Origin of the sequence: Pseudomaricurvus alkylphenolicus (genome assembly GCF_011683955.1) — a bacterium.
In the GTDB taxonomy this organism is placed as follows: domain Bacteria; phylum Pseudomonadota; class Gammaproteobacteria; order Pseudomonadales; family Cellvibrionaceae; genus Pseudomaricurvus; species Pseudomaricurvus alkylphenolicus.
The window spans coordinates 57,672-115,342 of sequence record NZ_JAAQPI010000006.1; the positions used below are offsets into that span (position 1 = coordinate 57,672).

52 protein-coding genes and 1 tRNA gene (2 of these 53 cut by a window edge) are annotated in these 57,671 nt (G+C 55.3%); 32 read left to right on the top strand and 21 right to left on the bottom strand.

Annotation, left to right across the window (positions count from 1 at the left end; all coding sequences use genetic code 11):
• From HBA55_RS16205 to HBA55_RS16220, 4 genes are all read left to right on the top strand, one after another.
• On the top strand, positions 1 to 2,065 hold the 3' portion of the coding sequence (locus tag HBA55_RS16205; protein ID WP_166993578.1) for a PD-(D/E)XK nuclease family protein. The gene continues 710 nt to the left of window position 1, outside the view; the window shows 2,065 of its 2,775 coding nt (coding positions 711-2,775); its start codon lies off the left edge, out of view; it ends in the stop codon at positions 2,063 to 2,065.
• Positions 2,052 to 5,489 (top strand): UvrD-helicase domain-containing protein, encoded by a 3,438-nt coding sequence (locus HBA55_RS16210; RefSeq protein WP_166993580.1) that lies wholly within the window; start codon positions 2,052 to 2,054, stop codon positions 5,487 to 5,489. Before HBA55_RS16205 ends, HBA55_RS16210 begins: the two co-directional genes overlap by 14 nt.
• A gap of 76 nt (positions 5,490 to 5,565) precedes the next feature.
• On the top strand, positions 5,566 to 6,654 hold the full coding sequence (locus HBA55_RS16215) for a 3-deoxy-7-phosphoheptulonate synthase (protein WP_166993582.1): 1,089 nt from the start codon (positions 5,566 to 5,568) through the stop codon (positions 6,652 to 6,654).
• A gap of 287 nt (positions 6,655 to 6,941) precedes the next feature.
• Complete coding sequence (locus HBA55_RS16220) at positions 6,942 to 7,340, top strand: hypothetical protein (protein ID WP_166993584.1); 399 nt, start codon at positions 6,942 to 6,944, stop codon at positions 7,338 to 7,340.
• 15 nt (positions 7,341 to 7,355) lie between these two features.
• Here the strand turns inward: HBA55_RS16220 and HBA55_RS16225 are convergent, their stop codons facing one another.
• Together HBA55_RS16225 and nfuA are read right to left on the bottom strand one after the other, a co-directional pair.
• Positions 7,356 to 8,234: a crotonase/enoyl-CoA hydratase family protein gene (locus HBA55_RS16225; RefSeq protein ID WP_166993586.1), complete on the bottom strand. Its 879-nt coding sequence runs from the start codon at positions 8,232 to 8,234 to the stop codon at positions 7,356 to 7,358.
• Between the two features lie 111 nt (positions 8,235 to 8,345).
• On the bottom strand, positions 8,346 to 8,930 hold the full coding sequence (nfuA, locus tag HBA55_RS16230; RefSeq protein ID WP_166993588.1) for a Fe-S biogenesis protein NfuA: 585 nt from the start codon (positions 8,928 to 8,930) through the stop codon (positions 8,346 to 8,348).
• A gap of 224 nt (positions 8,931 to 9,154) precedes the next feature.
• Between nfuA and metH the strand changes: the two genes are divergently transcribed.
• The 4 genes from metH to HBA55_RS16250 all read left to right on the top strand — a co-directional run bounded on the left by metH (position 9,155) and on the right by HBA55_RS16250 (position 14,064).
• A complete protein-coding gene (metH, locus tag HBA55_RS16235) occupies positions 9,155 to 12,853 on the top strand; it encodes a methionine synthase (RefSeq protein ID WP_166993590.1) in 3,699 nt (1,232 codons plus the stop codon).
• Between the two features lie 165 nt (positions 12,854 to 13,018).
• Positions 13,019 to 13,414: a hypothetical protein gene (locus tag HBA55_RS16240; protein WP_166993592.1), complete on the top strand. Its 396-nt coding sequence runs from the start codon at positions 13,019 to 13,021 to the stop codon at positions 13,412 to 13,414.
• A 91-nt stretch (positions 13,415 to 13,505) separates the two neighbouring features.
• The gene (locus HBA55_RS16245) at positions 13,506 to 13,784 is read left to right on the top strand and encodes a hypothetical protein (protein WP_166993594.1); all 279 of its coding nucleotides are present in this window, start codon (positions 13,506 to 13,508) and stop codon (positions 13,782 to 13,784) included.
• Between the two features lie 64 nt (positions 13,785 to 13,848).
• Positions 13,849 to 14,064: a DUF2970 domain-containing protein gene (locus HBA55_RS16250; RefSeq protein WP_206019830.1), complete on the top strand. Its 216-nt coding sequence runs from the start codon at positions 13,849 to 13,851 to the stop codon at positions 14,062 to 14,064.
• Here HBA55_RS16250 and HBA55_RS16255 read toward each other — a convergent pair.
• On the bottom strand, positions 14,053 to 14,520 hold the full coding sequence (locus HBA55_RS16255) for a MarR family winged helix-turn-helix transcriptional regulator (protein WP_166993596.1): 468 nt from the start codon (positions 14,518 to 14,520) through the stop codon (positions 14,053 to 14,055). The genes HBA55_RS16250 and HBA55_RS16255 overlap by 12 nt on opposite strands.
• Before the next feature lie 632 nt (positions 14,521 to 15,152).
• On the opposite strand from HBA55_RS16255, the gene HBA55_RS16260 reads away from it, so the two are divergent.
• The 3 genes from HBA55_RS16260 (at position 15,153) to HBA55_RS16270 (ending at position 18,675) form a co-directional block, all read left to right on the top strand.
• Complete coding sequence (locus HBA55_RS16260) at positions 15,153 to 16,817, top strand: nitrite/sulfite reductase (RefSeq protein WP_166993598.1); 1,665 nt, start codon at positions 15,153 to 15,155, stop codon at positions 16,815 to 16,817.
• Entirely contained in the window at positions 16,801 to 17,298 is a 498-nt protein-coding gene (locus HBA55_RS16265; protein WP_166993600.1) for a DUF934 domain-containing protein, read from the top strand. Before HBA55_RS16260 ends, HBA55_RS16265 begins: the two co-directional genes overlap by 17 nt.
• A gap of 210 nt (positions 17,299 to 17,508) precedes the next feature.
• Entirely contained in the window at positions 17,509 to 18,675 is a 1,167-nt protein-coding gene (locus tag HBA55_RS16270; protein ID WP_166993602.1) for a cation:proton antiporter, read from the top strand.
• 32 nt (positions 18,676 to 18,707) lie between these two features.
• Here HBA55_RS16270 and HBA55_RS16275 read toward each other — a convergent pair whose 3' ends face one another.
• The 9 genes from HBA55_RS16275 to HBA55_RS16315 all read right to left on the bottom strand — a co-directional run bounded on the left by HBA55_RS16275 (position 18,708) and on the right by HBA55_RS16315 (position 29,028).
• Positions 18,708 to 18,974 carry a hypothetical protein gene (locus HBA55_RS16275; RefSeq protein WP_166993604.1) on the bottom strand — a complete coding sequence of 89 codons (267 nt, stop codon included), beginning with the start codon at positions 18,972 to 18,974 and terminating at the stop codon, positions 18,708 to 18,710.
• A 553-nt stretch (positions 18,975 to 19,527) separates the two neighbouring features.
• Positions 19,528 to 20,892 (bottom strand): glutathione-disulfide reductase, encoded by a 1,365-nt coding sequence (gene gorA / locus HBA55_RS16280; protein WP_166993605.1) that lies wholly within the window; start codon positions 20,890 to 20,892, stop codon positions 19,528 to 19,530.
• A 126-nt stretch (positions 20,893 to 21,018) separates the two neighbouring features.
• Entirely contained in the window at positions 21,019 to 21,273 is a 255-nt protein-coding gene (locus HBA55_RS16285; RefSeq protein WP_166993607.1) for a hypothetical protein, read from the bottom strand.
• Positions 21,274 to 21,544: 271 nt separating this feature from the next.
• Positions 21,545 to 22,942: a siroheme synthase CysG gene (gene cysG, locus HBA55_RS16290; RefSeq protein WP_166993609.1), complete on the bottom strand. Its 1,398-nt coding sequence runs from the start codon at positions 22,940 to 22,942 to the stop codon at positions 21,545 to 21,547.
• A gap of 10 nt (positions 22,943 to 22,952) precedes the next feature.
• Positions 22,953 to 24,230 (bottom strand): serine--tRNA ligase, encoded by a 1,278-nt coding sequence (gene serS / locus HBA55_RS16295; protein WP_166993611.1) that lies wholly within the window; start codon positions 24,228 to 24,230, stop codon positions 22,953 to 22,955.
• Positions 24,231 to 24,265: 35 nt separating this feature from the next.
• Complete coding sequence (crcB, locus tag HBA55_RS16300) at positions 24,266 to 24,640, bottom strand: fluoride efflux transporter CrcB (RefSeq protein WP_166993614.1); 375 nt, start codon at positions 24,638 to 24,640, stop codon at positions 24,266 to 24,268.
• A gap of 42 nt (positions 24,641 to 24,682) precedes the next feature.
• Positions 24,683 to 26,020, bottom strand: a complete 1,338-nt coding sequence (locus HBA55_RS16305; RefSeq protein WP_166993616.1) for a replication-associated recombination protein A — start codon at positions 26,018 to 26,020, stop codon at positions 24,683 to 24,685.
• On the bottom strand, positions 26,017 to 26,646 hold the full coding sequence (lolA, locus tag HBA55_RS16310) for an outer membrane lipoprotein periplasmic chaperone LolA (RefSeq protein ID WP_166993618.1): 630 nt from the start codon (positions 26,644 to 26,646) through the stop codon (positions 26,017 to 26,019). Before lolA ends, HBA55_RS16305 begins: the two co-directional genes overlap by 4 nt.
• Positions 26,647 to 26,688: 42 nt before the next feature.
• Entirely contained in the window at positions 26,689 to 29,028 is a 2,340-nt protein-coding gene (locus tag HBA55_RS16315; protein ID WP_166993620.1) for a DNA translocase FtsK, read from the bottom strand.
• Positions 29,029 to 29,296: 268 nt separating this feature from the next.
• Between HBA55_RS16315 and trxB the strand changes: the two genes are divergently transcribed.
• The 4 genes from trxB (at position 29,297) to infA (ending at position 32,028) form a co-directional block, all read left to right on the top strand.
• Positions 29,297 to 30,244: a thioredoxin-disulfide reductase gene (trxB, locus tag HBA55_RS16320; protein ID WP_166993622.1), complete on the top strand. Its 948-nt coding sequence runs from the start codon at positions 29,297 to 29,299 to the stop codon at positions 30,242 to 30,244.
• Positions 30,245 to 30,290: 46 nt separating this feature from the next.
• Entirely contained in the window at positions 30,291 to 31,001 is a 711-nt protein-coding gene (gene aat, locus HBA55_RS16325; RefSeq protein WP_240946128.1) for a leucyl/phenylalanyl-tRNA--protein transferase, read from the top strand.
• A gap of 9 nt (positions 31,002 to 31,010) precedes the next feature.
• Positions 31,011 to 31,718, top strand: a complete 708-nt coding sequence (locus tag HBA55_RS16330) for an arginyltransferase (protein WP_166993624.1) — start codon at positions 31,011 to 31,013, stop codon at positions 31,716 to 31,718.
• A gap of 91 nt (positions 31,719 to 31,809) precedes the next feature.
• Positions 31,810 to 32,028, top strand: coding sequence for a translation initiation factor IF-1 (gene infA, locus HBA55_RS16335; RefSeq protein WP_085157256.1), 219 nt, complete (start codon positions 31,810 to 31,812; stop codon positions 32,026 to 32,028).
• 68 nt (positions 32,029 to 32,096) lie between these two features.
• On the opposite strand, the gene clpA is transcribed toward infA, so the two are convergent.
• Positions 32,097 to 34,361 (bottom strand): ATP-dependent Clp protease ATP-binding subunit ClpA, encoded by a 2,265-nt coding sequence (gene clpA, locus HBA55_RS16340; RefSeq protein ID WP_166993626.1) that lies wholly within the window; start codon positions 34,359 to 34,361, stop codon positions 32,097 to 32,099.
• A 39-nt stretch (positions 34,362 to 34,400) separates the two neighbouring features.
• Entirely contained in the window at positions 34,401 to 34,772 is a 372-nt protein-coding gene (clpS, locus tag HBA55_RS16345) for an ATP-dependent Clp protease adapter ClpS (protein WP_166993628.1), read from the bottom strand.
• Positions 34,773 to 35,083: 311 nt separating this feature from the next.
• Between clpS and HBA55_RS16350 the strand changes: the two genes are divergently transcribed.
• The 9 genes from HBA55_RS16350 (at position 35,084) to HBA55_RS16390 (ending at position 42,319) form a co-directional block, all read left to right on the top strand.
• Entirely contained in the window at positions 35,084 to 35,362 is a 279-nt protein-coding gene (locus tag HBA55_RS16350; protein WP_166993630.1) for a cold-shock protein, read from the top strand.
• 154 nt (positions 35,363 to 35,516) lie between these two features.
• Positions 35,517 to 36,140: a pseudouridine synthase gene (locus HBA55_RS16355; protein ID WP_166993632.1), complete on the top strand. Its 624-nt coding sequence runs from the start codon at positions 35,517 to 35,519 to the stop codon at positions 36,138 to 36,140.
• Positions 36,141 to 36,150: 10 nt separating this feature from the next.
• Complete coding sequence (locus HBA55_RS16360) at positions 36,151 to 36,594, top strand: NUDIX hydrolase (protein ID WP_166993634.1); 444 nt, start codon at positions 36,151 to 36,153, stop codon at positions 36,592 to 36,594.
• A gap of 32 nt (positions 36,595 to 36,626) precedes the next feature.
• On the top strand, positions 36,627 to 37,733 hold the full coding sequence (mnmA, locus tag HBA55_RS16365) for a tRNA 2-thiouridine(34) synthase MnmA (protein ID WP_166993636.1): 1,107 nt from the start codon (positions 36,627 to 36,629) through the stop codon (positions 37,731 to 37,733).
• 27 nt (positions 37,734 to 37,760) lie between these two features.
• Positions 37,761 to 38,396, top strand: a complete 636-nt coding sequence (gene hflD / locus HBA55_RS16370) for a high frequency lysogenization protein HflD (RefSeq protein WP_166993638.1) — start codon at positions 37,761 to 37,763, stop codon at positions 38,394 to 38,396.
• A 61-nt stretch (positions 38,397 to 38,457) separates the two neighbouring features.
• The gene (gene purB, locus HBA55_RS16375) at positions 38,458 to 39,825 is read left to right on the top strand and encodes an adenylosuccinate lyase (RefSeq protein WP_166994189.1); all 1,368 of its coding nucleotides are present in this window, start codon (positions 38,458 to 38,460) and stop codon (positions 39,823 to 39,825) included.
• Between the two features lie 8 nt (positions 39,826 to 39,833).
• The gene (locus HBA55_RS16380) at positions 39,834 to 41,003 is read left to right on the top strand and encodes a cupin domain-containing protein (RefSeq protein ID WP_166993640.1); all 1,170 of its coding nucleotides are present in this window, start codon (positions 39,834 to 39,836) and stop codon (positions 41,001 to 41,003) included.
• A gap of 55 nt (positions 41,004 to 41,058) precedes the next feature.
• Positions 41,059 to 41,562 (top strand): DUF7931 domain-containing protein, encoded by a 504-nt coding sequence (locus tag HBA55_RS16385; RefSeq protein ID WP_166993641.1) that lies wholly within the window; start codon positions 41,059 to 41,061, stop codon positions 41,560 to 41,562.
• A gap of 13 nt (positions 41,563 to 41,575) precedes the next feature.
• Complete coding sequence (locus HBA55_RS16390) at positions 41,576 to 42,319, top strand: secretin N-terminal domain-containing protein (RefSeq protein ID WP_166993642.1); 744 nt, start codon at positions 41,576 to 41,578, stop codon at positions 42,317 to 42,319.
• Between the two features lie 12 nt (positions 42,320 to 42,331).
• Here HBA55_RS16390 and HBA55_RS16395 read toward each other — a convergent pair whose 3' ends face one another.
• Positions 42,332 to 42,964: an HAD-IA family hydrolase gene (locus HBA55_RS16395; RefSeq protein ID WP_166993644.1), complete on the bottom strand. Its 633-nt coding sequence runs from the start codon at positions 42,962 to 42,964 to the stop codon at positions 42,332 to 42,334.
• Positions 42,965 to 42,968: 4 nt separating this feature from the next.
• Positions 42,969 to 43,910: a 23S rRNA pseudouridine(955/2504/2580) synthase RluC gene (gene rluC / locus HBA55_RS16400; protein ID WP_277345637.1), complete on the bottom strand. Its 942-nt coding sequence runs from the start codon at positions 43,908 to 43,910 to the stop codon at positions 42,969 to 42,971.
• Between the two features lie 1,101 nt (positions 43,911 to 45,011).
• Here rluC and rne point away from each other — a divergent pair.
• The 6 genes from rne to tusB all read left to right on the top strand — a co-directional run bounded on the left by rne (position 45,012) and on the right by tusB (position 50,688).
• Entirely contained in the window at positions 45,012 to 48,431 is a 3,420-nt protein-coding gene (rne, locus tag HBA55_RS16405; protein ID WP_166993648.1) for a ribonuclease E, read from the top strand.
• A gap of 170 nt (positions 48,432 to 48,601) precedes the next feature.
• Positions 48,602 to 48,689, top strand: a tRNA-Ser gene (locus tag HBA55_RS16410).
• Between the two features lie 254 nt (positions 48,690 to 48,943).
• Positions 48,944 to 49,618 carry a Bax inhibitor-1/YccA family protein gene (locus HBA55_RS16415; protein WP_166993650.1) on the top strand — a complete coding sequence of 225 codons (675 nt, stop codon included), beginning with the start codon at positions 48,944 to 48,946 and terminating at the stop codon, positions 49,616 to 49,618.
• 54 nt (positions 49,619 to 49,672) lie between these two features.
• The gene (tusD, locus tag HBA55_RS16420) at positions 49,673 to 50,053 is read left to right on the top strand and encodes a sulfurtransferase complex subunit TusD (RefSeq protein WP_166993652.1); all 381 of its coding nucleotides are present in this window, start codon (positions 49,673 to 49,675) and stop codon (positions 50,051 to 50,053) included.
• On the top strand, positions 50,046 to 50,396 hold the full coding sequence (locus HBA55_RS16425; RefSeq protein ID WP_166993654.1) for a DsrE family protein: 351 nt from the start codon (positions 50,046 to 50,048) through the stop codon (positions 50,394 to 50,396). Before tusD ends, HBA55_RS16425 begins: the two co-directional genes overlap by 8 nt.
• A gap of 7 nt (positions 50,397 to 50,403) precedes the next feature.
• On the top strand, positions 50,404 to 50,688 hold the full coding sequence (gene tusB / locus HBA55_RS16430) for a sulfurtransferase complex subunit TusB (protein WP_166993656.1): 285 nt from the start codon (positions 50,404 to 50,406) through the stop codon (positions 50,686 to 50,688).
• Between the two features lie 20 nt (positions 50,689 to 50,708).
• On the opposite strand, the gene HBA55_RS16435 is transcribed toward tusB, so the two are convergent.
• Genes HBA55_RS16435 through ppsA form a run of 5 tightly spaced genes read right to left on the bottom strand, consistent with a single transcriptional unit; the run spans position 50,709 to position 55,316 of the window.
• Entirely contained in the window at positions 50,709 to 51,113 is a 405-nt protein-coding gene (locus tag HBA55_RS16435) for a secondary thiamine-phosphate synthase enzyme YjbQ (protein ID WP_166993657.1), read from the bottom strand.
• 23 nt (positions 51,114 to 51,136) lie between these two features.
• Positions 51,137 to 51,628, bottom strand: a complete 492-nt coding sequence (gene rraA, locus HBA55_RS16440) for a ribonuclease E activity regulator RraA (RefSeq protein ID WP_166993659.1) — start codon at positions 51,626 to 51,628, stop codon at positions 51,137 to 51,139.
• 27 nt (positions 51,629 to 51,655) lie between these two features.
• Entirely contained in the window at positions 51,656 to 51,961 is a 306-nt protein-coding gene (locus HBA55_RS16445; RefSeq protein WP_166993661.1) for a Rieske (2Fe-2S) protein, read from the bottom strand.
• Positions 51,921 to 52,907, bottom strand: a complete 987-nt coding sequence (locus HBA55_RS16450) for an alpha/beta fold hydrolase (RefSeq protein ID WP_166993663.1) — start codon at positions 52,905 to 52,907, stop codon at positions 51,921 to 51,923. Before HBA55_RS16450 ends, HBA55_RS16445 begins: the two co-directional genes overlap by 41 nt.
• A gap of 60 nt (positions 52,908 to 52,967) precedes the next feature.
• A complete protein-coding gene (gene ppsA / locus HBA55_RS16455) occupies positions 52,968 to 55,316 on the bottom strand; it encodes a phosphoenolpyruvate synthase (protein ID WP_166993665.1) in 2,349 nt (782 codons plus the stop codon).
• Between the two features lie 160 nt (positions 55,317 to 55,476).
• Between ppsA and ppsR the strand changes: the two genes are divergently transcribed.
• Together ppsR and pabB are read left to right on the top strand one after the other, a co-directional pair.
• Complete coding sequence (gene ppsR / locus HBA55_RS16460; protein ID WP_166993667.1) at positions 55,477 to 56,295, top strand: posphoenolpyruvate synthetase regulatory kinase/phosphorylase PpsR; 819 nt, start codon at positions 55,477 to 55,479, stop codon at positions 56,293 to 56,295.
• A gap of 72 nt (positions 56,296 to 56,367) precedes the next feature.
• Positions 56,368 to 57,671: the 5' portion of an aminodeoxychorismate synthase component I gene (gene pabB, locus HBA55_RS16465; RefSeq protein WP_166993669.1), read on the top strand. Its footprint extends 70 nt past the window's final position; 1,304 of the gene's 1,374 nt are visible here — the first part of the coding sequence; it begins with the start codon at positions 56,368 to 56,370; its stop codon lies off the right edge, out of view.

Sequence of the window (57,671 nt, forward strand, 5' to 3'; positions counted from 1 at the left end):
GGACGAAATTCGCCAGGCAGCACGCTGGGCACATCAGCTGATTGAATCGGACCCCACCAGCACCGTGGCAATCATCAGCCCCAATCTCGGCCAGGTTCGCAATCAGGTCCAGCAAATATTTATCGAAGAATTCGAGCCTCACTATGCACTGCCGGAAACGCCCAGGTATACCCTGCCCTTTAACTTTTCCGCCGGTATTCCACTGGGCAGCACTCCCTTAATCAGTGACGCATTGAATCTGTTAAGGCTCAACCTCAGCAGCCGTCCGCTGGAAGATCTTGTGCACCTGATGAATTCACCGTTTTGGGGAGCCGGCACCGATGTGGCCCATTGCGCCCGGGTGAGTCAGCGTCTACGTTCGCGTTTGCGCCCCAACCTTCGCGTCAGTACCTTGCGACAGATTTGCCATCAGCTTGCCGGCGGTGAAGCATCCGGCGAGCTGAATTATCCCCATTGGCTGGATCGCACCCTTCAGGATTTCGAAAGCCTGAAGCGTCGCCATAGTGGTCAACGCCCCCCCAGCCAATGGGCCGACTTTTTCCTGGAACAGCTGAATTTACTCAACTGGCCCGGAGAACGGCGCCTCGACAGTAACGAGTACCAACAGGTCACCCGCTGGTACGAATTATTGGAGGAATTCTGTCGACTGGACCTTACGGGAACAAAGTTATCACTCAGCGAAGCGCTGGATTGTCTTGGCCAACTGGCGGCAGGTGAACACTTTCAGGCGCAGACTCCGGACTCACCGATTCAGATTCTCGGAATATTGGAGGGATCGGGGCTGGTGTTCTCCCACTGTTGGGTGTTGGGCATGAACCAGCGGGACTGGCCGCCGGTACCCCAACCCAATCCTCTTCTGCCGCTTGAATTGCAACGTGCCCATGGCATGCCTCACGCCGATGCGGAACGGGAATTAAATTACGCCGAAACCCTGACCCGGGGATACGAAAACAGTGCCGACGAGGTAATCTTCAGCTATGCCGCCAGCGAGGGCGACACGCCGCTGCATCACAGCGCATTGATTGCCCACCTCCCGGAAAAACATCCGCATTTTGAAGCCCACAGCGAACACTGGCAGGAATATCTCAAGAGCTGTGCCCGCAGTGGCCAGTGGCAATGGGTGAATTGTTTAAATGCACCACCGGTTTCAAAAGACGAACTGGAACAAATCAAGGGCGGCAGTCAAATCTTTCGCAACCAGGCGATCTCCCCTCTGGCGGCATTCTGCATTCACCGGCTGGGCGCCAGCCTGCCCCTTGAACCCTCATTGGGATTGAGTGCCATTGACCGCGGCCAGATACTGCACAATGCCCTTGCCGATCTCTGGGAAAAGCTCAAGCACCAAAAGGCATTGCTGGAGCTTGCGCAAACCGAATTGCAATCCCTGGTGGATACCTGCCTCGACCGTCATCTGCAAGCCTATCGGTTGAAACAACCGGATCAGCTTGGGGAGCGGTATCTGCAGCTGGAAAAACGCCGCCAACAACAATTGATTCTGCAATGGCTGGAGCTGGAAAAACAACGCCCCGCCTTTACCGTGCAGTCCTATGAAGAGTCTATCCAAACGGAATTTGCCGGATTACCACTGCGGTTAAGGCTGGACCGTCTTGATCGCCTCGACAGCGGCGAGCTGATCCTGATCGATTACAAAACCGGCAATCCCTCGCCTCGCAGCTGGGGCAGTGATCGGCCGGAAGAACCTCAACTTCCACTCTATAGCCTCTGTTACAAGGCTGATGTGGAGGCGGTAGTTTTTGCTCAAATCAATGCCCGCGAAGTAGCGATCAAGGGCTTGGGTGAATTACCCGGCGAGCACGACGGCATCATTCCGACGGCCCGAGGTGGCGAACTGGATCTGCCGGAAAACTGGCCCGACATTCTCAATCATTGGCGTACCACGTTAGGACAATTGGGTGAGGACTTTCTCCAAGGCAACGCCGATCCTGGGTTCAAATCGCCGCAACTGCAACGTTTCTATGAGGCACTGTCACCGATTTTTCGCTGGCAGGAGCAGGAACCGTTAAAACAAGCCTTTAAGCAGGGAGCGGATCATGCAGCCAGCTGATTACGAAGCCAGACAGCGGGCACTGGACCCCGGCAACTCTTTTGCCGTGACCGCACCGGCGGGTTCGGGAAAGACCGGATTGCTGACCCAAAGAGTGCTCACGTTACTGCCCTTATGTAACCAGCCCGAAGAGGTGGTGTGTATCACCTTTACCCGCAAGGCCGCAGCCGAAATGCGCGAACGTATTGTGGAAGCGATTACCCGGGGTGCCAATACCGAACGGCCGGAACAGCCCCACGAGCAATTGTCCTGGGACCTGGCCCAGGCGGTTATCGCCAGGGACCGGGAGAAAAACTGGCAGCTGCTGCGCAACCCCAACCGACTCCGAATCCAGACCATTGATGGCCTTTGCCGCTCACTGACGCAGTTCAATCCCGTCAGCAGCGGCATCGGTGGCACCACGCAATTACTGGAACACCCCTCCACAGCCTACCGTCAGGCTGTGGAAATGACACTGTCGGACCTGGAACAGGAAGGACCGCTGCGCGAAGATCTGGCAGCGCTGCTGACGCACCTGGACAACAATCTGGATGCCGTCAGCAATCTTTTGATCGGCCTGCTGGCAAAGCGCGATCAGTGGTTGCTGCCACTGCTGAGTGCAAGAGACGCCAAGGATTATCTCGAAGGCGTTCTGAATGAAATGATTGGCGAAAGTCTGCAACAGGTCTCCGAACATCTGCTGCCCTGGGAAAGTGATCTGTGCCTGCTGGCTGACTATGCCGGCAATAACTGCCTGAAAGACAAACCCGACAGCGACATTTGCCGGCTCGCAGGAATGGTCGGGTTGCCGGAGGATTCCCCCGCAGCACTTACCCCCTGGCGCCATGTCGCAGAGCTGCTGCTCACTCAGAAAGGTGACTGGCGTTCGCCACGGGGCCTCAACAAAAATTGCGGTTTCCCTGCCGGTACTGATAAAGCCGGCAAGGAGGCCGCCAAAGCCCGCAAAGAGGCCATGGCGGCACTGCTGGCAGAGCTATCTGAACAGACTGGATTGTTATCGGCGCTGCAGTTTATCCGCCTGTTGCCACCGCCGCGCTATCACCATCAACAATGGCGGCTGCTGGACAGCCTGACCCGCCTTATGCCCCATGTGGTGGGGCAACTCAAGTTAGTATTCCGCCAGCTCAACGCCACGGACTTCAGCGAAATCACCCAGGGCGCGCTCTATGCTCTGGGCAGTGCTGACGAACCCACCGATCTCAGCCTGATTCTGGACCACCAGATTCGTCACATTCTCGTCGATGAATTCCAGGATACCGCCTCGCCGCAACTGCAATTGCTGGAAAAACTGACCGCCGGTTGGCAACCCGACGATGGCCGCACACTGTTTATCGTGGGCGATGGCATGCAGTCCTGTTATGGCTTCCGGGATGCCAATGTGGGTATCTTTCTGGATGCGCGTAAAGCAGGTATCGGCGACGTGCCACTGCAGCCCCTGAATCTGACCGTCAATTTCCGCTCTCAAACCGGCGTGGTGGACTGGGTCAACCACACCTTTGAACAGGCGTTTCCGGAAAGCGACGATATCTCCCGCGGCGCGGTGTGCTATTCCGGCTCAATCGCCTTCAAGCCGGAGCTGGAGGGTCCCGCAGTTCAGGCACAGTTATTTGTCGATCACCCGGACCGCAACGCTGAAGCCGAGGCCGTCGTCGAATTGGCCAAACAGGCGCGGATTGAAGACCCGCAAGGCAGCATCGCCATACTGGTGCGTAGCAGGCCCCATTTACAGGCCGTGATTCCGACCTTGCAGGCGGCCGGATTACCCTGGCAGGCCACCGATATCGAGCCCCTGGCCAATCGCATGGCCGTTGTGGATCTGATAAGTCTGACCAGAGCCCAGCTGGATCCGAGCGATCGCAACGCCTGGCTGGCACTGCTGCGCAGCCCCTGGATTGGCCTCGACCATGCGGATTTGCTGGTGGTGGCTACCCACATCGAAGACAGCGGTGAAGACACCAGGCAACAGCCTTTAATCATTCAGCAGTTAGAAAAATCGCTGCTGCCCGCTGCCAACAATCCGTTTGATGGCATCATCAGCGCTGACGGCCAGGCTATTCTTAATCGCGCTGCCCCGCAGTTGATCCAGACCTGGAAACAGCGCTCGCGCAAAAGCTTGAGACATAGAATCGAAGGGCTATGGCTGGCTCTGGGCGGACCGGCAGCACTGTTTGATCATATCGATCTCGACAACGCTCGGGACTTTTTTGCGCTGCTGGAGCGCTACGACAGTGGCGGTCGTATCGAGCGCTGGCAGGAGTTCCAATTGGCGGTGAATCAACTCTATGCGCGCCCGGCGACCGAAGCCGGTCCGCAGATTCAGGTAATGACCATCCACAAGTCCAAGGGCCTGGAATTCGACACCGTCATCATCCCCGGCCTGGATAAAGGCCAGCGCGCTGACGATAAACCTCTGCTGATCTGGCAGGAGCGCATCAACCGCGGGCACCAAAAACAGTTGTTGCTCAGCCCATTGTCGGCCACGGGTGACGATCCCGATCCTTTGTACCAGTTCCTGCGTCACGAACAAAAGGTCAAGAACCAGCTGGAGTCCACCAGGCTGCTCTATGTCGGCTGCACCAGAGCCATCAAGCGGCTGCACTTACTGGCCCTGGTCAATAGCGACAACAAAAAGGATGGCTGCAAGGCACCGGCGAGCGGCAGCCTGCTGTATTCACTTTGGCCACAACTGGAACATCAGGCGCAACTCCACAGACAATCGGGTGAGCAATCCCGAACAGAGGCAGAAGAACCTTTGGCGTATCTTCGTCGCTTAAGCCCTCACTGGCGTCGACCGGTGTCTGTGCCGGGCAGTCTGCTTGCCGCCTACCGCGGGCGGGAAACCGACGACGAAGACAACCAGGTCTCCGATGAGGGTTATCGCCACCGTGCCGCACGACATACCGGCACTGTCTTACACCGCTGCCTGGCTCAGATCGCCGGAACCGATCTGTTGCTTTGGGACAGCGCCAGGATTGAGCGTCAGAAAGATTTTTGGCGGGTTCAGCTGCGGGAGCTGGGCGTCAACGGCAAGGATCTGCCCCAGGCGCTGGACCGTCTGGAGCTGGGCCTGCGCCGCACCCTGGAAGACCCCGCCGGCCGTTGGATTCTGGGAAATCACCGCCATGGAGAGGCCGAACTCTCTCTCTGGAGTGGAACCACAAAAGCTCGAAACCTGATCATTGATCGCACTTTTGTCGATGAAAAGAACCAGCGGTGGGTGGTCGACTATAAGAGCAGCGAACCCTCGGCAAACCAGACATTGGAGGAATTTCTGGAGGTGGAAGTACGGCAGTACCAAAACCAGCTGCGACGTTACTGCCAGCTATTTGTCCAAGACCCGGGGCCACCCCCCAAAGCGGCGCTCTATTTCCCAATGTTGGGCCGCCTGCAGGAAGTTAACTGGAGCGACGATAAAATGCCCTGACAGGAAAAACCCCTACAGTTGGCCCCTGGTTTTCAGTAGAATAAGCGCCTTTTTATAATGATTGATGGACCTATCCATGACCGAATTCGCCGTAGACGATCTCAATATTGTCTCCCAGGAAATTCTGATTTCCCCAACTGAGCTGAAAAATGAGATGCCGCTTTCCGAGGCGGCCCGCAAGACTGTAACTGAAGGACGCGAAACGGTTCGCAATATCCTCACTGGCGAGGATCACCGTCTGATGGTGGTGGTGGGCCCCTGTTCTATTCACGATGTGAAAGCCGCCAAGGATTATGCCCAGCGCCTTAAGAAGCTGGCTGATGCCGTCAGCGACACCCTTTATGTTGTCATGCGTGTCTATTTTGAAAAACCCCGCACAACCGTGGGCTGGAAAGGTCTGATCAACGATCCTTACCTGGACGACTCCTTTAAGATCCAGGACGGTCTGCACACTGCCCGCCAGCTGCTGCTGGATGTTTCGGAAATGGGGCTGCCCACCGCCACCGAGGCTCTGGACCCCATCTCACCGCAGTATGTTCAAGATCTGATTTCCTGGTCCGCGATTGGCGCCCGTACCACCGAGTCCCAGACTCATCGCGAAATGGCCAGTGGCCTGTCTTCTGCGGTGGGTTTCAAGAATGGCACCGACGGTGGCCTGACCGTAGCCATCAATGCACTGGAATCCGTTTCCAGCCCGCACCGCTTCCTCGGTATAAACCACGAGGGCCAGGTGGCTATTACTCATACCCGCGGTAACCCATACGGCCATGTGGTGCTGCGCGGCGGCGCCGGCAAGCCTAACTATGATTCTGTTTCAATCGCACTGTGTGAGCAGGAACTGCAAAAAGCAGGCGTTTCCACCAACATCATGGTGGACTGCAGCCACGCGAACTCCAACAAGAACCACGAACTGCAGCCGCTGGTCATGGACAACATTGCCAATCAGATCATTGAGGGTAACGAAACCATCATTGGTATCATGATTGAAAGTAATATCGGGCCAGGTAACCAGAAAATCTCCTCCAACCTGGACGATCTGCAGTACGGCGTCTCTGTAACCGATGCCTGTATCGACTGGGAAACCACCGAACGAACTCTCACTGAGATGGCAACAAAACTGGCAACACCGCTCAAGCAGCGCAAGAGTTCTAAAAAGAACGCCTGACGCCGACCTTCCCTGTTGCCGGCAACACCTCAAAACGGGCCTTAGGGCCCGTTTTTATTTTCCTAGACTAAAGTCCCATTTACAGTGGTATTTCTTCAATAATTCTGTAATATCCGTAGACTGGCTCGCGCAATAGGGCATTCCCTCTTTTGCCTCGTTGTTGACCCGAAAGTCACACAAGAACATGGAAAGGCGCGAGAAAAAAGGCAGAAAGCTATAACAATATAGGTACCGGGAAGTTCAAACTCCCCAGCATAAACAGGTACCATGCCGGAGAATAATAAATAATGAGCGCACTAAGCTCGGCCGATTTTCGGCCAGAAGTGACTGAACTTAAGACCAGCATCCGGTCGTTGGCCCAGCCCATCGAACCACAAAAGAACTCGATCGACGTCTATCTTTCGCAGATGATGGGGATTGATTATGTGTTTCTGTGCTCCCAAAAGAACCCCGAACAGCAGGAATGCGTTCGCATGGCGGCACAGCTGATGAACGCTCGCAACCTCAGCTCCAGTCGTTGTATGTTCCTGATTGCCACCGGCAAGGGCAAGCAGCGCAAGTTCCGACAGTGCCTGATTCACTGGGTTGACAATCACCCGGTAGAGGTCACCTGCACCGAGGTTACCTCACCGTCGCAGCTGGAGCATTACCAAACCATTCTCGGTCATGGCCGACTGATCAAGTAATCCCCCTCCCCGGATTTAATCCCACCACGGATAAAAATCTGGCAAGTCCTTCGGCGCCGTTTGCCTGAACTGCGGCGCCCGTTTCTCCAAAAAGGAATTCACCCCTTCGCGACCATCTGCCAGGCTCTGGTAGAAAATTGCCAGCGAATCAACTTTGTGGGCATCACGCGGGTGCGGCATGGCAGCGTTGCGGTACATCATTTGCCGGGTCATGGCGATAGCAACCGGTGAGGCATTATCCGCAATATGGCGCGCCATGGCATAGGCTTTATCCAGCAATTGATCCGCGCTCACCACCTCTTTCACCAAACCGCCCTCGCAGGCCTGTTCTGCACTTAGAATCTCGGCGCTGTAGGTCCACTCCAATGCCTTCGAGATCCCCACAATCCTGGGCAGAAACCAAGTGGAGCAGGCTTCCGGGGTAATACCGATCTTATTGAATACAAAGCCGATGCGGGCCTTTTCCGACATCAGGCGAATATCCATGGCCAATGTCATGGTAGCCCCAATGCCCACAGCAGCCCCGTTGATAGCGCCGATCACTGGCTTGGTGCAATCGTAGATAGCCAGGGTTACCAGTCCGCCGGTATCGCGCACGGCAGACACAAAGTCCGGATCGTCAAACCGGTTTTCCATATCCTCCATGGTGGGACGCAGGGTTTCGTCGAGCCCGAACACGTTGCCGTCGACACTCAGATCCATGCCCGCGCAAAATGCCTTACCTGCCCCAGTGACCACTACCGCCCGAACCTCGTCGTCGGCGCTTGCCCGCTTAAAGGCGTCCACCAGCTCATCCGCCATGGTTACGGTAAAGGCGTTCATCTGTTCGGGGCGATTAAGGGTGATGGTCAGAACATGATTGTCAAGCGCATAGTTAATGGTGCTGTAAGCCATGATTATCTCCACAAGCGTTGAATATTGCGAAGAGCTTACTAGGGGTTAACCCCTGGTCACAGGGTCAATAGGGACAGGAAACCCGCGGTCAGCGACAACCGCGGGATCTGGTTACATATAGGCGTGAGATGCGTCGGTATGGTCTGTGCCATCACGCACACCGGCCAATTCCGGGATTTTCTCCATCAGAGTCTTTTCAACACCTTCCTTCAAGGTGACGTCCACCGCACTGCAGCCCTGGCAACCACCGCCAAACATCAGTACGGCATATTTGTCTTCAGTGAACTCCACCAAAGAGACGTTGCCCCCATGGGAAGCCAGACCGGGGTTGATATCATTGTAGAGGACGTAATTAATTCGATCTTCGATCGGACTGTCATCGTTGACTTGAGGCATTTTGGAATTGGGTGCCCGAATCGTCAGCTGGCCACCCATGCGGTCGGGAGAATAATCGACCTTGGCGTCCTCCAGGAACGGCAGACTACGCTCTTCGAAGTAGGCCTTGAAGCCCTTGAGAGGCATCTCCAGGTCTCCTTCCTGCTCTTCACCGGGGCGGCAATAGGCGATGCAGGTCTCTGCCTGAGGGGTGCCGGGATTGGCGACGAACATACGAATGGAAATACCTTCGCAGTCCTGTTTGCTGAGCAGCTCCGCCAGATACTCCTGGGCAGATTCAGTAATATTCACGTTGACCATTCGAATGGGTACCTCTGACTCCTGAAAGCTCTCTTAGGGAGAGTAGCGCTATTTTAGGGGAAAGACCCTTTTATAAAAACCAGAAATCCATTGTGGCTATAGGTAATGATCTATCTTTCATTTGGGTCTGCCGGAGGGATTCTGCTAGAATGCCGACCTACATCAAAATATTTTGATATAGATTTATCCATCACCACCCGAATCTTTCGAATACAGGTTTACCCATGTCTGACAGAAACCATCGCATCGACGCCCTGAAAAGTGCCATTCAGCAACGCATCCTGATCCTCGACGGCGGCATGGGAACCATGATCCAGGGTTATAAACTGCAAGAGGCCGACTATCGAGGCAAGCGTTTTGCGGATTACCACATGGATATTGCTGGCAATAACGATCTGCTGTCGATCACCCAGCCAGGCATCATCCGGGACATCCATACCGCGTACCTGGAAGCCGGTGCCGACATTATCGAGACCAACACCTTCAACGGTACCCGTGTCTCCATGGCGGACTACGACATGGAAGATCTTGCCCACGAGATCAATCTGGCCTCGGCCCGCGTCGCCCGTGAGGCCGCCGATTCAGTGACCGCCAAAAACCCTGACAAGCCCAGGTTTGTTGCCGGTGTGATTGGCCCCACCAGCCGCACCTGCTCCATTTCTCCGAACGTCAACGACCCGGGCGCCCGCAACGTCACCTTTGATGAGCTGGTGGAAAACTATATTGAATCCTGCGATGGTCTGGTCAAGGGCGGTGTCGATATCATTCTGATCGAAACCATCTTCGACACACTCAACGCCAAGGCAGCGATCTATGCGGTACAGGAGTATTTCGAGCGGGAGAATGTCGAGCTGCCTATCATGATCTCCGGCACCATTACCGATGCCTCCGGCCGCACTCTGTCCGGTCAGACCACCGAAGCCTTCTATAACTCGCTGGCACACGCCAAGCCTCTCTCCATCGGTTTGAACTGTGCTTTGGGCGCTGAAGAGCTGCGCCAGTATGTGCAGGAGCTGTCCCGGGTTGCCGGCTGTTACGTCTCCGCGCACCCCAACGCTGGCCTGCCGAATGAATTCGGAGAATATGATCAGGAGCCCGCAGCCATGGCACCTATCGTGGAGGAATTTGCCTCCAGTGGTTTCCTCAACATCGTCGGCGGTTGCTGTGGTACCACACCCGGCCATATCAAGGCTATTGCCGACGCGGTAGCCAAACATCCGCCGCGCCAGATTCCCGAGATCGAGCCCGCCTGCCGCCTGTCCGGGTTGGAGCCTTTTAACATTACCGCCGATTCCCTGTTTGTAAATGTGGGTGAACGCTGCAACGTGACTGGTTCAGCTCGCTTCAAGCGCCTGATTATCGAAGAGGATTACGATACCGCGCTGGAGGTCGCTCAGCAGCAGGTGGAAGACGGCGCCCAGGTGATCGATATCAATATGGATGAGGGCATGCTGGATGCCGAAGCGGCCATGGTCCGTTTCTGCAACCTGATCGCCAGCGAACCGGAAATTGCACGCGTGCCTATTATGGTCGACTCCTCCAAGTGGGAAGTTATCGAAGCCGGCCTCAAATGCATCCAGGGCAAGCCCGTCGTCAACTCCATCAGCCTCAAGGAAGGCGAGCAGGAGTTTATCGACAAGGCGCGCCTGTGCCAGCGCTATGGCGCCGCCGTTGTGGTCATGGCCTTTGATGAACAGGGTCAGGCCGACACCCAGCAGCGCAAAATCGAAATCTGCGAACGCTCCTATCGGGTGCTGGTGGACAAGGTCGGTTTTAATCCCGCCGACATTATTTTCGACCCCAACGTATTTGCGGTTGCCACCGGTATTGACGAGCACAACAATTACGCCGTCGACTTTATTGAAGCCACCCGCTGGATTCGCAAAAATCTGCCCCATGCCGGAGTATCGGGCGGCATCTCCAACGTGTCCTTCTCCTTCCGTGGCAATAACCCCGTACGTGAAGCCATTCACTCCGTATTCCTGTACCACGCCATCAAGGCCGGGCTCAATATGGGCATCGTCAACGCCGGTCAACTGGCGGTTTACGACGATCTGCCCGCAGATTTGCGCGATAAGGTCGAAGACGTGGTCAATAACCGCAACTCTAATGCCACTGAAGCACTGCTGGAGATCGCCGATCAATTCCGTGGCGACGGCAGTGGCGGACGCCAGGAAGAAGACCAGGAATGGCGTGGTTGGCCCACCAAAAAACGCCTTGAGCACGCACTGGTCAAAGGAATTACCACCCATATTATCGAAGACACCGAAGCCGCCAGGCTTGAAACCAGTCGCCCCCTGGACGTGATCGAAGGTCCCTTGATGGATGGCATGAATGTGGTTGGCGATCTGTTTGGCGAGGGTAAAATGTTTCTGCCTCAGGTGGTTAAATCCGCCCGGGTCATGAAACAGGCGGTCGCTCATCTGCAGCCCTTTATCGAGGATGAGAAAGAAGAAGGCGCCGAGAGTAACGGCAAGATCCTGATGGCCACCGTAAAAGGCGATGTACACGATATCGGCAAGAATATTGTGGGTGTGGTACTGCAGTGCAACAATTTTGAGGTGGTGGACCTGGGCGTGATGGTGCCTTGCGAGAAAATCCTGCAAGTGGCCGTCGAGGAAAACTGCGACATCATCGGCCTGTCTGGTCTGATCACCCCATCCCTGGATGAAATGGTGACAGTGGCCAAAGAGATGGAACGCCAGGGCATCAACAAACCCCTGTTGATCGGCGGCGCCACCACATCCAAGGCCCACACTGCAGTTAAAATCGACCCCAACCTGAATATCAACCAGGTAGCTTATGTGGCGGACGCCTCCCGGGCAGTGGGGGTGGCCACCAGCCTGCTGTCGGACGAACTGCGGGACAAGTTCCTGAGTGACACTCGCGAAGAATACGAGAAGGTGCGCGAACGCAATGCCGGCCGCAAGGCCCGCGGTGTGGTCCGCACCTACGCAGAGGCCATCCAGAGTGGACCGAAGTTTGACTGGGGCAACTATACACCCGCCAAACCCCGCTTTACTGGCGTCAAAGTGTTTGATGGTTATCCGTTGGAAGAGTTGGTGGAGCGTATCGACTGGACCCCATTTTTTATCTCCTGGGACCTGGTGGGCAAATTCCCCCGCATCCTGGAAGACGATGTGGTGGGCGAGGCGGCAACCAACCTGTACAACGACGCTCAGGCACTGCTCAAGAAGATCATCGATGAGAAATTACTGACCGCCCGAGCGGTTGTCGGTTTTTGGCCTGCCAACAGCGTTAATGCCGACGATATTGCGGTCTACGCCGATGATTCACGCGGCAGCGAACTGGCTCGGCTGCATCATATTCGCCAACAGGTGCAGAAACCTGGCAATACCAGACCCAACACGTCGCTGGCGGACTTTATTGCTCCCGATGATACGGGTGTGGAGGACTACATTGGAGGCTTTGTCACGACTGCGGGCATAGGCGCCGAAGCCCTGGCCAAATCCTATGAAGATGCTCACGATGACTACAGCAGCATTATGGTTAAAGCACTGGCTGATCGCCTGGCGGAAGCCTTTGCGGAACATATGCACGAAAAAGTACGTCGCGAACTCTGGGGTTACGCACCGGATGAGCAGTTCAGCAATGAGGAGCTAATCAAAGAGGCCTACACCGGCATCCGCCCGGCTCCCGGCTATCCGGCCTGTCCTGACCACAGTGAGAAAGCCACCCTGTTCAAACTCCTGGACGCGGAGGCGCGCATTGGTGTGGAACTGACCGAGCACTTTGCCATGTATCCAGCAGCGGCCGTCAGCGGCTGGTACTTCTCTCACCCGGAGTCGCGTTACTTCAACACTGGCAAGATCCAGAAGGATCAGGTGGAGTCGCTGGCACAACGCAAAGGCATGAGCGTCACAGAGCTGGAGCGCTGGTTACAACCGGTGCTCGATTACTGAATCAGCCCGGGTTACCAGGATTAAACCCACTTCGCGACGCAATCGGGGCCGTTCGGCCCCGAACACATAGCAATTGACTATTAATTAAACAGCTGCAATTGATCTAATCTGCTGTTGATCATTCCCAGGGAGCTATACTCTAGAAGGATTCAGAGGAGCTCCACTATGGAAGTCAACGTTCTTTCCGGCACAGCCCCCACACCACCGGTGCCCCGCAATGAGCGCCTGAGCACGCCCGAACCCGAACCGGTGCAAACGCCTGAGCCAGTGGCCACCCCAACAGAACCACCTCCCTCTGAACCCCCTCCGAGCAACAGCGTTCAGCCGAGCATCGAAACGACGGACCTCAATCAGCTGCTATTGCGCAATACTGGCAGCAATACCGATACAGATAACAATACCGAGACCGTCAATGACATCGTTGAACCAACACAGGATGAACTCGCCCAGCAGGCTATTGATGGCCAGAACACCAACCAGGAGCAGCGCAATCAACTGCAGGATCGATTTGACGCTATCAACAACGACGCTCCAACGCCTAATATTGATGTATCAGCCTGAGAGACTGACATCCTGATCCCGTAAGAAAATTGTCATCTAAAGTCTCTAGAATGAGCGTCTCTGTTCCCTGCCGGTTAAGGGAGACACCCACGTGTTCCGCGCTTTAGCTCTTGCTTTGCTTCTCACTACCTGCCCGGCGACCAGCCTCGCCGCGCAAACCAAACCCAGCCAGGCAGAAATTGAGCTGGCCATCAGCATAGTCAATGAGTACCGCAAGCTGCGCAGCAGCTGCAACGATATACCCGTCGAGCAGCGCAAAATGTGCTATTACCGATTGCGTATTGGCCTTTGGGACTACCGCCAGGCCCGGGAAACACTGAAGAAGAACAACATCAAGTCCTCCTCAGCCCAGCAGCTTGCCAACCATTGATACTCCCCTACCGCAACCGTTTGGGGACTGGTACTCTTGAACTCAGGAGTTTCCGGAAATGGCAATGGGAGTATCAGGAATGGACGACGAACAACAACCGGGGCTACTGGCCGTGATCGCCAGTACCTTTGCCGCCGCCTTTGGGGTGCAAAGCCAACATAACCGCGAACGGGATTTTAAACACGGCAACATCTGGGTGTTTATTATCGCCGGTATTATTTTCACATTGGCCTTTATTGCCGCTGTCTACGGAGTGGTGCAAGCCGTACTACCGAGCTGAACGCCAGGATTTCCAGGTATCTCTGGATTCCACGCCCAACTCTCTTAACAGCCGGGACAATTGCAGCTTGAGCATTTGTTGCTCCGATTCCGGCAAGGTTGCGAGTATGTCCCGCTGATGGCGTTCAGCGGCCTCATCCATATGCTCAACCATAAGCGCGCCGCCGGGGGTCATACTCAAAGTCACTGAACGTCTGTCCTGCTGACTGTGCTGGCGTTGCAACAGCCCCTTTTTCTCCAGGCGGTCCAGCAGTCGTGTGACAGCAGATCGGTCAACGCCCAACTGCCGGGCCACCTCGGCCGGAGTATCCGCCACCCCCCGGGAAACAGTATTGACCACCATCCACTGGGGCCAGGTCACATCCAGGGTTTGAAGCTCCCGGTTGAAACTTTCCTGCAGCAGATTCGCAAGCCGGGAAATCCAATAGGTATAGCTTTGATTAAGGGCAAAGGTCATCGGAGGATCACAAGCAACGTTTATATGATTTCAATATCAATAATAGACCAGTCAATCATATACTCAGGAAAAACGCCAGGATGAGACACCCTGCCGTTTTATGAATTCGATCATTGCCTCTTCGCTGACCGCACCGGCTCAGCAAAGAAGGAAACTGAATCAGCGACGATTACTGGCCGCTGACCCAGAATACACAAGTGGCAACAAAAATGGCGATCAGTGCCACTGCCGCAATGGCATCGGCTGTGCTATCACCGGGTTCCTGCATCTCAAATTCATCGTGCATTATTGTTATTCTCCGCTAACGTATGAACAGAAGTCGCTAGACAAGCTCTAGCTTTACGATTCTAAACATATAAGAATTTAGTCTATCAAGCGAAAAAATCAGCTTATTCATAAATTGTCTTAAATTGCCCATAGCTTCAACAACTTACACATAAGGGGTAACTTTTGGCGTTACTTTTCGCCCCATTTTCGCCACTCGCGGTAATACACGATTTGGTGTATCCTTCGCGCCTCTTTTAGTGGACAAGTCACTGATCTTAAACAATTAGTTGTCCCAACCGTGATCGAAGCCGATGTCTTGGCCATCTGTTTCGAATAACCACAGAAAAACCAGGTGTACTTTTTATATGTACCAATACGACGAGTATGATCACAAGATCATCGGCGAACGTGTGGCCCAGTTCAGAGGCCAGACCGAGCGATATCTTGCCGGCGAACTCAAAGAAGAAGAGTTCCTCCCCTTGCGCTTGCAAAACGGCCTCTATGTTCAGCGCCTGGCCCCCATGCTGCGGATCAACGTCCCCTACGGCATGCTCAGCTCCAAGCAACTGCGCAAGCTGGCCTATGTAGCCCGCCATTACGACAAAGGTTACTGCCACATCAGTACTCGTCAGAACATCCAGTTCAACTGGCCGGATCTCGCCGAAGTGCCTGATATTCTCAGCGAACTGGCTGAAGTGGAAATGCACGCGACCCAGTCCAGCGGAAACTGTATCCGTAACACCACCTCCGATCAGTTTGCCGGTATTGCCAAGGACGAAGTGGTCGACCCCCGTCCTTATTGCGAAATTATTCGCCAGTGGTCGTCCTTCCACCCCGAATTCGCTTTCTTGCCGCGCAAGTTCAAGATTGCCGTGACGGGGGCCGCTGAAGACCGCGCTGCCATCCAGGTGCACGACATTGGCCTGCAGGTACTGCGCAACGACGCTGGCGAAGTGGGCTTCAAAGTGCTTGTAGGCGGCGGCCTGGGCCGTACGCCGATTCTCGGCTCCGTCATCAACGAATTCCTGCCCGAAGAAAACCTGCTGTCCTACCTGGACGCGATTGTACGCGTCTACAATCAGCTCGGACGCAGGGACAACAAGTACAAGGCGCGCATCAAGATTCTGGTCAAGGCCATGGGCCCCGAGCAGTTTGCAGCCAAAGTGGAAGAGGAATTCCAGCGTCTGAAAGAAGGGCCGACCGCCCTGACCAGCGAAGAAATCCAACGCGCCACCCGCTTCTTCCCGCAGCCGGACTACGCCCAATTGGACGATACTGCTGCCGATAGCGATCTGCAGAAACTCAGCGACGACAATCCCGCGTTTGCCAAATGGCTGCAGCGCAACGTTCGCGAACACCGCCAGCCCGGCTACGCGGCCGTATCACTGTCCCTGAAGCCTACCGGCGTCGCCCCCGGCGATATCACCGACAGCCAGCTGGAAGCCATCGCAGAGCTGGCCGACAAATTCAGCTTCGGTGAGGTACGCACCACTCACGAACAAAACATCGTGCTGGGTGACGTACGCAAGGAGCAACTGTTCGAACTCTGGCAAGCTGCCAGGAGCGGCGGATTCGCCACTCCCAACATTGGCACACTGACCGACCTGATCTGCTGCCCGGGCGGCGATTTCTGCTCCCTGGCCAATGCCAAGTCCCTGCCCATTGCTGAGTCTATTCAGCGTCAATTCGACGACCTGGATTACCTCTACGACCTGGGCGATCTAGACCTCAACATCTCCGGCTGTATGAACGCTTGTGGTCACCACCACGTGGGCCATATTGGCATTTTGGGTGTGGACAAAAAAGGCGAAGAATTCTATCAGGTCCAGCTCGGCGGAAACGCCGGCACCGACGCCAGCCTCGGCAAAGTGCTCGGCCCTGCCTTCGGCGCCGAAGAGATGGCCGCTGTGGTACAGAAACTGATTGATGTCTACGTGGGTCAACGCGTAGACGGCGAGCAATTTATCGACACTTACCGCCGTATTGGTCTGGCCCCGTTCAAGGAGAAGGTCTATGCCAAAGCTGATTAAAGACAGCGCCATTGCTGAAGATAACTGGCAACTGCTGGCCGCCTCCGATGACGCCAGCACCGAAGTCCCGGCCGGCCAGGTGATTGTGCCGCTGAACGTCTGGCACGCACAAAAAGAAACCCTGTCACAGCGGGCTGATGAAATCGGCGTATGGCTGGACAGCGACCAACTGGCAGACGAAATAGGTGACGACGCCTCCAAGCTGCCCCTGATCGCGGTCAACTTTCCCGGCTTTATGGACGGACGCGGATTCTCCACCGCTCGTCTGCTGCGCGAACGCCACGGCTTCACCGGCGAACTGCGCGCAATCGGGGGTGTTATCCGTGACCAACTCTGCTACCTCAAGCGTTGCGGATTCAACAGCTTTGATCTGGATGACTCCATTGACCTTGCAGCAGCGATCGAGTCCTTGAACGACTTTACCGAAGGCTACCAGGCCAGCGTCGACCAGCCCCTGCCGCTGTTCCGCCGCAGGGCTTAATCAAACGCCAGGTTTAAGTCGACAACCAAACAGTCGATGCAAAAAATACGGCCGCAGGCTTCAACACCTTGCGGCCGTACTTTTTTCCACGCTCGTAACTCCGCCCCGGTCACTTTCTCCCATATACTCATCAATCTTTAGAGAGCGCCTCGCAAAGGCGACCAAATTAAGGTACAAAGACCCTTTACACTGCGGAACAAGCGCAAGGACATGCACGATTCGATTTTCCAGTCGTTCTTTTTGATATTCACCGGCGCCGCCGTCATTGCCTCACTGGCGCTCTACACACGCCAACCGCTTTTGGTTGCTTACATCGCACTGGGGGCGCTGCTCGGCCCCTATGGACTGGGCTTTATTACCGATCTGTCGCTGGTTACCGACATGTCCCACATCGGTATTATCTTTCTGCTGTTTCTGCTCGGCCTGGACATGCAGCCCAAAGCCCTCTTTGCCGTTCTCAAAAAAGCCACCAGTGTCGGCCTCATCAGCTCCGCGGTTTTCGCTCTGGGCGGCTACGGCGTGGGTTATGCTTTCGGTTTTTCCCACATGGAAAACCTCGTCATTGGCATGGCCATGATGTTCTCCAGTACCATTATCGGCATCAAGCTCCTGCCCACCACTGTGCTGCACCACAAACACACCGGTGAACTCATGGTGGGACTTCTGTTGATGCAGGACTTCCTCGCCATCCTCTGCCTGATGATCCTGCTCAGCGGTGACGTCGGTGAAGTCGACCTCTCCCAGCTCGGTACCACACTCATCGCCCTGCCCTTACTGGGACTGTTTGCCTTCGTCTTCGTAAAATACGTGCTGCTAAAGCTCATCCACAAATTCGATCGCTTCCACGAATATATCTTCCTGCTCGCCATCGGCTGGTGCCTCGGCTTCGCCGAACTCGCCGCCTACGCCGGCCTCTCTGCAGAAATCGGCGCCTTTATCGCCGGCATTTCCATTGCCACCAGCCCCATCGCCCAATACATCGCCATTAATCTCAAACCCCTGCGCGACTTTTTTCTTATCCTCTTCTTCTTTTCAATTGGAGCGCAATTCAACCTCTCCCTGCTGCCCGATATCATCGTCGCCGCCTCGCTCCTGGCCACCGCCATACTCGTCATCAAACCGATGACCTTCCGCTTCCTGCTCGGACGTCTTAGCGAAAAAACCAGCCTTGCCTGGGATATCGGTTTCCGATTGGGTCAAATCAGTGAATTTTCGCTGCTGATCGCGTTCGTCGCATCAAACGCCGCGCTGATTGGAGAAAAAGCATCGGTACTGATCCAGGCGACCGCCATCATAACCTTCCTGGTATCGAGCTACATTGTCATTTTCAACTACCCCAACCCCATCGCCGTTAGCGACCGACTGCGACGGGACTAAAGCATAGACAGAGAGAGAACACCGAATAAACACTACTCGGTTTCGTCGAGAATACAAAAAGAAAGAAATGTGGTGAACAACAATAGTGCAATCACCACATGGGGCTGGGGAAACGCCAGCATCACTACTCCCGCACTGAACCAGACACTGCGGACAATGCGCTGCTTTTCACGATACTTGTGGGTGAAACGACGCCGATGAAAATGCTCTGCGTCCGGGTCGCGGCTGTTCAACCAGTGTGGCTGCCAGGACATCTGCGCCCACAGCGACCAATAAAAACGAACAAGATCCTTGAACATAGGCACCTCTGGAGGAACTCCGATAAAGGCACCAGAAAAGGCACGGCACCCAATTCCAGTATAGACACTTTATCAGCACCGACCGTGACGAACCCAAGTATTGGGTGGCAAAGGGGGGAATCTGAAGGAAGCCGGAACGACCTGACAGTCAGCAGTGTGCCATAACCGGTCTTAGAAATTCGCAGGATTGGTACTCTGACGGCGTTGTTTATGCGTAGGGCGGATTAGGCGCTTGCGCCGTAATCCGCCGGTTCTGCCGGAGATGTTCGTTGGCTTCGGCCCGGTTTTTAACACCCTTGAATGTGCCTGCAACAGGTGATTTGTACACGGCCGCCGCCAATTTAAACCTTCGGCGGATCGGTGGATTACGAAGCGCAAAGCGCTTCTAATCCACCCTACGTCGTGCGGCCGTTGCGGACATTATCGAACGCCCATGGTGCCCTGAACCAGGATTATGAACTTCCGGTTATGGCACAGAGCAGTCAACAACACGGCGGTCGGTTCCTCTGGGCGCTAACCCACCACAGGGAACTGCCGAGTCAGACTCTGCAATTCAACCGATTACACGGGAAGGCTCCCTCATAGTCACAAACTCTTCAGCTGCTGTAGGATGAATTCCGATTGTCTGGTCAAAATCAGACTTGGTCGCCCCGGCCTTAATCGCAATCGCAATGCCCTGAATAATCTCACCGGCATCCTGCCCCACCATATGACAGCCGATGACCTTGTCTGAAGCATCATCTACCAAAATCTTCATAAACGTCCGCTCAGCCAACCCCGACAAGGTGTGCTTCATATGCTTAAAATCGGCCGTATAAACACGCGCGCGGATACCGCGCTCCAATACTTGCTCCTCAGTCAACCCGACCGTCGCAATATTAGGCTGACAAAACACCGCTGTAGCAATATTCTCATAATCCACCGACGTCGGTTCGCCCAAATACAAACTCTTGGCCAGCGCCATACCTTCAGCCAAAGCCACAGGCGTCAGCTCCATGCGCCCAATCACATCGCCCAGCGCATAAATACTCGGTTCACTTGTCTGAAAATCCTCATTCACCTCGACGGCACCATTACGACCCGTTGTCACCGCCGTATTCTCCAGCCCCAGCCCCTCAATCTTGGGTGCCCGACCCGTCGCCGCCATGACGCAATCCACAATACGCTCAGTGCCATCCGTCAACGTCGCCTTCAACTCGCCGGAATCCAGCTTTTCAACAGATACCAAATTCGTCTCGAAAGTCAACTTGACCCCCTTCTCCGCCACCTGCCCGGCGACAAAACGACGTACCTCCTCATCAAACCCGCGCAGGAACAGCGGACCGCGATACAACAACTCTGTCTCCGCTCCCAAGCCATTAAAAATACCGGCAAACTCTACGGCGATATAACCACCGCCCAACACCAGTACCCGACGCGGGAACTCCTGAAGATAAAAGGCTTCATTGGAACTGATAATATGCTCGCGGCCAGGAATCTCGGGAATCTTCGGCCAGCCACCCGTAGCAATCAGAATTCTCTCGGCACTGTACTGCTTGCCGGCCACCTCCACCGTATGAGCGTCCAGCAATCGGGCACGCCCCTCAATCAACTCCACTCCGGCACTGGCAAGAATATTTCGGTAAACTCCATTGAGACGCTGAATTTCCCGGGTTTTGTTATCCCGCAGAGTCGGCCAGTCAAACTGTGGCTCAGACACTCTCCAGCCAAAACCAGCCGCGGCTTCAACCTCTTCGGGCACATGAGAACCGTAAACAAACAGTTTTTTAGGTACACAGCCGACATTGACACAGGTACCACCCAAGTAGGTATCCTCCGCCACAGCCACCTTGGCACCATACTGGGAGGCCATACGACTGGCTCGGACGCCGCCGGAACCGGCGCCAATGACAAACAGATCAAAATCAAATTCGGACACGAACAATCCCCTCTGAAGGTTCAGACAATGGCGTCATTCTAAAGCAAGAAACCGCCAAAAGGGATGATTGATCGAAGTAATTATTTATATAGTTCTAATAGCTAACACCAATGGAAATGGTCTGCTTCAAGCCGTCACGTCCACTCCCCCTGAATCTTCACTGCGACGCCTGTCCTGCCCGGAACGCAGATCCATCAGCGGTCGACGTCCCTGACCCGGAGCGCGACGCTCACCATTCTTGCGACGATCCTTCTTGGCTGGCGGCGGCTGATGCTGAGGCAAATGCCGGGACACCGACACCTCGGAAGTTCCGGTCTGTGATTTCGGACGAGCAGGCCTAGCCGGATTATTGGGTACGGTGGGACCGATAATCTGCACCATAATTAGCACCTCCTATTGGATTGAATCGCGGAGCCATCACCGGATAAGGCATCAATGGTTATGCCCGTTCTTCACTACACGGGTCTTTTCCTAAGCATAGTCCAGGACAACAATCATCAAGTAAAGCTGGGAAATTGTTCATATTGACCAATAAAACAGCTCTCCTAATTATTATCGACCAGATGCCAAAAGGCTTTACAAGGGGGCTACCAAACAGTGGTCATAAGAGGCCACATGGAAAGAAGGATCAGAGCCAAAGGCTGAGAGAAAATCAGGGATGAAACCAGGATAATTGGGATTGCAGTTGCACCACTTCACCGACAATCAGCAACGTAGGTGCTTTAACCTTCTGACCGGCAACAATTTCAGGGAGACTTTCAAGTGTACCCGTCAGCACCCGTTGATCAGGCGTGGTGCCTCTTTCCACAATGGCGGCCGGTGTCTCTGCCTGTCGGCCATACTGCTGCAACGCCTGGCATATGGCGGGTAAACCGCTTAACCCCATATAAAACACCAGGGTCTGGCCGCCTCGTGCCAGCTCCGGCCATTCGAGGTTAGTCTCGTTGTTTTGAAGGTGTCCGGTCACAAACCGCACGGATTGCGCGTAGTCGCGATGTGTTAACGGGATCCCGGCATAACTGGCACAGCCAGAGGCGGCGGTAATACCCGGAACCACCTGGAAAGGGACACCCTGCCCCGCCAGTTTTTCGATTTCCTCGCCCCCGCGACCAAAGATAAAAGGGTCTCCACCCTTAAGCCTCAACACATTACGGCCCTGGCGCGCCAGATCCACCAACAGTTGGTTGATATCCTGCTGGGGTACCGCGTGGTCGGCCTGGCGTTTACCCACGTAAATTCGTTCGCATTCCTTTGGCAGCAGCGACATGATTGGTTCGGAAACCAGGCGGTCATACAACACCACATCAGCTTGCTGGATGAGTCGCAGAGCTTTGAGAGTCAGCAAGTCCGGGTCACCGGGACCAGCGCCGACCAGAAAGACCTCTCCGTCCAGCACGCCACGCTCTGCTTCGCCAAGGTGTTGCTCAATAATGTTGTCAGCGGCCTGCTGATTCCCATAACTGACGTAGCTGGCTGCCAGACCGGACAACACTCGGTCCCAGAGTCGCCGCCGCAGTTTTATATCAGACAGTCGCTGTTTGACGCGGGAACGCCACTGCTCCGCCCAGAGCGCCACCTGACCCAATCTGGCCGGAAGAAACGCTTCCAATTGTCGTTTGAGGTATCGAGTCACAGTGGGGGAAGCACCACCACTGTTCAAAGCCACAACCACAGGGCTTCGATCAATAATGGCCGGCAACACCAGATCACCCGCTGCGGCATCACTGGCCACATTGCAATGGACTCCCAGACGCTCACATTGTTCGGCGATGGCGTGATTGCAGGCGTCATCGTCTGTCGCAGCGACCACCAGAAAAGCGCCCCGAATGAGCTCGGACTCATCCGCGTCAGGATGAAACGAACGCGGCAGATGGGTCACCCCGTCGGCTTGAATCAGCTCCTGGAGGGGATCACAGAGTGTCGGCGCCAGCAGCGTCAGGCGCGCGCCCGAGCGCTGCAGTGCGTGCACCTTGCGCAGGGCAACCTGGCCACCACCGACGACCAGGCAAGAGCGCTCCGTCAGGCGGATAAACAGAGGAAAGTGTTCCATGTTTACCAGACTAGCCGATTTTTTCGAGACCTCCCATGTAGGGTCTCAGTACTTCCGGAATCAACACACTGCCATCAGCCTGCTGGTAATTCTCCAACACGGCAATCAGCGTACGGCCGACGGCCAGGCCAGAGCCATTGAGGGTATGCAGCAATTCAGGTTTACCGGTCTCTGGATTGCGGTAGCGGGCCTTCATGCGACGGGCCTGGAAATCTCGCATATTACTGCAGGAGGAAATCTCGCGGTATTTACCCTGGGAAGGTACCCAAACTTCAATGTCATAAGTCTTGGCCGATGAAAAACCGAGGTCCCCACCACACAAAATAACGGTGCGATACGGCAATTCCAGAGCCTGCAGAATCGCTTCGGCGTGACCGGTCAACTCCTCCAGAGCCTCGTCCGACTGCTCGGGGCGGGTAAACTGCAACAGTTCCACTTTCTCAAACTGGTGCTGACGGATCATGCCACGGGTATCACGACCGTGGCTGCCGGCCTCAGAACGGAAGCAAGGCGTGTGGCAAGTAAACTTCATTGGCAGCTGTGCGGCGTCCTGCACGATTTCGTTGCGGACGATATTGGTCACCGGCACTTCCGCCGTCGGAATCAGGTAAAACTCGCGATCGTCATTCAGTTTGAAGAGATCATCCTCGAACTTCGGCAGCTGCCCGGTGCCATAGAGGGAATCGCGATTGACAATGTAGGGAACGTAGATTTCTTCGTAACCGTGGGTACCGGTATGGGTGTTGAGCATGTACTGAGTCAGTGCCCGGTGCAAACGGGCAACGCCGCCCTGCATCACGGCAAAGCGGGAACCGGTCAATTTGGACGCGGTGTCGAAATCCAACCCACTCAGGCTTGCTCCCAGGTCCACGTGGTCCTTGACCTCGAAGTCAAATTCACGGGGAGTGCCCCAGCGGCGCACCTCGACGTTATCGTCTTCGTCTTCGCCCGCTGGCACTTCTTCTGCGGGTACGTTGGGAATGCTGCTGAGCTGCTCCTCCATCCGCGCCTGCACGTCTTTCAGCTGCGATTCGGCCTCAGCCAATTGGGATTTAAGCTCATCCACTTCCTTCAGCAGTGGCGCGATGTCCTCGCCGGCTGCCTTGGCTTTGCCAATATTCTTGGCGCGACTGTTGCGTTCCTGCTGCAAGGTCTCGGTCTTGACCTGTATGGCTTTACGCTCTTCTTCCAGGCCCGTCAGCAGCGCCACGTCCAGCTCAAAGCCCTTTTTGACCAGTGCCTGTGCGACTTCCTGTGGGTTGGTACGAATAAATTTGGGATCCAACATAGTTAATTTTCGCTTAAATGCCGTTCAATAATTCTTCAATAAAACCGCAATGTCAGGTGTATGCCGGCGGCGACTGCCAGCAGGCATGCCACCAGACTCACCACCACATAAAACGCGGCGGTTTGTGCGTGCCCGTTTTGCCACAGATTCACCGCATCCAGGGCAAAAGTGGAAAACGTGGTCAGGGCGCCAAGGAACCCCGCCATCAGCCAGTTGCGCCATTCCGGCGCCAGGCTGCCCTTCTCAATAATCAGCACGTAACAGATACCGATCAGCAGCGACCCCAGTACATTGGCAGTCAGAGTCCCCAGGGGAAACCGGTTAGCCAACAAGGGAAAGGTATAGATGGTGATGGCGTATCGCCCCATCGCCCCCAGAGCGCCGCCAATTGCTACCGCCAGCCACTGCATTGTGGATCCTTGTCTGATTGCCGAGGCTATTCCTGCCCGTGGTTATTCTTGATAGCGACGCCAGTCGCTGAGTTCGTCCAGCTCTCCGAGATGCTTTAGTTTCGCCCCGATCTTCTGCTCCAGCCCCCGGTCCGTGGGACGATAGTACCGGCGCGGCTCCAGCTCCTCGGGGAAATAAACCTCACCCGCGGCATAGGCGCCCGGCTCATCATGGGCATAGCGATATTCCCGGCCATAGTCCAGGTTCTTCATCAACTGAGTGGGAGCGTTGCGAAGGTGAATGGGCACATCAAAACTGGGCTGGGATTTTACATCCGCCATTGCTTCGTTGAAAGCCTTATATACCGCATTGCTCTTGGGCGCAGCTGCCAAATACACCACCGCCTGTGCAATGGCCAGCTCGCCCTCGGGGCTGCCCAGTCTCTCCTGGGTTTCCCAGGCGTTGAGACAGAGCTGTAAAGCCCTGGGATCGGCATTGCCAATATCCTCACTGGCCATCCTCACCACTCGTCGAGCAATGTAGAGGGGATCGCAGCCGCCATCGAGCATCCGCGCCAGCCAATACAGTGCACCATCGACGTTCGAGCCGCGCACTGACTTGTGCAGAGCCGAGATCTGCTCGTAAAACACATCGCCGCCATTATCAAAACGGCGCACGTCATTGGCGAGGATTTCCTGCACTACCGCCTCAGTGATTTCGGGTCCGTCAGTTCCCTCTTCCGCCAGGTCGAAGGCAACTTCCAACAAATTCAGCGCCTTGCGCCCATCGCCATCAGCGGCGTGCGCCAATGTGCTCAGCAATTGCTGAGATATTTTGGGGGGCTGCTCCCCCAACCCGCGTTTGGAGTCTGACAGGGCACGGCGCAGCATTTCCATCAAGTGCTCGTGCTCAAGCCCCCGCAATAGGTAAACCCGGCAACGCGACAACAGCGCGTTATTGAGTGAAAACGAAGGGTTTTCAGTGGTGGCGCCAATAAAGATCACGGTGCCATCCTCAACAAACGGCAGGAAGGCATCCTGCTGGGATTTGTTGAACCTGTGTACCTCATCCACAAACAGAATCGTACGACGACCGGACTGAGCCTGCAGTTGCTGTGCGGTGGCCACCGCAGCGCGAATTTCCTTAACACCCGCAAGGACAGCCGATACAGTCTCAAAATGGGCATCGGAAATCTCTGCGATCATTCTCGCCATGGAGGTTTTGCCCACTCCCGGCGGCCCCCATAGCACCATGGAATGAAGCTGCTGGCGCACAATCGCCTCGCGCAGAGGTTTGCCTTCTGCAAACAGGTGCTCCTGCCCAACATAATCGTCGGGATGGCGCGGCCGCATGCGGGCCGCCAGAGGCTGCACGGGCTCGGAGGTAAAGAGATCACTCATTGAATCAGCACGTCGATCCCCTCGGGGGGATCAAAGGTAAAATAGGCGGGTGATTGCATACGGTCAGTTTGCATGGCCGTGAAGCTGAACTCTGTCTCCTGGCCAAAGCCATCCAGGATCCACATGGAGACCAGGGTTTGCTCCTCGAAAAAGAGGTCCAACTGCTGAAACTGACTGCCTGTTTGTCGAGGTCGCAACGAGAATCCGCCACTTTTGTTGTAACTGACCTCAAAGCGAGCCTCAATACGGGCCGGGTCTCCGGAGAAAATCACTGCTGGAGTCTGATCGAGCTGATTGGTAAGCGTACTGATCGTAACCTGTTCCAAATCCGGATCAAACATCCACAAAGTCTTGCCATTGGTAACTAACAATTGCGGAAACGGTTCCACGGTTTCCCAGCGCAGCATGCCCGGACGCTGGACTTGGAAACTGCCCTCGGACTCACTGAGCACCTCTCCTTCGGAATCCTTCATGACCTGACTGAATTTTCCTGAGATGGCTTGCAGTGGTTTAAGGCGCTCTGCGAGATCGTGACCGGCAGCAGTCGAGGTGCCGGTCGCCAATACGCAAGAACTCATAATCAGCGTCAACCACAGGGCCAGCAGCTGATTTCGTATCATTGTCATTTTGGATTCTGTCCTTAACTCTAAGTCACCTGACCGCGGAGCTTATTTCGGTGGCGGCGGTGCCAACACCTCGCGGTTACCGTTGGCCCCCATCGGACTGACAACTCCCGCCATTTCCATAGTTTCAATAAGGCGCGCGGCGCGGTTGTAACCCACGCGCAGCTTACGTTGCACAGAGGAGATGGAGGCTTTTCGCGTCTCGGTCACGAATTCGACCGCCTCATCATAAAGCGGATCAGTCTCTTCATTGCCCTCTTCATCACCTTCAGTTGCCAATCCCGGCACCGGAATACTGTTGGCACTGTCATCAATGACCCCTTCCAGGTAATCCGGTTCCCCGCGTCGCTTCCAATCCTCTACCACCTTGTGCACCTCGTGGTCATCCACAAAAGCACCGTGAACCCGCTGAGGCACGCTGGTACCCGGAGGCAGGTAAAGCATGTCACCGTGGCCCAGCAACTGCTCTGCTCCGCCCTGGTCCAGGATAGTGCGGGAATCCACTTTAGAAGACACCTGGAAAGCAATGCGGGAGGGAACATTGGCCTTGATCAGGCCCGTTATCACATCGACAGAGGGGCGCTGGGTCGCCAGAATCAGATGGATTCCCGCCGCCCTGGCCTTCTGCGCAATGCGGGCGATAAGCTGCTCCACCTTCTTGCCAACAATCATCATCATGTCGGCAAATTCGTCGATCACCACCACAATGGACGGTAAAGTTTCCAAATTGGGGGCGGGCGCCTCTTCCATTCCCGGCTCAAAGTGTTCTTCGGGCTTCCAAAGTGGGTCGGCAATCGGCTCTCCCTTCTTAATCGCCTCTTCCACCTTGCGATTAAAGCCCGCCAGATTGCGCACACCCAGGGCCGCCATCAACTTGTAGCGGCGCTCCATCTCTCCCACACTCCAACGCAGGCCGTTGGCCGCGTCCTTCATATCGGTGATCACGGGGGTCAACAGGTGGGGAATTCCCTCGTAGATGGACAACTCCAACATCTTCGGGTCCACCAGGATCAATCGCACTTCCTTGGGGGTGGACTTGTACAACAAGCTCAACAGCATGACGTTGACCCCCACAGACTTACCTGAACCGGTAGTACCGGCCACCAACAAGTGTGGCATTTTGGCAAGATCGGCGACCACAGGCTCGCCTTCGATATCGTGGCCCAGAGCCATGGTCAGGTTGGACTTGGAGTTATCGTAGACATCGGACTGCAGTACTTCACTGAGTCGAACCATCTCGCGGTGTTCGTTGGGAATCTCGATACCCACCACCGATTTGCCCGGAATGACTTCGACCACACGCACGCTGATCACTGCCAGCGAACGTGCCAGGTCTTTGGCCAGATTGGTGATGCGGCTGGCCTTCACTCCCGGTGCCGGCTGCAATTCAAAGCGGGTTACCACCGGCCCCGGCAGTACCGAGACCACCTCGGCCTCGACATTAAAGTCCTTGAGTTTCAGCTCCAACAGCCGCGACATGGCTTCCAGGGACTCCTTGCTGAAACCTTTGTCGCCGCTTTTATCGGCGGGATCCAGGAGATTCAGGGGGGGCAGATCGCCTTCCACCGGAGCCGCAAACAGGTTGGTCTGCTTCTCCTTTTCAGCGCGAGGGCTGGGTTTGGCCTTCTTCACCGGTGGAGTGATCTTGGGAGGCGTACGTTTCTGCTCTTTTTCGACCTGTTTTTCGATGGCAATACGGCGAGCCTTCTGGGCCTCCTCCACCTTTTGCTTTTCTTCCTGCTGCTGGCGCTTCTGCTGCCACTTGTCCTTCAGCGTGCGCACAAAATCGAGAGTCAAGCGGCCGATATTGTCCATCAGGGCCAACCAGGACAGATCCGTAAACACCGTCAGCCCAAACAGAAATATTGAAAGCAACAACAGGGTTGCGCCCGTATAGCTAAAGGCCGACTCCATGGCGTCGGCAACGCTGGCCCCCAGAATCCCTCCGTTGGAAAACGGCAGACTGGTGGACTCCAGGCCATAGTACAGGCTGGCCATGGCGGTGGCGCTCAGCATCACCAGCACAAAACCCACCAGACGCAAGCCGAAGATGACCGAATCAAACTGGCCGGATTTACTGCGCTCGCGAAAAACCAGCCAGGCACGATAGCCGATCAACATCGGGAATAGATAGGACATATAGCCAAACAACGACAAGAACGCGTCCGCCAACCAGGCGCCGAAACGCCCCCCGGCATTGATGATTTCACTACCTGCCGCTGTTCGGGACCAACCGGGATCAGTACTGGAGTAGGTTACCAGAGCCATCAACAGATAAAGGCAGAGCGCTACCAGGCCGATCAGGGCCCCTTCTCTCAATATTCGCAAAGGCAAGGCCGGTGCATTGTCACCGCTGGCAGAGGGGGTGGAATTCGGGGTTTTCAAGCACTCACCTGGAGGATCACCGCAGTTATGGTTATATCTGGCCCGTATTCTAATCACCCCGCGCGCAAATGTCGCGACTGGTAACACAGAATTGGAGATCTCACCGAGCAGATTCCACTCAAGCGGCACAAGAAGCGCCCAATCCTATAAATGATAAGTGTCCGATAGCCTGACCCAATGACTTTTATTGAGACTGACTTCTGGATAGCCCCAGCAGTTTTCCCTATCATTACCCGACTTTTTAACATTGTAATGACAGGACAAATCCATGAGTGAAGCCCAGCACCACCAGATCATTATTCTTGGCTCCGGCCCGGCGGGATACACTGCGGCAATTTACGCCGCCCGTGCCAACCTAAAGCCGGTGGTGATTACGGGGATGCAACAGGGCGGGCAGCTCACGACTACCACAGAAGTTGAGAACTGGCCTGGCGGCGTTGCCGACCTGCAGGGTCCTGACCTGATGGTACAAATGCAGCAGCACGCCGAGCGCTTTGATACTGAAGTTATCTTTGATCACATTCACGAAGCAGATTTGTCCAAGCGCCCTTTCACTCTCAAGGGAAGTAACACCTATACCTGTGACGCGCTGGTTATTGCAACAGGCGCCTCTGCGCAGTACCTGGGCCTGCCTTCTGAAGAAGCCTTTATGGGTAAAGGCGTCAGCGCCTGTGCCACCTGTGACGGTTTCTTCTACCGCAACCAGAAAGTCGCGGTGGTTGGCGGCGGTAACACTGCCGTTGAAGAGGCTCTTTACCTTTCCAACATCGCCTCTGAAGTCACTCTGATCCACCGCCGCGATGCCCTTCGCTCCGAAAAAGTACTGCAGGATCGCCTGCTGGAAAAGGCCAAGAACGGCAACGTCAAGATCCTCTGGAACAACACCCTGGATGAGGTTCTTGGCGATGACGCAGGAGTGACCGGATTGCGCATCAAGAGTACCCAAGACGGCAGCACCCAGGACATCGATGTAGCGGGTGTGTTTATCGCCATCGGGCACAAACCCAATACTGATATCTTTGCCGGCCAGCTGGAAATGAAAGACGGCTATATCATCATCAAGAGCGGTCTGGACGGAGAAGCTACCAGCACCAGTGTACCTGGTGTGTTTGCAGCCGGAGATGTTTCCGACCACATTTATCGCCAGGCCATCACCTCTGCCGGCGCCGGCTGTATGGCTGCCCTGGATGCCGAGAAATTCCTCGACAACCAGTAAATACGAACTGGAGATAAGCACCACCCGGGAGAGTTAATCCGACCTCATGTCCATGTTGCCCTGGATGCCTCCCGGCGGTACTGAATTCCCCCCGACGTCCGCTGCCCTTGATGAACCCAATGGGTTGCTTGCGGCCGGAGGCGATTTGAGCCCCACGCAGTTGTTGGCCGCCTATCGTCGAGGGATTTTCCCCTGGTTTGATGATTCCCAACCCATTCTTTGGTGGAGTCCAAGCCCCAGACTGGTGCTGCCCCCGGAACAACTCCATGTCTCCCGCAGCATGAAGAAGCTGCTGAGACGAAACCCGTTTGAAGTCACTGCCGATCAGTGCTTCAGCGATGTCATGGAGGCTTGTTCGGAACCCAGGCCCGACCAGCCGGGCACCTGGATCACCGATGAAATGCTGGACGCCTACGCCCGGTTGCATGACCTGGGCTACGCTCACTCCGTAGAGGTCTGGGAGAATCAAACCCTGGTGGGAGGACTGTACGGCATTGCATTGGGCCGGGTGTTTTTCGGTGAATCCATGTTTAGCCGTCGCAGCAATGCCTCCAAAGTTGGTTTTATCGCCCTTGTGCAGAATTTGGAGCAACAGGGGTATCAACTCATTGACTGCCAGGTGCATACCGATCACTTGTTCAGCCTGGGGGCGCGGGAAATTCCCAGAACGCAGTTCGAACAATACCTGTTAGACTGTATAGATGAGTCCTCCTTAAGAGGTAACTGGCCCTCCGAGCTAGAGACGGTCGCCATATAGGGCTTTTGCATGACAGATTTGGGCACCATACGCCTGTTTGCCACCCATCCACACGCCTGCAGCTATCTTCCCGAGGAAGAAGCCACCACGGTGTTTGTGGACCCGACATACCCCGTAGAAAAGAATCTATACAGCCAGCTCTCTGAATCCGGCTTCCGGCGCAGTGGCAGCCACCTCTATCGACCCCATTGCAGCCACTGCAAGGCCTGTGTTCCCGCTCGAATTCCTGTCTCGGCGTTCCAGATGAACCGTCAACAGAGACGCTGCTGGAAACGCAATCAGGATCTCGACATTCGTCAGGTTGAGCAGATCGATACCGAAACCCACTACCAGCTCTACGCCCGTTACATTGAACTCCGCCACAACGATGGAGACATGTACCCGCCTTCGCCGGAACAATATCGCTCCTTTTTGACTTCAGAATGGGGAGTGACGGAATACCTGGAATTCTGGCTGGAAGAACGGCTGCTGGGTGTCGCTGTCTGTGATCGCATGACCAACGGTTACTCGGCAGTCTATACGTTCTTTGAACCCGCAGAGCACCGACGCAGCCTTGGGGCTTTTGCCATCCTGTACCAGATTGAGCTGGCCAAGGCCGCACACTTGCCGAGCGTTTATCTGGGTTACTGGATCAAGCAATGCCCCAAAATGAGCTATAAAACCAACTATCGTCCGCTGGAACTCTACATCGATAACCGCTGGGTGCGAATAAACTGACACAAGCGCTTGGCTCACTTGGTGTTTTCAGGCACAATTCACGCCTGCTCGAATCCGGGCTCATTATCGAAGCAATTGAGGACCTTGCCGGATGGCAAAAGAAGACAATTTTGAAATGGAAGGCGAGGTGATTGACACCCTTCCTAATACCACTTTTCGTGTAAAGCTGGAAAACGGTCACGTGGTGACTGCACATATCTCAGGCAAAATGCGCAAAAATTACATTCGCATCCTGACCGGCGACAAGGTTAAGGTTGAGCTGACTCCTTACGACCTGAGCAAAGGCCGCATCACCTACCGCGCCCGCTAATCGCTCACCGGACACCCTGCCCCGCCTTGGTCTAAACCGAAATAACCAGCGGGGAGGTCGTGCCGCCCTCAGGCGGCTTCTACTCCTATCTTCAGTTCGTCATCTTCCACGGTAACGTGCACAACACCACCACCATCGGATAACTCACCAAACAGCACTTCTTCTGCCAGAGGTTTCTTGAGTTTTTCCTGGATCAGACGAGCCATGGGACGTGCGCCCATTTTTTCGTCGTAGCCGCGTATGGCGAGCCATTCCCGTGCCTCTTCTTCCACATCCAGTGTCACACGCTTGTCATCCAACTGCGACTGCAGTTGCACCAGGAATTTGTCCACCACCGTTTTGATCACATCCAGGCTAAGACTGCTGAACTGAATGATAGAATCAAGGCGGTTGCGGAACTCAGGCGTGAACATTTTCTTGATTATTTCCATGCCATCCGTGGAGTGATCCTGGCGGGTAAAGCCAATGGATGCCCGGCTCATTTCTTCGGCACCGGCGTTGGTGGTCATAATCAATATTACGTTGCGAAAATCCGCTTTGCGGCCATTGTTATCCGTCAAAGTGCCGTGATCCATCACCTGCAACAGCAGATTAAACACCTCTGGATGGGCCTTCTCGATTTCATCCAGCAGCACCACACTGTGAGGGTGCTTGGTGACGGCATCGGTGAGCAATCCGCCCTGATCAAATCCCACATACCCCGGAGGCGCACCAATAAGCCGAGATACCGTATGACGCTCCATATACTCTGACATATCAAAGCGAATCAGCTCCACACCCATGGAAGTGGCCAGTTGCTTGCAAAGCTCGGTCTTACCAACACCCGTGGGCCCGGCAAACAGGAAAGATCCTATCGGTTTGTCCGCAACGTTGAGCCCCGCCCTGGACAATTTGATCGACGTGGACAACGCATCAATGGCTTCGTTTTGGCCGAACACGGTCAATTTGAGATTTTCATCCAACTGCTTCAGCTGCTCTCGATCCGAAGACGAAACACTCTTCGGCGGAATCCGGGCGATTTTGGCAACCACGGCTTCAACGTCCGTCACGCCAATGACCTTTTTGCGCTTGGAAGCCACCTGTAGCTGCTGAAACGCGCCGGCTTCATCGATCACATCAATGGCCTTATCCGGCATAAAGCGCTCTGGAATGTAGCGCTCGGACAATTCTGCGGCCGCTTTCAGAGCGGTATCCGTATAGCGTAGCTTGTGATGTTCTTCGAAACGGCTCTTGAGCCCCTTCAGAATCATGTACGTATCTTCGACACTGGGCTCGTTGATATCCACTTTCTGGAAACGACGGGAAAGCGCGCGGTCTTTTTCAAAAATGCCGCGATATTCCTGGAACGTGGTCGAACCGACACAGCGTAAATCCCCGGATGTCAGCAGCGGCTTTAACAGGTTGGAGGCATCCATAACGCCGCCAGAGGCCGCGCCCGCACCAATAATCGTGTGGATTTCATCGATAAAGAGAATGGCGTGATCCTGCTTTTTGAGATCCGCCAGCAAACCCTTAAAGCGCTTCTCAAAATCGCCTCGATACTTGGTGCCCGCCAGCAACGAGCCGAGATCCAACGAATAGACCACACTGCTCGAAAGCACTTCCGGCACATCGCCATCGACGATGCGCTTGGCCAGACCTTCAGCAATAGCGGTTTTACCTACGCCGGACTCACCCACCAACAGTGGATTGTTTTTGCGGCGGCGCGTCAGGATCTGACTGACACGCTCCAGTTCCAGCGAGCGCCCCACCAGGGGATCAATGCGGCCCAGCATGGCCTCTTCATTGAGGTTGGTGGCGTAGGCCTCCAGCGGGCTCTGAGAGGGCGAATCCGTGCCGATCGGGTTCTCTTCACTGATCTCGTGGGACGGATCGTCGTGGTGGTCATCGTGACCGGCCACCTTGGAAATTCCGTGGGTAATAAAGTTGACCACATCAATCCTGGCCACACTCTGTTGTTTCAGGTAGTAAACTGCCTGACTCTCCTGCTCGCTGAAAATAGCGACCAGTACATTGGCTCCAGTCACCTCTTTCTTGCCCGAAGACTGGACGTGAAAGACGGCTCTCTGCAGCACCCGCTGGAAACCCAGCGTGGGTTGCGTTTCCCGCTCCGTGTCGTTTTCCGGAATCAGCGGTGTGGTGGAATCCACAAACTCGATCAGGTCCTTTCTCAGGATATTGAGATCGGCACCGCAGGCCCGTAACACATTGGCGGCAGAATCGTTATCAATCAGCGCAAGCAACAAGTGCTCCACCGTCATAAATTCATGACGCTTGGATCGGGCGCCTTTAAAGGCAAGATTTAAGGTAACTTCTAAATCCTTGCTCAGCATCGGTTATCACCCCTAAAGCAAAAGTTCCCTAAGACTAGGCTATTCATCATCCTCAACCGCCTCTATTTCACACAGCAAAGGATGTTCGTTCTCCCTGGCGAACTGATTGACCTGTGCCGCCTTGGTCTCAGCAATATCGCGGGTAAATACGCCGCAAACCGCCTTGCCCTGGGTGTGCACGGTCAACATGATCCGTGTCGCCTGTTCCCGATTCATACTGAAGAAAATCTCCAGTGTCTCAACGACGAACTCCATAGGAGTATAGTCATCATTCAGAAGTACCACCTTGTACATCGGTGGCCGCTTCAACAGCGGTTTTGACTCCTGAACGACAACACCCAAATCGTCGCCGTACTCCTCATCGGGGTCATCCACACTTAATCTTAGTAAAAGATTTCTCAGATTACCCATTTGATCTCACTTTCGAGCCTTCGTTCCGCGTTTAAAAATACGCCAAACTGGGCGGTTTAACAGCAAATTGATCAGTAATTTGCTTGACTTGAAAAAACTAGTTCGTTATAAGAAGACAACTTTCTGGAAGAACGAGTCTTAAATCGCTGTTTCCAGAAGACAGATAATAAGGACGATTGCCAGCTTTTCCAGCCCCCATGGGCAGAAATTAGCATGGCCGCTTGCTAGAACTTGGCAACCACCAACCGACATAAAATTACAATAAATCATCGACGCGACTGTCGCCACCGGCTTATCGTAAGGAATCCGCCATGCCAACAGGTACAGTGAAGTGGTTCAACAATGCAAAGGGTTACGGTTTTATTCTCCCCGATGAGGCGGGAGAGGACCTGTTTGCTCACTATTCTTCAATCATGATGGAAGGCTACAAGACGCTGAAAGCGGGCCAAATGGTCAGCTTTGATGTCGTTGAGGGTGCCAAAGGCCTGCACGCAACCAATATCCAGTTGCCCAGCCGCATGCCCGCGGCCGATCCCGCCCCCATCCCGGTCAAATCCGACAGCGCCGAAGAAACCGCCATTATCAGCTGAGTCCCGCCTGGCAGTTTTGTGCCAGGCCACCTTCAGTCCCCTAAGCCACCTGTAACCTGGAGGACCGCTTCCGCACGCGTCGAATTCAGGCTATGATCCGCCCCCGATTCCAGCGGCACAGATGCCACCACCCCCCAATTACTGACGTGTCCATATGAGCCGAATTATCCTGTTCAACAAGCCGTTCCAGGTTCTGAGCCAGTTCACGGACCAGGAGGGGCGCGCGACACTGAAACAATATCTGGATGACTATCGGGGTTTTTACCCGGCAGGTCGTCTTGATTACGACTCTGAGGGTTTGATGCTGCTGACGGATAATGGCGATCTGCAGCACCAAATCAGCCATCCCCGCCACAAACAGCCCAAAACCTATTGGGCACAGGTAGAAGGGATCCCCGATGCCTCATCGGTGCAACAATTGCGCCAGGGAGTCACCCTGAACGATGGCCCCACACGCCCCGCCAAAGTCCAGCTGATTGAGAAACCCGAAGCCCTGTGGCCGCGCCGGCCACCCATCCGCGAACGTCAGTCGATCCCTACAGCCTGGCTACAATTAACGATAACTGAGGGCCGCAACCGCCAGGTCAGGCGCATGACGGCTGCGGTCGGGCACCCCACCCTGCGTCTGATACGTCAATCGATCGGTGCATGGACGCTCAAGGGTTTGCAACCCGGCGAGTTCAGGGTTGAGACAGTCCACCTGCCTCAGTCCGCCCGTAAGCAGTCGTCTCGCAGCGCAGCAGCCAGAAAGCCCAGAGCTAACCGTCCGCCTAGATAGGAACAGGTCCATGTCCGAAATGCCCCATGCCACAGTCGCAACCGTGGTTGAAAAAGACGGCCGCTACCTGCTGGTCAAGGAAATTGCTGGAGATAAGACGGTTTATAATCAACCCGCCGGGCACATAGAAAATGGTGAATCCATTATCGCGGCCGCTATTCGGGAAACGTTTGAGGAAACCGGCTGGCACATCCACCCGATCCGCGTCGGCGGCATCTGCGTTTTTCATGCTCCCAATGGCATCTCCTACATCCGCACGACGCTGATCGCGGAAGCGATAGATTGTGACCCTGATGCCAGCCTGGACAGCGGTATACTGGAAGCCGTATGGCTGACCTATGAAGAAATTGCCTTGCTGGAGACGGAACTGCGCAGCCCGGTGGTTCTGAAGGTGATTGAGGACTACCGTCTGGGAATCTCCTATCCCTTGGACCTGATCCACGAGCAAGGGTAGAATACGCCCCCTTTTTACCAACGGATTCGAAGATGTCCCCCCCTTCCCACAAAAAAGTGATTGTCGGTATGTCCGGCGGCGTAGACTCCTCTGTCTCCGCCCTGCTTCTGCAGCAACAGGGCTACCAGGTGGAAGGGCTGTTCATGAAGAACTGGGACGAGGATGACGGCACCGAATATTGCACCGCCAAAGATGACCTGGCAGACGCCCAGATCGTCTGTGACAAACTGGGCATGCGGCTGCACACAGCCAACTTTGCCGCCGAGTACTGGGACAACGTTTTTGAGCACTTTCTGGAGGAATACCAGGCGGGCCGAACGCCTAACCCCGATATTTTGTGCAACCGGGAAATCAAATTCAAAGTGTTCCTGGATTATGCGGAAGTTTTGGGCGCCGATCTGATTGCCACAGGGCATTATGTGCGCCGGGGCGAGCAGAATGGGCGCACCGTGCTGCTCAAAGGGCTGGATAACAACAAAGACCAGAGTTACTTCCTGCATGCGGTGGGTGAGGCAGAATTTGCCCGTACACTTTTCCCGGTGGGAGAACTGGACAAATCTGAGGTGCGACGCCTGGCGGAAGCCCATGATCTGGTTACCCACGATAAAAAGGACAGCACTGGCATCTGCTTTATTGGCGAACGCCGCTTTAAGGACTTTCTGCAGCAGTATCTGCCCGCCCAACCCGGCAAGATTGTGACGCCTGACGGAGCGGTGATTGGCGAGCATTCCGGCCTCATGTATCACACCATCGGTCAGCGCCAGGGGCTGGGTATTGGCGGACTCAAGGGAGCCAGTGAAGAACCCTGGTACGTGGCCCAGAAAGACTTGGTTAATAATGAGCTGGTCGCCGTCCAGGGCAAGAACCATCCATTGCTTCTGAGCGATACTCTCAAGGCCAGCCAGGCCCACTGGATCAACGCCTGCCCCGACACCACGACTTTCCGATGCGCTGCCAAGACCCGCTACCGCCAACCGGACCAGGAATGCGAGGTCACGATCATGGACAATGGCGGGCTACTGGTTCGCTTTGATGAACAACAACGCGCCGTTACGCCCGGCCAGTCAGTGGTATTTTATCAGCAGGACCGTTGCCTCGGCGGCGCCGTGATCGACCAGGCACTGCCCGGAACCCCTTAGCCCACAGTCAGGACAGGAACCCCACGAGTGAGCAAACACTGGAACGATATTACGCTGGCACTGGCGGGCGTATTTCAGGCAGCGGCTCTGGTTGAGCAGCTGGCCAAAACCGGATATATCCCCTCAGAGCCACAGCAGTCCTCCATCAGCAGCCTGTTTGTGCAGAATCCGGAGAACACTCTGGCAGTCTATGGTGGCAGCCAGCAGGGCGTAGAGCTTGGGCTGAAGGTGATGAGCGATCTGTTGCATCATCACCAGAATCGCGACTACCCGGACACTTTGCGTTACGTCTTGGGCATTTTGCATCTGCAGAAAAAAATGATGGCCCGAAAAGACATGCTCGAAGTCATCAGTCAGCGCCTTCAGCAGAGCGCTCACCAGGCCGAGCATTTCGGCATCACCCATGAAAATGTGCTGGCCAGCATTGGGGGCCTCTATGGCGATACCATAAGCACATTCAAATTTCGCATTCAGGTGATGGGTGACTTCACCTACCTGCAACAGACCCGTGTGGCCAACCAGATCCGCGCCCTGCTGTTTGCCGGAATTCGCTCAGCCACCCTGTGGCGTCAGGTGGGCGGATCGCGCATGCAGGTGATCCTCAAGCGCAAAAAGCTGTCCCAGACCGCTGATCAGCTGCTCAGGCAAATGAATGCCCACTAGATAACCCTTTTCGGGTATCATGCCCGCCTTCGTCGACACCCAACTGCATGGTTTGAACATTATGGACCTTTCCGCACTTACCGCTGTATCTCCAATTGACGGCCGATATGGCAGCAAAACTACCGACTATCGCCGCATTTTCAGCGAATTTGGCCTCATTCGCTGCCGAGTTGAGGTGGAAATCCGTTGGCTGCAACAGCTGTCCAAGCACCCGGATATCAATGAGGTACCAACGTTCAGCGAAGACACCAACCGCCAGTTGGACAATATCGTCGCCAACTTCAGTGAGGAAGATGCCGGTCGCATCAAGGAAATCGAAAGCACCACCAACCATGATGTGAAAGCGGTTGAGTACTTTATCAAGGAGCAATTCGCCGGCAACGAAGAGCTGCAAAAAGTCACCGAGTTTGTGCACTTTGCCTGCACCTCGGAAGACATCAACAACCTGTCCCACGCGCTGATGCTGCGTGAGGGCCGCAATGCGGTCCTGGTGCCACAGGCCAAGGCAATTGTCGACGCCATCGCTCAACTGGCCAGTGACTATGCGGCCGACCCCATGCTGTCCCGCACCCACGGCCAGACCGCCTCTCCCACCACCGTGGGTAAAGAGATGGCCAACGTAGTGGCACGCCTGCGTCGTCAGCTGGCGCAAATTGAGAAGGTTGAACTGCTGGGCAAGATCAACGGTGCCGTGGGCAACTACAACGCCCATTTGTCTGCGTATCCCAATGTAGATTGGCAGGCCAACGCCGAGGCGTTTGTGCAAAGTCTGGGGCTGACCTGGAACCCCTACACCACGCAGATTGAGCCCCACGACTACATCGCCGAGCTGTTTGACGCGGTAGCCCGTTTCAACACCATCTTGATTGACTTTGATCGCGATGTCTGGGGCTATATTTCTCTGGGTTACTTCAAACAGAAGACAATTGCCGGTGAGGTGGGTTCTTCCACCATGCCGCACAAGGTCAACCCAATCGACTTTGAAAATTCTGAGGGCAATCTTGGCATCGCCAATGCCGTATTTGGTCATCTGGCCGCAAAGCTGCCCGTGTCCCGCTGGCAGAGGGATCTGACTGACTCTACCGTTCTGCGCAATATGGGCGTTGGTTTTGGTTACAGTGCTATCGCCTATGCATCCACACTCAAAGGAATCGGCAAGCTGGAAATCAACCGCGCACGCCTAGCCGAAGACCTGGACAACAGCTGGGAAGTACTGGCGGAGCCTATCCAGACCATCATGCGTCGCTACGATGTACCCGAGCCCTATGAGAAACTCAAAGCATTGACCCGCGGCCAGGCGATTGACCGGGAGGTACTGGCCAACTTTGTGGAAACCCTCGAGATCCCTGAAGAAGCCAAACAGGCTATGCGTGATCTGACCCCTGCCAACTATATTGGCAACGCCGTGGCTCAGGCCAAAGATCTGTAAGCCCCCTCATGCCGGCTCCTGTCCTTCAGCAATTGGGCGACTTACCTGTCGCCCGCTTCCTCAGCGATTATTGGCAAAAAAAGCCGTTGCTCATTCGTCAGGCGCTACCAGGTTATACCAGCCCGATCAGCGCCGATGAACTGGCGGGGCTTGCGCTGGAAGAAGATGTGGAGTCGCGCATAATTGTCGAACAGGGAAAGTCCCCCTGGGAGTTACGCTGCGGCCCCTTCTCAGAACAGGACTTTCAGCAACTTCCGGCTGACAAATGGACACTGCTGGTGCAGGCCGTTGACCACTGGGTTCCGGAAGTCGCCGATCTGCTGGATAGGTTCCGCTTTATCCCCAGCTGGCGTCTGGACGACATTATGGTCAGTTATGCGGCGAACGGCGGCAGCGTCGGGCCCCACTACGACCAGTACGACGTCTTTCTGCTGCAGGCCCAGGGACATCGCGAGTGGCAATTGGGACAGAAGTGCACCAGCCTCTCGCCTTGTCGGGAAGACACGGAACTCCATATTCTGAAAGAATTCCATAGCAGTGAACGCTGGGTACTGGAACCGGGCGACGTCTTGTACCTGCCCCCTCAATGGGCCCATTGGGGCAAGGCGGTTGGAGACGATTGCCTCACCTTCTCAGTAGGATTTCGCGCTCCCAGCCAGGCCGAGATCATCGGCGACTTTGTTCAGGAACGCCTGTCCGAGCTCAGTGAGGATGATCGATATACCGACGCGAACCTCTCGCCCACCGATCAACCCGCAGCTATTGATGACAAGGCCCTGGCACGCGTCGAATCCATTTTGCGATCGGCACTTGAGCAACCACAGGCCATAGCGGACTGGCTCGGGGGCTACATGACTCGTCCCAAGTACGAACAACAATGGCCCCACGTCCCGGAGACTGAAAATTCGCCAGACCTGGACGCGCTTGGCAGCTTCAACTGGTTCCGCAACCCCACTACCCGAATCGCCTATCACTGCAAAGGTGACACGCATTGTCGTCTCTACGTAAACGGGACGGGCCATGATTGCTCACAACAACTGGCCAGGATGCTGGGCAACCAGTCCGAATACGACGGCCCGGGCTTGATGCAGGCATTGCAAAATGACCTTGATCGCGAATTGATAGCACAACTGCTGGCCGCAGAAGATATACTTCCGGAACTCGACGAAGGCGAGTGAGATAACAGGTAATTCCCATCACTTCGTGCCATCATTAATTGGTAAGGAGATCGATATGGAAACGCCCTCTGAAGTCTGCCCCACCTTGTTTTTACTGCACGGACCGGAAACCTTTCGCTCCCGCCTGGAAAGCCTGTTGAACTCGGCGGAACGCAGCCTGGATATACTCAGCGAACACCTCGACCCTCACCTGTTCTCCAATGAGGCAATCTGCAGCGCCATCAGTGCGCTGGCGCGGCGCCATCGCCTGGCCGAAATCCGGGTTATGGTCAAAAATCCCCGCCAACTGGTTGGCTATAACCACCAGCTGGTTCGGCTTCAACAGCGGCTTCCCAGCCGCATCCAGTTGCGACACCTCACCACCGCCCCCCAGGACAATGATCGCTGTTATGTGATTGCGGATGGGCGTCAACTGTTGTTACAGCATAAGGATGGCGACTACGAAGGCTTTTATAACAGCGACGCCGCACCGGAGGCACAGGCTTTGCTTGAGGAATACCATGAACTCTGGGATCGCCAAACCATTGACATCCCCGAACTGAGAAGACTTTCGCTCTAGTGGAGCTGTTACATTGAAGATCCAGCAATGGCTGTTGGCCCTGTTCCTGGTGCTTTCCACCTCCACGGCATTGGCGCAACGGCAACATCTCGAAATCATTCCCCTGCAACACCGAAGCGTCGCGGAGATTCTTCCGGCTCTGCAATCGCTGGCACCGGCGAAAGCGAGTGTGACCGCCAGCGGGCAGAAACTGCTGATTCGTGCTGACTCCCGGGATATCAATGTGTTGCGTCTGGCCGTGGAGGAACTCGACCAGCCCAGACAGTCTCTTCTGGTAAGTATTCGCTTTGAACACACCGAACCATCCAATCCGGAGACTCCGGATAAACGTCGCTACAGCAGCCACTCGCCAGAGAGATTCACGTCTCAGCAAGTGTTGGATGGACATGAACTGATTGTTCGGGACTGGACCACCAAACCCGTTTTGGTCGCAGGGGCCAGGCGCCAGCGTGGCGGTCATGGAACCGAAGGTCTGACACTGGCTGAACAGAGCCAGGGGACTTACCTGCAGCTACGCCCTACCCTGCTGGGCAATAACAGGCTGCAACTTCAGATGGCCTGGGAGAGTACGGAAACAGCACCCGGCTACGGTGATACCACTAGCCGGGGACTCGTTGCAACACGCAACATTCCCCTGGACCGATGGGTGCCTATAGTTACGGACAAATCGCAATTGGCGGTAAAACCGGGCGTGCGTCGCTATGGCGTCAGTGATGTCAACACATTAATGATTCGCGTTTCCCTGAATCCGCAGTAGCTATGCCGGACTTTAAGCCAGGGATAAAATGGATGACATCTCCGACACACACATCAGCGGGTCATAGGCCTTCAAACGGCTGACATGATGGGCCCCATAATCCACAGCCACCCTCGGAACATCTGCCCGGCGCGCCATTTCCATGTCGAACTCTGTGTCGCCCACCATAACAGCGTCAGTCGCTGCCGCCTTGAGTTCATGCAGTAACTCAAACAGCATGCGGGGGTGCGGTTTTGAAGCGGTTTCGTCGGCACAGCGAGAGCTGTGAAACACGCCCTCCAGCCCCATATTCGACCACACGCGGTTCAGCCCTGCCCTGCTCTTGCCGGTGGCAACGGCAATCTGGTGACCGCGGGACACCAATTCGTCCAGCGTTTGTGACACGCCTGGGAACAGTTCGCAGGGAATCTGGTCCGCCTCTCGAAAATGCAGACCGTAGGCCTCACACATATGTCCGATCCCCCTCTCATCGAGTTCGGGGTACAAACGGGCAAGTGCCTCTGGCAATGACAGGCCAATAATGTCCCGAACCTCGTCGTCAGAGCAGGGAGTTAATCCCTGAGCTTCAGAGGCGCGATGCATACAGGCGATGATCTTGGCGGCGGAGTCGCACAAGGTGCCGTCCCAATCAAAGATGTACAACATGGAATCAATCCATCTCCTCAAGATTATCCAGGCCTGCCGCCAGTCCGTCATCAAGGGCAGCCTCAACCTTCAGGCGCCCACCATCATTCGGCAGCACTAAGGACAGCGCAGCAGCATGTAAAAACAAACGGGTAATCCCCCTTTGCTTCATTTCCCGATTGACATCGTCGCTGCCATATTTTGTATCCCCCACCAACGCATGGCCCTGGCACTGTGCGTGGACCCGAATCTGATGGGTACGACCAGTAATGGGTTTGGCCTCCACCAGGGTGCTGTCCCGAAAACGGCGCAATATCTTGAAAGCAGTGCGTGACGGCTTACCCTCAGGGTCCACCCTCACCATACGTTCCCCACTGCTGAGTTCATTTTTCTTCAGCGGGGCATTCACTTCCCGACAGTGATCCGGCCAGCGCCCTTTAACCAGGGCATGGTAGTACTTTTGCACGTGACCATCACGAAGCTGCTGGTGCAAGTAACGTAACATCGAGCGCTTTTTGGCCACCATAATACAACCGGAAGTATCCCGATCAAGACGGTGCACCAGCTCGAGGAAATGCTCCTCCGGTCGCATCTGCCTCAGGGTTTCGATCAAGCCCAGCTGAATGCCACTGCCGCCATGAACTGCCAACCCTGAAGGCTTATTGATAATTAGTAACCCTTTGTTCTCGAAAAGAATTGAGCGTGACAGCAGTTCCCTTAACTGGTCACTGGCCCTGGGTGGCGTCTTGCTGTCGGGCAATCTTACCGGTGGAACTCGAATCTGATCGCCTGGCTGCAACTTATAGTCCGCCTTGATACGCCCCTTGTTGACACGAACTTCACCTTTGCGAAGAATCCTGTAGATCAAGGTGCGCGGCACGCCCTTTAATTCGGCCATGAGAAAGTTGTCAATCCTTTGCCCGGCGCGATCGGGGTCAACCTCCAGAAACCTGACCTTGGTAGGCAGGGGATCGGCAGCCCTGTCCGACCCGGAATGGCGACCAGGAGACTGTTGTAACGCCCTTTCTTCAGTAGTTTTTAGGGAGGACTTGCTCTGTGACGGCTGGCTGCCAGCCACCTTGGCAGGTCGATTACGGCCACGCGCATGCCCAGAGGCAGCCGCCCGGGCACCGGGTCTGGGTCTTTTTTTTGCGCCTCGCGACGACGACTGGGAGTTTTTTCTGCTCATTGCGGGATTATACCGATTCAGGGCCAATATACCTGCAAAAATGCTTTAAATATCAGACAACTACCTGACAAATTTGAAGCTTCTGTGGAATGTTGCTATAGTCCGCTGGTCTGCTCAGGCAGGTTTCCGGACATTGCATGATAAATGAGGCGTGTTGCTAGGAAATACCGCTGACCAGCCGGGCTGCGAGAAAGAAATAAACGCTTTCACGCCGCCAAAAAATAGAGGGTACCCGAGCCTTGAACTTTGAGACAAGCATAGAGAGAAAGCCGGGTACCGATGACAACCGCACCAGTATGGCGGGTCATCTGCAAAGAATGTGAATTGAGATGCTCATTTGAGCCCAGAGCAAGCTCCAGGAGTTTAGCCAGACACGCACCACGGTCGCTTATCGATGGTGCCCCGCCTGACCCATGGCCGCATCGGGTAGATCCCATCGCCGCCAGGGGGCCTTCCGACAGGGATCCGGAGATCACTGACGCTACCCGCCCCCTCTGAGTCAGGCCCCATTGCTGAGCTGACTATCGTGCCAACCGGGCCTGCGCTGTTAGGCGCCCCCATGGCATGAATCCCTGAAGAACTTGTGCTGAGCCAGCAACGTCGGCCTGACCCTGCGGGCGGTAAACCCAAAGGCTGAAAGCCGGCGTAACGAAAGAGTCGATGGTAACGAACAACAGCACTGGACACAGCCCCGTGCGCTTTGATCTGCGGATCATGGCGTGGCTGCTACTGCCCAGCTGACGTATACCGAACAGCCGCCCGTGCGAGCCCCGAAGGCCTCTGGCCCCAAACTGGCAGCGCATGGTTAGCCGCGAGGCTGATCTCCACATTCTTTTCCTGTGCCCCACCTGCCGGTGTCAACCACTGATTAGGTAACCCATGAAAAGAATGCTCATCAACGCAACTCAACCTGAAGAGTTGCGCGTAGCACTGGTCGACGGCCAATGGCTCTACGACCTCGATATCGAAAATCGCACCCGCGAGCAGAAAAAAGCCAACATCTACAAAGGTAAAATCACCCGTGTAGAACCCAGCCTGGAAGCAGCATTTGTCGACTACGGCGCTGAGCGACACGGCTTCCTGCCCCTGAAGGAAATCTCCCGCGAATACTTTTCCAAGTCTCCAGGCGAGATCGAAGGCCGTGTACGCATCAAGGATGTGGTCAAGGAAGGCCAGGAAATCGTTGTCCAGGTGGACAAAGAAGAGCGCGGCAACAAAGGGGCGGCCCTCACCACCTTTATCAGCCTTGCCGGTCGCTACCTGGTGCTGATGCCCAACAACCCCCGCGCAGGCGGCATTTCGCGCCGCATCGACGGCGAAGACCGCGCAGAATTGCGCGAAGCTCTCTCCAAAATCGAAGTCCCGAGCGGCATGGGTGTTATCGTGCGCACGGCCGGTGTCGGACGCAGCGCCGAGGAGCTGCAGTGGGACCTGGACAACCTGCTCAAACTATGGGATTCGATTGCCCAGGCGGCAGACGCCCAGTCCGCCCCGAATTTCCTGTTCCAGGAAAGCAACGTGCTCTATCGCGCCATTCGCGATTACCTGCGCCTCGATGTAGGCGAAATTATCGTCGACCGCAAGGAATCTTACGATCTGGTACAGGCACTGATTGCCCAGATGATGCCGGGCAACACCAACAAGGTGAAGCTGTACGAAGACGACACCCCGCTGTTCAACCGCTACCAGATCGAGAGCCAGATCGAAACCGCATTTGAACGGGAAGTAAAACTGCCTTCCGGCGGCTCCATTGTGATCGACGTTACTGAAGCGCTGATCTCGATTGATATTAACTCAGCGCGCGCCACTAAAGGCAGCGACATTGAGGAGACCGCCCTACGCACCAATCTGGAAGCGGCCGATGAAATTGCGCGCCAGCTGCGACTGCGTGATATGGGCGGCCTGGTGGTTATCGACTTTATCGATATGCAACCGGTTCGCAACCAGCGTGAAGTTGAGAATCGCATGCGCGATGCACTCAATATGGACCGCGCCAGGGTACAGGTTGGCCGCATTTCCCGCTTCGGCCTGTTGGAAATGTCCCGACAACGCCTGCGCCCTTCCCTGGGTGAAACCACCTCCAAAGTCTGCCCCCGCTGTAGCGGACAGGGCACTATCCGCTCCACCAAATCCATTGCCCTGTCAATTTTGCGTCTGGTGGAGGAAGAAGCACAGAAAGAGCGCAGCGCAGAGATCCGTGCGATTACGCCGGTGCCCGTGGCCACCTATCTCCTCAACGAGAAGCGCAAGGCGATTTCCAATATTGAGAACCGCAATGACACCCGCGTACTCATTATCCCCAATGAACAAATGGTGACTCCGCACTTTGAGGTCCAGCGCCTCAGAGATGACGAAGCCAATACCGTTGAAACCAGCTACAAGATAGTCACCGCCACAGAAGAACAGGTTCCGGAAGAGGTCAGTCCCAAGGCGGATACCACGCCAGCCCCGCAGCCGGCAGTGCAGCAGCTGACCCCCACTGACATGGCCCCCGCTCCGACTCCCGAACCGAAACCAGAGCCCGAGGAACCCAAGAAGCCTGGCCTGTTCACCCGCATGATGCATGCACTGTTTGGCGACCCGGAAGAGAAAGCCCGCCTCGAAAAAGAAGAGGAAGAGCGCCAGAAGAAGGCCCAACGCAACCGCAACCGACGGGGTAGCGGCCGCAATCGTCGCGGCGGCCAACAGCAGGGCAACCGCGGTGACAAACGTCGCGGTGATAATCGTGGTGAACGCGGCGACAAGCGTCAGGAAGCGCGCGATGGCGATAACCGTCGTCGCGACAGACGTGGCGACCAGGAAGAGAGACGCGGCGAAGGGCAATCCCGGCGCCGTGATGGTCGCAAGGGCCGCGACGAGCGCAAACCTCAGGACGACCGCAGAACCCAGGACACTGTCAGCGATAGCAGCCAGAATCTTGCTACCGAAGATCGCCCTGCCAAGCGCCCCGCCAACAAGCGTGGCAAACCGCAGCCTCGCCGCCGCGGTCGTCGCGATGGCGGTGAGAATGTGGAGAGCAGTGCAGAAGTTGAAAACCTGAACAGCCAGGTGAGCGACGCGATCGACACCAAAGCGATGCAGGACAGCGAGAACACTGCCCGCGCTGAAGACGGTGGTGATCAAGGCCAGTCCGAACCACGCCGCCGCCGCTCACGCAACCGCTCTGAGCGCAAGCCTGCAGACGGCCAGACCGCTGACAAGCGCGCCAGCAACCCGCAGAATGCTGATAGCCAGCCGAAAGAAACGGCCGACAGCCAACCGAAAGAAAAAGAACAGGCTGAAAAGCCCAGAAAAGCGACTGCCCGCAAACCACAGGGCGAAAAGTCCGGTGAAATGACTGACGGCAAGCGTCAGAAAAAGGCCGTTCAAGAAAAGCCGGCTGAAACCAGGCAAGCTGCCAAAAGGTCAGACAGGCCAGTAAACGCGAGCGAGAGCAAGGCACAGAGCAACGCTGAGCAGCGTCCGGCCAGGCCAGAGGCTCAAGTCTCGACTGAAAAGCAGGCACCTGCCCCTGAAGTGGAGGCCAAGCCCGAGACTGAGTCCGTACCCAAGCAACCGGCAAAGGCAAAAACCGAGGCGCCTGCCAAGGCAGACGCGATCGCAGAAAAGCCTGCACCTGCCACAGATAGCGACGCCGGAGCCCAGGTGGAGCTGCCACTGGAAAGCACACCCGTGCAGGAACAGAGGGCTTCCGAAGCGGATGTCAGTATCCCGAGCGCTGCAACAGCGCCTGTGGCTGAAACCACACAGCAGGAACCTGCGGCAGAGGCCGCAATTGCCGAACAAGCAATCGAGCCTGAGGCAGAGAAGCCACAAGCCCCTGCGGAGGTAGAACCTCAGCCTGAGGTGGAGTCTCAGTCTGCAACAGAGCCTCAGCCTGTGATAGAGCCTCAGCCCGTGATAGAGCCTCAGGCAGAAGCTGCGGAATCGGCACCTGAAGTCGCTCCTGTGGCGTCAGTGGAGACACAGGAAACCGCCTCGGAGACCAAGGCTGCTGAGGCCACAGAAACTGAAGCATCTGCACCGGAACAGGAGCCGCCTCAAGCGGCCACTGAAGAAGTTGCCGAGCCCCCTGTTGCTGAAGTCGCGCCGACGGAGAAACCACGCTATGCGCGTGCAGGTAACGACCCGCGGAATAATCCCCGCCCGGTCACCAGCCTGAGTATCCAGACGGTAGAATCCAGTGTTCAGGTCAGCCTGCCACTGGATACCGCCACCCCGGCGGCGGTGGAGCACAATCCACGCCCGCTGGCACGACCCGATAACGACCCGAGGGTGAGTGCTTCAAGCGGCGAGTAATCGCCGCCTCACACCCATCCCTGAAAAGGCTCTGGATTAATCCCCAGAGCCTTTTTTCTATCTACTTTCGACTCCGCAACGGCAAATCCAGGCGACCACGTTTTTTCTTTAAAAATAACGGCTTAGCGGGTTGCCGTGGGCGCAAACCTATGTATAATGCCCTTCGTTCCGGTGGGGTGGCTGAGTGGTCGAAAGCGGCGGTCTTGAAAACCGTTGAGTGTAACAGCTCCCAGGGTTCGAATCCCTGCCCCACCGCCATCCTTCCTCTTCTTTTTCGCCCCTCCCCTGCTGTTATCGACAAGCTCATCATCGCCATTGATGACGACAATTGGTTTTCATTTTTCGCTGTCGCTGAATACCCTCACTTTTCACGAGTGTATCCGCCATATTTTTGTAACTAAAATCAACTACTTAAGCCGCACATTTAGAAGCGTTAAGCATCTTGATTTTGCCCCAATGGTTTGTATTATGGCAGCATAACGTTTTGGAACAGCTCTCAACGGAGATTGATCATGCAACAGGTATACTCTCAGACGCAGACCCAGTCTGCTGTCTCCACCAATAAAGTTCTGAAGAACACTTACATGCTGCTCGCTTTGACCATGGGCGTCAGCGCCATTGCCTGTGGCATTGCCATGGCTGTAGGCCTGGGTCGCGGTGCCGCACTGGTCATGAACCTGGCCGCCCTCGCCCTGGTCTGGTTCGTTCTGCCCAGAACCGCGAATTCAAGCTCAGGTATCTACGTTGTCTTCGGATTCACCGCTCTACTCGGTGCCTCCCTTGGCCCCACCTTGAATTATTATCTGGCCATGAGCAATGGCTCCCAGATTGTTCTGCAGGCTCTGGCCGGCACGGCAATGGTCTTCTTTGGTCTGTCCGGTTACGTTCTGACCACCAAGAAAGACTTTAGCTTTATGCGAGGCTTCCTGGTAACCGGCCTGATTGTTGTCCTGCTGTGTGCCCTCGGCCTGATGGTCGCCGGCTTCTTCGGGGTTCACATAGCTGGCGCCTCTCTGGCGATCAGTGCAGCCATCGTGTTCCTGATGTCCGGGTTCATCCTGTTTGATACCAGCCGCATTGTAAATGGTGGCGAGACCAACTACATCATGGCCACCGTTTCACTCTACCTGAACATATACAACCTGTTCGTTGCCCTGCTGCACCTGATCGGTGCCAGCGACGACTAAATTGCTATCCGCGCCCCTATTAAAAAGGGGCGCATCTTATCTTTTGATCCCACAATGAAGTTCGCCCTGGTGGTTCAGTCTCCACCGACCGCCCCCTACAGCGAAAGCGCTTTGCGTTTTGCCCACAGCCTCCTGCAACAAGGGCACCAGCTCTATCGGGTGTTTTTTTCCGGTGATGGCACACTTAACGGCTCCGCCCTGCATAGCGAACCGGAATCAGCTATTCAGCAACGCTGGCAGCAACTTCACCAGGTTCACGGCGTTGATCTGGTGGTCTGCATTTCCGCAGCCTTAAAACGTGGTATTGTCGATGCCTCAAATGCCAGAAGACTCGGTCTCAACGGTGAGAACCTGTTGCCGGGATTTGAACTCTCGGGGCTGGGGCAGCTGGCTGATGCCGGGGTTTCGGCGGACCGGGTGATCAGCTTTGGCTAAACGTAAAATGCTGTTTGTCATCAGTGCCTGCGGCGAAAACCCCGCCGTAAGAGAAGGCCTGGATGCCGCACTGGCCAGCGCTGTTTTTGATCAACAAATCAACTTACTGCTACTCGGGGATGCCGTCACCCTGCTCGCCCCCACCCGGCCCGTAGACAACAGCAAAAGTCCTGGTGAATTACTGCAAATGGCCGCCATGTTTGGCATTGAGGGAGTTTATGCTGATCGTCAGGCTATAGACCAACTGTCACTGACATCGCCTTTCGTTGTCGATGCCAGCCCACTGGCTTTGGATGAGATAGGCCAGCTATTGACTGACCAAGACACGGTTTTTCACTTTTGACGCCACCATGACTTTGCATATTATTCAACACAGTCGGTCAGAGCGCCCGAACTTCGATACCTGTACCGCTGTGGCTGCTTCCGGTGATGCGCTCATCCTGATTCAGAATGGTGTTCTTGAGGCTTGCAAAGTGCACGATTCACTTCCCCAAGAGGTGGAGTTCTGGGTTCTCGAAGATGACCTGGCTGGACGAGGAATGGAGAGTCAGCTGCAATCGCCATTCAAACCACTGAGTTACGATGGTTTTGTAGAGCTCTGCACCCGGCACAAGCCCGTTCATACTTGGCGTTAGCTTATATGCACGGCGTCAGCTTAGGCGAGGTGAATGAGTATCTGTCGCTCATGCGCCCGATGCCGATGTTCCCAAAGAAAAATACCTTGCCAGGTTCCCAGTGCTAATTTACCGGCAAGCACCGGAATAGACAGCGACGTCGCCGTCAGCGCAGCCTTGATATGGGCCGGCATATCGTCCGGCCCCTCAAGGGTATGGGTATAAATCGGGTCGGACTCGGGCACCAGTCGGTTGAGCCAATGCTCCAGATCCACACGAGCGCTGGGATCATAATTTTCCTGGATCAATAGGCTGGCCGAAGTATGCTGAATATAGAGCGTACATAGCCCCTCATTCATCCCACAGCCCGATACCAGATCACAGACCGACCGGGTCACATCGTGCAATCCCTGGCCCGGTGTCTTTACATCCAGGACTTTGATCACAACACTCTCTCCCTAGCCTTCATTCATACGCCCGGCATACTCAAAGGTTGTGCAGAAACGATAACGCCATTGTTATCCGCGTAAACATACTCACCGGGGCTAAAAGTCACTCCCCCAAAGGTCACGGCCACATTGAGATCACCAATGCCTTTTTTCTCAGTCTTCATCGGATGGGTGTTCAACGCCTGCACTCCAAGATCAAGAGCACCAATGGCATCAACGTCACGAATGCAACCGTACATCAGTATGCCCTCCCAACCGTTATTGACCGCCTTTTCCGCCAACATGTCGCCCAGGCAGGCACGGCGCAGTGATCCACCGGCATCGACCACTAACACCTTGCCCTGACCGGGCTCCGCCACTTGCTCACGCACCAGCGAATTATCTTCAAAGCACTTAATGGTTACGATTTCCCCATCAAATGAGCGGCGACCGCCGTAGTTGTTGAACATGGGCTCAACAACACGCACAAGCTCTGGGTAGGCATCACATAGATCCGGAGTGAGGTATTCCATAACGTCTCCTATCAGCTAAAGGCGACGTTATATCACAATACCGATAGTGTTGCCTTCGTAAACAGGTGTATAAGACTTGAGAGGCTGGAGGCAGCCAGGCGCACGCCCTTGCCCACTATCGAGGTTAAACTCAATACCATGCATCGGACAACGGATGACCCCATCGCGAATGCTAGCGTAGGTCAATGGGGCATCCATATGAGGACAGCGGTTTTCAATCAGGTAAGTGCGCTGCTGGTCCTGAATCAGCAACAGCTCCAGCCCCTGAACACGGAACGCGCGCTGATAACCATCATAGAGCTGGTGCAGCTTCTCCAGTGGATAATAGGTCATCTTCAGTCGCTCCCCTGGCGTACTGAGCAATGAGTGTTTCCTGCAGACTGGCGACTTTCGTCGCATTCGTCAAGGTATTCGCTATCGACTCGGCAGACCAGGCCTGGGATTCTATGTGTGAGTTAAGCGTTGTCATCTGACCCGAAGCATTGAGTTGTGCCAAACCGGGATCCCAGCCCTCGAGATCCGGTGAATCGCCCAGCCACTGAATGGGTGTTTCAATCTCTTGCAGGGCCCGCCACAAGTCCAACCCCAGCGCCTCACCGCGGTTACGCAGCCACTGACTCTCCCTCTGCATTTGCAGCAACAGGCTGGAGGGCTCCGTTTCCGGACCTAACTCGGATTGCGACTGCAGGCGCCCCCTGGTCAGCGAGCGCCCCAGATTGAGACCGGGAATACGTGACCAGGTGGCTCGATAAAACGGTACCCCGATGCCTGTCACGGAGGATATGGTTTCGCGAGCAGCGGATTGAGATGCCAGTGCCATGAGCAATGCACCGGCTCCGGCACCGTGGCCGAGCCAGTGAACCGCCCTCTCGCATTGTTCGTGAATAAACAGATTCGCGGCCGGAATGTCATACCTGGCGTAGTCCACCAGCGTCCCCTGTTCAAACTCCTGATTGATTGGCGACAGACCATGCCCACGAGCTTCCATCAACCAGACATCAACACCTGCCTGGACAAGACCGCGGGCGAGCCCGCCGCCACATTCCGGCAGCCACAGGCGACGATTTTGAAAACTGCCGTGCAACAGGGCAACCGTGAGCCCCAGAGGGCGAGGCTGTTCGATCTCCGACTCGTCCGGAACCGATAAATGCGTCAATGCCAACTCGACAGATTTATCCGGACTGGTATTGGGTTTGATCAGATACACATCTTCGGCAATACCGCATTGCACATCGGCACCCATCAGACGTGCAGGAAAAAAACGACTGCTACTTTTCACCGAACTCGCTCGCTACAACTTTTGACGGATTCTAAACTTTGATCTGATCGTGATCGCTAATTATGCATTGTTCGATACATGACTGAGATGCAACCAGGTTTCAACCAGTGAGTCCGGATTAAGAGAAATACTGTCGATTCCCTGCTCCATCAACCAAACGGCAAAGTCCAAATGGTCCGATGGTCCCTGACCGCAAATACCGACGTACTTGCCGGCTTTTTTGCAGCTGCCTATTGCCATTTGTAACAGTTTTTTTACCGCTGGGTTACGCTCATCGAATTGCTGAGCGACCAAACCTGAATCCCGATCCAACCCTAAGGTTAGCTGGGTTAAATCGTTTGAGCCAATAGAAAAACCATCAAAATAGTGTAAAAACTCGTCGGCCATTAATGCATTGGCCGGCAGCTCGCACATCATAATCACTCTCAACCCCTGCTCTCCGCGCACAAGACCGTTATCGGCCAATACGTCATTGACCTGCTGCGCTTCCGCCAGAGTTCTGACAAACGGGACCATAATTTCGACGTTGGTTAAACCGATTTCTTCGCGTACCCATTTGATCGCCCGACACTCCAGAGCGAAGCTCTCCGCAAATGAGCGGGAAGTAAATCGCGCCGAGCCCCGAAACCCCAACATGGGATTTTCCTCCAGAGGTTCGAATTGATCACCACCGATCAGATGGGCATATTCATTGGATTTGAAATCCGATAAACGGACAACCACCTTGTGCGGTGCAAACGCCGCAGCCAGCATGGCAATGCCTTCCGCCAGCTTCTGCACAAAGAATTCAACGGGACTGGCATAGCCCGCCATTTGACGATCTATTTGTGCTCGAATGCTCGGTGGCATGGACGAATATTGCAACAGTGCATTGGGATGAACGCCCACCATCCGATTGATGATAAATTCCAGACGCGCCAGACCCACACCGGCATGAGGCAAACGCTGAAAGTCAAAAGCTCTGTCGGGGTTGCCCACATTCAACATCAACTGGAAAGGCAGATCCGGCATGCTGCCTATGTTACGACGCTCGACCTCATACGGCAGTTGTCCATCATAGACATATCCGGTATCACCCTCGGCACAGGAAACCGTCACCAACTGACCAGTGGACAGCAACTCGGTTGCGTCACCGCAACCAACAACTGCGGGGATGCCGAACTCCCTGGCAATGATTGCGGCGTGACAGGTGCGTCCGCCACGATTAGTCACAATCGCACTGGCACGCTTGATCGCCGGTTCCCAATCAGGATCTGTGTGATCGGCCACCAACACTTCTCCATCCCGCAACGACGAAATGTCTTCCGTACGGGCAACGATTCGAACCACGCCACTGCCAATGCGCTGGCCAATGCTACGGCCCTGCGCAAGTACTGAACTACCGCCCTTCAACTGATATCGCTCATAGGACTGAGCGCGGGTTTCCACCCTTGCCGGGTTCGCCTGCAGAATATAGAGTTTCTCGGTCAGCCCGTCCTTTGCCCACTCCACATCAACCGGCGTGCCAAAATATTTTTCGATACACAATGCCAATTTGCCCAGCGCCTCCGCCTCACCGTCAGTCAAACTGAACAAACGCGCATCTTCATCATCCACAGGTTGGGCCTCAACGCCGCTGCCATCACTGGCGTAGATCAACCTTTGGGTCTTGCTACCCAATTTGCGGCGGAGCACTGGCGATTTGCCTTGTTCCAATGCAGTTTTGTACAAACAGAGCTCGTCAGGATTAACCATCCCTTTCGTCACCGCTTCGCCCAACCCGTATGTGGCATTAAGGAGCACCACCTGATCAAAACCGGTCTGGCAATCCAATGTGGACATTACGCCACTGATCGACAGATCGCTTCTAACCATCGCCTGCACGGTGACCGCCAGAGACACCTCTCTATGGCTGTTACCCTGGTAGGCACGGTAGCTTATCGACCGCTCAGAAAACAAAGCCACATACAGGCTCTTGATCGCGTCGATAACCCCTTCTCCACCGTGAACATTCAACTTGCTCTCCAGCTGACTCACCGGCGATCCATAAAGGGAAGCGCGTACCGAGAAGGAGCACTCCGGCGACCGCGTTTCAAGCGCTTCCACCGCCTGACAAACCTGCTGCACGAACGAGTGAGAGAACGGCGCTTTAGCAATGCGGTCCCGAAACTCGACAGAAACTCTGGCCAGAGCATCAGGGTCACTGACATCAACCGTTTCCAGCACCTCAAACAGGTCTTCGTTCAGGTCATTGCTCGCCAGAAATTCCCGGAAGCTGTGGACCGTCACCACGAATCCGTCTGGAACACTGACGCCGCCCCCCGACAAGGCCTCCATCATTTCTCCCAGCCACGCGTTTTTGTCTCCCACCTGCGGACGATCGGCCAGTCGCACTTGCGCGAGTGAAATGACATAGGCTGGGTCAGTCATTGAGAGAGTCCTTCTTTCGGGGATGGCGTCGAGCAGTAAAGGCTGGCATTTACCGGAGGTTATAAACTCCGGCATTATACGCACAGATCGGCTATTAATCTTCCCGACATGGCAACGCCGATTTTCACGTCCACCAGCCACTCGTCACACAAGAATTGTTATGAAGAATCGCCAGGTCTTTATCATCTCCGACAGTACGGGCATCACTGCGGAAAATCTGGGTCACAGCCTGTTGGCCCAATTCCCGGATGTCCCGTTTGACGTTCACACCCTGCCCTATATCGATACGGAAGCCCGAGCGGCGGAAGCCTTGGACACCATCAATCAGACCGCCAGCGACGGCGAGCCACCGCTGGTGCTCAGCACAATCGTTAATCCGGAAATCAGGGCACTGCTGGCATCGGCAGATGCATTCAACCTGGATCTGTTCGAGGCTTTCCTGCCACGACTGAGCCAGTGGCTGAAGACATCCGCCAGCCAGATAGTCGGGGTGTCCCACTCGATCAGTGGGGACCCGGGTTACAGTGACCGCATCGAGGCCGTAAATTTCGCTCTCGACAACGACGACGGCAGCCGCCTGACAGAATATGAGAACGCCGACATCATCCTGGTCGGTGTTTCTCGCTGCGGCAAGACACCCACGTGTTTGTACCTGGCGCTTCATTACGGAGTGCGGGCCGCCAACTACCCGATTACAGAGGAGGACATCGACCAGGGAGGACTTCCCAGGGCCCTGCTACCGCATCGGGACAAGCTGTTTGGCCTCACCATCGATCCCGATCGACTGGCCTCTATTCGCCACCAGCGGCGGGCCAACAGCCATTACGCCTCATTTGAACAGTGCAGTTTCGAAGTCCGGTACGCAGAAAATCTCTTCAATAGGCACGGTATTTCCTATTTACACTCCACAGAGCTGTCAATTGAAGAAATTTCGGCCAAAATTCTCAAAGAAACCCGGATTGAACGCAGCATGCGATAGCCAAACTGACGTTGAACTTCTACAATGCCGCGCTTTTCATAAACCTGACACAATTGCGCTGCCACGTTGACCATGAGCCACTCCTCCCAAGCCATCCAACGCCTGCCGCTTCCCTATTTCGAGGACAGCGGTCGCTATTTTTGCGCAGTGCGGGATCAGGGTTGGGGCATATGGCTGGACAGTGGTCGTCCGCGCCAGACGAGGGGTCGGTTTGACATTATCAGCGCGGGCCCCAAGAAACAATTGATCAGCCGCGACGGCTTGACCCAATGTCACCAAGCCTCGGGGCAATTCAGTCAATACAGCGACCCCTGGCAAGCAATTAAGCAGGAGCTGGCACAACAGCCACTGGCCTTTGATAGTGACCTGCCCTTTATCGGCGGTGCCATGGGTTACCTGGCCTATGATTTGGGCCGGCAGCAAGAACACCTCTGCGATCAAACTGAAGAAGACTGTGGGTTACCGGATCTTCTGATGGGAATCTATGAATGGGCGGTCATTCAGGATCATCAACAACAACAGAGTTGGCTGGTAGCGGTGCCGGGGGTTTGCGAAACCTTTCTCCAAACGCTGCAGCAGAACCTGATCCAACCCCCAAGAAAACAAGAAAAACACTTTAATTTCAATAGCTTGAAACCAAACCTCAGCCGCAATGATTACTTGCAGAAGATCGGCTCAATCAAAGAATATATTGTTTCAGGCGACTGCTATCAGGTGAATTTTGCACAGCGTTTTGAAGCCGCTTACCAGGGTGATTCACTGGTTGCCTATGAGCAATTAAGGCAAGCGTTGCCCTCTCAATTTTCCAGCTACTTTGAAACCCCCTACGGCGCCATTCTGAGCCTGTCGCCGGAACGCTTTCTGAGCTGTCGCGATGGTCAGGTTTTGACCCAGCCGATCAAGGGGACGGCGCCCAGAGGCGTCAACATGGTCGAAGATGAACACCTGGCACGGGAGCTGCGCCAGAGTGAAAAGAATCAGGCGGAAAACCTGATGATTGTCGATCTGCTCCGCAACGACATCAGTAAGGTGTGCGTGCCTAACAGTGTGAGAGTTCCCAAGCTGTTTGAGCTGGAGAGCTACGCCAACGTTCACCATTTGGTCAGCTCCGTCACCGGGCAGCTCGACGACGGTGAAAATGCCGTTGATTTGTTGGCCGCATGCTTTCCAGGCGGTTCGATCACCGGAGCCCCCAAAATTCGAGCCATGGAAGTCATTGAGGAGCTGGAAAACCGACGCCGTTCCGTTTATTGCGGCAGCCTGGGCTACTTCAGTTTTGATGGCCAGATGGATACCAATATCGCCATACGTACCGTGGTGGCCAACGGCGAGAAAATGTACGTGTGGGGCGGTGGTGGAATCGTGGCCGACTCAGA

What these genes read in the sequence shown, in the direction of transcription:
- HBA55_RS16210 (WP_166993580.1), top strand. Translation starts at nt 2,052, where the DNA reads ATGCAGCCAGCTGATTACGAAGCCAGACAGCGGGCACTGGACCCCGGC.
- HBA55_RS16215 (WP_166993582.1), top strand. Translation starts at nt 5,566, where the DNA reads ATGACCGAATTCGCCGTAGACGATCTCAATATTGTCTCCCAGGAAATT.
- HBA55_RS16220 (WP_166993584.1), top strand. Translation starts at nt 6,942, where the DNA reads ATGAGCGCACTAAGCTCGGCCGATTTTCGGCCAGAAGTGACTGAACTT.
- HBA55_RS16225 (WP_166993586.1), bottom strand. Translation starts at nt 8,234, where the DNA reads ATGGCTTACAGCACCATTAACTATGCGCTTGACAATCATGTTCTGACC.
- nfuA (WP_166993588.1), bottom strand. Translation starts at nt 8,930, where the DNA reads ATGGTCAACGTGAATATTACTGAATCTGCCCAGGAGTATCTGGCGGAG.
- metH (WP_166993590.1), top strand. Translation starts at nt 9,155, where the DNA reads ATGTCTGACAGAAACCATCGCATCGACGCCCTGAAAAGTGCCATTCAG.
- HBA55_RS16240 (WP_166993592.1), top strand. Translation starts at nt 13,019, where the DNA reads ATGGAAGTCAACGTTCTTTCCGGCACAGCCCCCACACCACCGGTGCCC.
- HBA55_RS16250 (WP_206019830.1), top strand. Translation starts at nt 13,849, where the DNA reads ATGGGAGTATCAGGAATGGACGACGAACAACAACCGGGGCTACTGGCC.
- HBA55_RS16255 (WP_166993596.1), bottom strand. Translation starts at nt 14,520, where the DNA reads ATGACCTTTGCCCTTAATCAAAGCTATACCTATTGGATTTCCCGGCTT.
- HBA55_RS16260 (WP_166993598.1), top strand. Translation starts at nt 15,153, where the DNA reads ATGTACCAATACGACGAGTATGATCACAAGATCATCGGCGAACGTGTG.
- HBA55_RS16265 (WP_166993600.1), top strand. Translation starts at nt 16,801, where the DNA reads ATGCCAAAGCTGATTAAAGACAGCGCCATTGCTGAAGATAACTGGCAA.
- HBA55_RS16270 (WP_166993602.1), top strand. Translation starts at nt 17,509, where the DNA reads ATGCACGATTCGATTTTCCAGTCGTTCTTTTTGATATTCACCGGCGCC.
- HBA55_RS16275 (WP_166993604.1), bottom strand. Translation starts at nt 18,974, where the DNA reads ATGTTCAAGGATCTTGTTCGTTTTTATTGGTCGCTGTGGGCGCAGATG.
- HBA55_RS16285 (WP_166993607.1), bottom strand. Translation starts at nt 21,273, where the DNA reads ATGGTGCAGATTATCGGTCCCACCGTACCCAATAATCCGGCTAGGCCT.
- cysG (WP_166993609.1), bottom strand. Translation starts at nt 22,942, where the DNA reads ATGGAACACTTTCCTCTGTTTATCCGCCTGACGGAGCGCTCTTGCCTG.
- serS (WP_166993611.1), bottom strand. Translation starts at nt 24,230, where the DNA reads ATGTTGGATCCCAAATTTATTCGTACCAACCCACAGGAAGTCGCACAG.
- crcB (WP_166993614.1), bottom strand. Translation starts at nt 24,640, where the DNA reads ATGCAGTGGCTGGCGGTAGCAATTGGCGGCGCTCTGGGGGCGATGGGG.
- HBA55_RS16305 (WP_166993616.1), bottom strand. Translation starts at nt 26,020, where the DNA reads ATGAGTGATCTCTTTACCTCCGAGCCCGTGCAGCCTCTGGCGGCCCGC.
- lolA (WP_166993618.1), bottom strand. Translation starts at nt 26,646, where the DNA reads ATGACAATGATACGAAATCAGCTGCTGGCCCTGTGGTTGACGCTGATT.
- trxB (WP_166993622.1), top strand. Translation starts at nt 29,297, where the DNA reads ATGAGTGAAGCCCAGCACCACCAGATCATTATTCTTGGCTCCGGCCCG.
- aat (WP_240946128.1), top strand. Translation starts at nt 30,291, where the DNA reads ATGTCCATGTTGCCCTGGATGCCTCCCGGCGGTACTGAATTCCCCCCG.
- HBA55_RS16330 (WP_166993624.1), top strand. Translation starts at nt 31,011, where the DNA reads ATGACAGATTTGGGCACCATACGCCTGTTTGCCACCCATCCACACGCC.
- infA (WP_085157256.1), top strand. Translation starts at nt 31,810, where the DNA reads ATGGCAAAAGAAGACAATTTTGAAATGGAAGGCGAGGTGATTGACACC.
- clpA (WP_166993626.1), bottom strand. Translation starts at nt 34,361, where the DNA reads ATGCTGAGCAAGGATTTAGAAGTTACCTTAAATCTTGCCTTTAAAGGC.
- clpS (WP_166993628.1), bottom strand. Translation starts at nt 34,772, where the DNA reads ATGGGTAATCTGAGAAATCTTTTACTAAGATTAAGTGTGGATGACCCC.
- HBA55_RS16350 (WP_166993630.1), top strand. Translation starts at nt 35,084, where the DNA reads ATGCCAACAGGTACAGTGAAGTGGTTCAACAATGCAAAGGGTTACGGT.
- HBA55_RS16355 (WP_166993632.1), top strand. Translation starts at nt 35,517, where the DNA reads ATGAGCCGAATTATCCTGTTCAACAAGCCGTTCCAGGTTCTGAGCCAG.
- HBA55_RS16360 (WP_166993634.1), top strand. Translation starts at nt 36,151, where the DNA reads ATGTCCGAAATGCCCCATGCCACAGTCGCAACCGTGGTTGAAAAAGAC.
- mnmA (WP_166993636.1), top strand. Translation starts at nt 36,627, where the DNA reads ATGTCCCCCCCTTCCCACAAAAAAGTGATTGTCGGTATGTCCGGCGGC.
- purB (WP_166994189.1), top strand. Translation starts at nt 38,458, where the DNA reads ATGGACCTTTCCGCACTTACCGCTGTATCTCCAATTGACGGCCGATAT.
- HBA55_RS16380 (WP_166993640.1), top strand. Translation starts at nt 39,834, where the DNA reads ATGCCGGCTCCTGTCCTTCAGCAATTGGGCGACTTACCTGTCGCCCGC.
- HBA55_RS16385 (WP_166993641.1), top strand. Translation starts at nt 41,059, where the DNA reads ATGGAAACGCCCTCTGAAGTCTGCCCCACCTTGTTTTTACTGCACGGA.
- HBA55_RS16395 (WP_166993644.1), bottom strand. Translation starts at nt 42,964, where the DNA reads ATGTTGTACATCTTTGATTGGGACGGCACCTTGTGCGACTCCGCCGCC.
- rne (WP_166993648.1), top strand. Translation starts at nt 45,012, where the DNA reads ATGAAAAGAATGCTCATCAACGCAACTCAACCTGAAGAGTTGCGCGTA.
- HBA55_RS16415 (WP_166993650.1), top strand. Translation starts at nt 48,944, where the DNA reads ATGCAACAGGTATACTCTCAGACGCAGACCCAGTCTGCTGTCTCCACC.
- tusD (WP_166993652.1), top strand. Translation starts at nt 49,673, where the DNA reads ATGAAGTTCGCCCTGGTGGTTCAGTCTCCACCGACCGCCCCCTACAGC.
- tusB (WP_166993656.1), top strand. Translation starts at nt 50,404, where the DNA reads ATGACTTTGCATATTATTCAACACAGTCGGTCAGAGCGCCCGAACTTC.
- rraA (WP_166993659.1), bottom strand. Translation starts at nt 51,628, where the DNA reads ATGGAATACCTCACTCCGGATCTATGTGATGCCTACCCAGAGCTTGTG.
- HBA55_RS16445 (WP_166993661.1), bottom strand. Translation starts at nt 51,961, where the DNA reads ATGACCTATTATCCACTGGAGAAGCTGCACCAGCTCTATGATGGTTAT.
- ppsA (WP_166993665.1), bottom strand. Translation starts at nt 55,316, where the DNA reads ATGACTGACCCAGCCTATGTCATTTCACTCGCGCAAGTGCGACTGGCC.
- ppsR (WP_166993667.1), top strand. Translation starts at nt 55,477, where the DNA reads ATGAAGAATCGCCAGGTCTTTATCATCTCCGACAGTACGGGCATCACT.